The organism is Streptomyces sp. NPDC006551, from assembly GCF_040611675.1.
Lineage (GTDB): Bacteria > Actinomycetota > Actinomycetes > Streptomycetales > Streptomycetaceae > Streptomyces.
Genome location: NZ_JBEXOT010000002.1, coordinates 111,705 through 167,098 on the forward strand (window position 1 = coordinate 111,705; position 55,394 = coordinate 167,098).

The following is a 55,394-nucleotide window of genomic DNA, read 5'->3' on the forward strand; positions in this document are numbered from 1 at the left end:
TTCGCGATCGCCAGCGGCGAGGAGATGGCCCAGTTCTTGGGGACCAGCTCGCCGACGACCATCAGGACGACGGTCGACAGGGCGGTGCCGATGACCAGGGCGACCGACGAGGCGATCGAGGGGGCGAGGCCGATGCCCTCCATCGGCCCGCGGATCAGCTTGGCGATCGAGGGCTCGGCGAGCATGCCGACGACCAGGTTGGTGACGGTGATGCCGAGCTGCGCGCCGGAGAGCTGGAAGGTGAGCGTCTTGACGGCCTTGAGCGCGCTCGCGGCCCCCCGCTCTCCCCGCTCGACGGCCGCTTCCAGCTCGCCGCGCTCGACCGTGGTCAGCGAGAACTCGGCCGCGACGAAGGCGCCGCACGCGAGCGAGAGCAGCAGCGCCACCACGAGAAGAAGCACTTCGATCATCGGTTCACCTCCGTCCCATGGTCGGTCAGGGACGTACGGGGCGCTCGATGTGGGTCGTGGCGCAGGCTGCTACTGGGAGGCTCGCCCATGGGCGGACGCTCACACCTTTCGGTCGTCGGGAAAGAAACACCTATGGTAAAGGACGAGCAAAGCGATCGGGTGATCACCCTCGTGGACCGGCCCGGCCGGCCACGGCGGCTCGTTCGCCCGGGTCAGGACGCGTCGTCCGCGTCGTCCGCGTCGTCCACGGCGGGTACGGGCGGCAGTGGCTTGACCCAGCGCCTCCACCGCTCCTCCGGCTCGTACCCAGCCGCCCGCCAGGCACGCTGCCCCAGCTCGTTGTGGTTCAGCACCATCGCGTCCGCCCGCCGCCCCCCGAGCCGTACGAAACGCTCCTCGGCCGCCGCGAGCAGCGCGCCCCCGACACCCTGGCGGCGGTGCCCGGGGTGGACGGCGAGCCGGTAGAGATGACAGCGCCAGCCGTCGAAACCGGCGATGACCGTGCCGGCCAGTTCGCCGCCGCGCTCGGCGAGGATCAGCGCCTCGGGGTCGCGGGCGACGAGCCGCTCGATCCCGTCACGGTCGTCGCTGATGCTGGTGCCCTCGGCGGCGACCTTCCAGAAGGCCAGCACGGCATCGAGATCGGCGGGGGAGGCGGCCCGGATACGTAGGTCGTTCATGGTGCGCATCCCACCATCGCCGGCCGGAGGCCGTCGATCCCGTTTCGCCATGCGGGCGGGCGCCCCCCCGTGGCGGCTCCTCTTGTCGGTGCTAGCGAAGCGGCGCTAGCGTGGACGTGTGGCCAAGACCCAGCTGAACGTACGCGTGGACGAGACGACCGCCGAGGCGGCCCGGCGACGGGCGCGACAGCGCGGAGTGAGCGTCAACCGCTACATCGAGGAACTCGTCCAGCAGGACGCGGGCGAGGCCGGACGTGCCTTCGTGGAGGCGGCGGCCGACTTCATGAAGCAGTACGAGGCCGTGTTCGCCGAGGAGTTCGGCGCGGAGCACGGCCGGGGTGCGCGGTGAACGCGTCCGTCGGCCCCGGGGGCGTGCGGCTGCCGTCCGCCGACGTCCTGGTCGCCGTGGGCGGCCCCAGGCCCGCCCCGTGCCTTCGCGCGCCGGAGCGTGGCGTCCGCGCATGAGTCTGACCGTCGACCTCTCCTGGCTCCTCATGGTCGCCGAGCACCAGACCCCCGGCGATCCCCAGGTCACCGACTGGGGCGCCCTCGTCGCCGCCGTCGGCCGGCACGACGCCGAGATCTTCGGCGTGCCCATCTACGGCGAACCGCACGACCGCGCCGCCGCCCTGCTCCAGCTCCTCCTTCACATCCCCGCCCTGGAGCACTCCAACGCCCTGTTCGCCTCGGCCGTCGCCTACGGGTATCTCGTCGCCAGCGGTCTGAAGGTGGTCACCTCGCCCGAACAGGTCCGGGATCTGGCCCGGCTGGTCAAGGACGGCGAGGCGGACGTCCGGGCCATCGCCGACGAACTGCGCCGGTGGAGCGGCTGAGTCCGCCGGCCGCCGGCGGTCCTCAGCCGCGTCGCGCCGAGCCCAGCACGCAGAAGGAGGAGGGGAGGCGGGCGCCTTGCGCCGGGACGGTGAGACGGCGGTACACCGTCGGTTCGAACCCCGCCGCCTCGATCGCCGCCAGCGGATCGCGTGCCGTGTGGCAGCCGCCGAAGAGCCGTGGCCAGACCGTGCGGTCGAGGGCGCGCTGAGCCCGCGCCATCCCGTGCCCCGGTGCCAACCCGTGCTCGAAGAAGCGCAGTTCACCGCCCGGACGCAGCACCCGGTGCAGCTCGGCGAGCGCGCGCGGCACATCCCGTACCGTGCACAGCACCAGCGAGACCACCGCCGCGTCGAACGCCTCGCTCTTCACCGGCAGCGCCTCCGCCGCGCCGGGCACCACATCGACCGGGACCTCCGCGCGCAGGGCGGCCTCGGCCGCCAACCGCCGCAGATGGCGTTCCGGTTCGATCGCCACGACCTCCGAGACGGCCCCGGGGTAGTGCGCGAAGTTCAGGCCGTTCCCGGCGCCGATCTCGATGACCCGGCCCGAGAGGCCGGTGAGCAACTCCGCACGCAGGCCGCCGATACCGCCCTTGGTGTCGGCGGCGACGCTGAACCGTGCGTAGAAGCGGGCGAAGAGGGGGTGGTGGACGGCGTCCCGGGGGACCCGGGTGGAACGCGAGGACATCGCGGACCTCCTCCGACGCTCGACGGCGCAGACGCGGACGGGGTGATTCTTCCCCGTCCCGCGCCACTCAGCCCGTCACGAAGCAGAACTCGTTGCCCTCCGGGTCCCGCATCACCTGGAAGTCGCCGTAGTCGTCGGTGACGATGCCGGCGACCCGCTCCGCCCCCAGACCGGTCGCCTCGTCGGCCGCCGCGTCCAGCCCGGCCACCTGGAGGTCCAGATGGAGCCGGTTCTTCACGGCCTTGCCCTCCGGCACCCGCTGGAAGGCGAGCCGGACGAAACCCGGCGGGTCGACGTACGACCAGTCGGGGCTCCGGTCGACCGGAGCCCCGCCGACGAGCTCGGCCCAGAAGCGGACCAGAGCGGCCGGATCGGCGCAGTCGAAGACGATTTCCTGAACAGTCGCACGCATGCGTTCAGCGTACGGAGATCACGGCCGGTGCGCCGAGGTGAAACGCTGCGCGTCCCAGCTCCCGCCCAGCACGGGAGCCAGCCACTCGACCGCCGCCGCCCGGAAGCGCGCCGGTTCCAGCGCGCCCGCGCCCTCCGGTACGGCCCCGAGCAGGGGCGCCCCGGCCGCCTCCGGCAGATCCGCCAGATTGCAGCGCGCGGCCAGATCGGGGACGGCCGGCCAGCTGCCCACCACCACACCCAGCTGCGCGATGCCGCGCGCCCGCAGGGCCTCGGCCGTCAGCGCGGTGGCGTTGAGCGTGCCGAGACCGGCCGGTGTCACCACCAGGACCGGGGCGCCGAGCAGCCGGGCGGAGTCGGCGAGCGTGCCGCCCTCCGCGTCGAAGCGGACCAGCAGACCGCCCGCTCCCTCGACAAGCACCAGGTCGTGCGAGGCGGCCAGCTTCTCCGCCGCCTCGGCGACCTCCTGCGGCCCGACCGGTGTCATACCCGCCCGCCGGGCGGCGGTGGCGGGTGCCAACGGCTCGGGGAAGCGGCCGAGTTCGGCCGAGGTCACGGCCCCGGAGAGCCGCACGACCTCGTCCGCGTCGCCCCGCTCGTGGGGACCCAGCCCCGTCTGCGCGGGCTTGAGCACGGCCACCGAACGCCCCTGGCCGGCGGCCACGGCGGCCAGAGCCGCGGTCACGATCGTCTTGCCGATCTCCGTGCCCGTGCCGCTGACGACGATCACGCTCATGTGGTGTGGTTCCTCTCTGTCGTGCCGCCCCGCCGGCGCCGGCGGCCGAGGCCGCGGCGCCGGAGGACGATTCAGCCCGCTGCCGCCGCCGCGCGGACCCCGGCGCAGACGCGGGACACGTCCTCGTCGCCGGTGACGAACGGCGGCATGGTGTAGATCAGGTCGCGGAACGGGCGCAGCCACACGCCCTCCCGTACCGCCGCCTCCGTGGCCGCCGCCATGTCGACCTCGTGATCGAGCTGGACGACCCCGATGGCCCCGAGCACCCGCACGTCCCGGACGCCGGGCAGCGCGGCGGCCTCCGCGAGACCCTCCCGGAGCCCCGCCTCGATCCGCTTGACCTCCACCGCCCAGTCCTGGGCGAGCAGCAGGTCGATCGAGGCGCAGGCGACCGCCGAGGCCAGCGGGTTGCCCATGAACGTCGGCCCGTGCGCGAGGACCGGAACCTCGCCGCGCGAGATCCCCTCGGCGACCCGGGTCGTACAGAGCGTCGCCGCCATCGACAGATAGCCGCCGGTCAGCGCCTTGCCCACGCACATCACGTCGGGAGAGACCCCGGCGTGGTCGGCGGCGAACAGCGCGCCGGTGCGGCCGAACCCGGTCGCGATCTCGTCGAAGACCAACAGCACGCCGTGCTCGTCGCACGCCTCCCGCAGCACCCGCAGGTACTCCGGCGCGTGGAAGCGCATCCCGCCCGCGCCCTGCACCACCGGCTCCACGATCACCGCGGCCAGCTCCTTGGCGTGCCGGCCGATCTCCTCGCGCAGCAGCTCCGCGTACGACTCCTCGTACACGGCGGGCGGCGCGTCCACGAAGACCTGGCGCTGCAGCACGCCCGACCACAGCTCGTGCATCCCGCCCTCGGGGTCGCACACCGACATCGGCTGCCAGGTGTCCCCGTGGTAGCCGCCACGCCAGGTCAGCAGCCGCCGCTTGCCGGGCCTGCCCACCGAGCGCCAGTACTGCAGGCACATCTTGGCCGCGACCTCGACGGAGACCGAACCCGAGTCGCTGAGGAACACGTGCCGCAGCGGCTCGGGGGTGATCTCCACCAGCCGGGTGGCGAGCCGCACGGCCGGCTCGTGGGTCAGACCGCCGAACATGACATGGCTCATCCGGTCCAGCTGGCCGCGCACCGCCTCGTTGAGCACCGGGTGGTTGTAGCCGTGGATCGCGGACCACCACGAGGACATGCCGTCGATCAACTCCGCCCGGCCGTGCACCGGTTCGGCCAGCCGGAGCCGTACCCCGGCGGCGGACGCGACGACCAGCGGTTCCGTACGGCCCGGCATGGGGCCGTACGGATGCCAGACGTGCGCCCGGTCCAGGGCCAGCAGTTCGCCGTTACGCATTGGGCGCGAGGTCCGTGCCGGCGCCCCGGCGGCGGACCGCCACCAGGTCCGTGCGGGCGTTCGGCGCCTCGGCGGGCTCGGCCGCCGCCGCTTCCCGGACCTCCGGCGCGGGGCCGCCGCAGGGACCGCAGCCACCGCCCTCCGCGTGCGAACCGCAGCCCGCCCCGGCTCCCGCCTCGGCCTTCGCGTGCGAGCCGCAACCGCCCGCCGCCGCGGCGAGCGCGTCGGCCCGGTGCTCGGGAAGCGTCGTCGTGCCCGCGCCCTCCACCTCGAAGCCCGCGTCCGCGATCATGTCGAGGTCCGCCTTGCCGGCCTGGCCCTCGCTCGTCAGATAGTCACCGAGGAAGATCGAGTTCGCCAGGTGCAGCGCCAGCGGCTGCATCGAGCGCAGGTGCACCTCGCGCCCGCCCGCGATCCGCACCTCCACGTCCGGGCAGACGAACCGGACCATCGCCAGGATCCGCAGACAGCGCTGCGGGGTGAGGTTCCACTCCTTGGCCAGCGGCGTGCCCTCGAACGGGATCAGGAAGTTCACCGGCACCGAGTCCGGGTCGAGCTCGCGCAGCGCGTACACGACGTCGACGAGGTCCTCGTCGCTCTCGCCCATGCCCGCGATCAGACCCGAGCAGGCCGACAGGCCGGCGGCGTGTGCCTTCTGCACGGTGTCCACCCGGTCCGCGTAGGTGTGGGTGGTGGTGATCTCCTCGTAGGTCCCCTCGGACGTGTTGAGGTTGTGGTTGTACGCGTCGGCGCCCGCGGCCCGCAGCCGCTCCGCCTGGCCGTCGGAGAGCAGACCGAGGCACGCGCAGACCTCGACGCCCTCGTTCTGCTCCTTGATCGCCTCGATGGTCTTGCCGACCCGGTCCACGTCCCGGTCCGTCGGGCCCCGGCCGCTCGCCACCAGGCAGACCCGCTTCGCGCCACCCGCCACACCGGCCGCGGCGGCCTGGGACGCCTCGTCCGGCTTCAGCCAGGTGTACTTCAGGATCCCGGCCGTGGAGCCGAGCCGCTGCGAACAGTACGAGCAGTCTTCCGGGCAGAGACCGGACTTCAGATTGACCAGATAGTTCAGCTTCACCCGGCGCCCGAACCACTGACGGCGCACCTTGCCGGCCGCGGCCACCACATCGAGCAGTTCGTCGTCGGAGGTCGCCAGCACGGCGAGCGCTTCTTCACGGGTCGGCAGCTCGCGCCGCAACCCCTTGTCCACCAGGGTGTTCAGCAGGTCCATAAGGGCTGATCCTGGCCTACGGCACACCCCCCGGCCAAGGAGGAACCGAACAAGAGCGCCGGTTTGAGGTGTGTGGATCGCCACACTCTGACCTCGGCAGCGGGCGGTTAGGGTCTGTGCGCTGCCTACAAAAGGATCTGCCTCATGCTCAGGGACGAGGACACGCGGGCCGAGGGCTCGGACGGGGGTTCGGGCACCGACGGGCGCCGGACCGCGTTCGACTGGACGGACGCCGAGGCACGCCGCCGCGCGGCCGCCGGTCTCGTCCGTACGCTGAGGCCACGCGCCGCGGAGTCGGAGCTGCTCGACCTGGCGAGCAACGACTACCTCGGCCTGACCCGGCGCCCCGAGATCACCGAGGCCGCCGCGGAGGCCGCCCGGCGCTGGGGCGCGGGCTCCACCGGTTCGCGGCTGGTCACCGGCACCACCCGGCTGCACGCCCGCCTCGAACGCGAACTCGCCGAATTCTGCGGCTTCGAGGCGGCCCTCGTCTTCTCCTCCGGGTACACGGCCAATCTGGCCGCCCTCACCGCGCTGAGCGGCCGCGACTCCCTGATCGTCTCGGACGCCGGCAACCACGCCTCGATCGTGGACGGCTGCCGGCTCTCGCGCGCGGAGACGGCCGTGGTCCCGCACCGCGACCCCGAGGCCGTACGCAAGACGCTGCACGCCCACGACGGCCGGCGGGCCCTCGCCGTCACCGACTCGGTCTTCTCGGTGGACGGCGACAAGGCCCCGCTGGCCGAACTGGCCGACGCCTGCCGGGCCCACGGTGCCGCGCTCGTCGTCGACGACGCCCACGGCCTGGGCGTCCTCGGCGAGGGGGGCCGGGGCGCCCTGCACGAGGCCGGTCTCGCCGGCGACGCGGACGTCGTCGCCACCCTCACCCTCTCCAAGTCCCTCGGCAGCCAGGGCGGCGCCGTCCTCGGCCCCGCGCGGGTCATCGAGCACCTGGTCAACGCGGCCCGGACGTTCATCTTCGACACCGGGCTCGCCCCGGCCGCCGCGGGCGCCGCGCTCGCGAGCCTGCGCCTGATCCACGGCGAGCCCGGTCTCGCGGACCGCGCGAGGACGGTGGCCACGACCCTGCACCGGCTCCTCACCGACGCCGGGCTGACCGCCGTACGCCCGGACGCGGCCGTGGTCTCGGTGCGCGCCCCCTCGCCCGAGGCGGCGCTGAAGTGGGCGGCGGACTGCCGCGAAGAGGGCCTGGCGGTCGGCTGCTTCCGGCCCCCGTCGGTGCCGGACGGCATCTCCCGGCTCCGCCTCACGGCCCGCGCGGACCTCAGCGACGCCCAGATCGCCGAGGCGGTGGCGACGATCGTCCGCACCGCCCCGGACACCCCCTAGGGGGCGTCTCGCCCCTTAGGGGAGAGCCGCCTCAAAAAGGTTGCGCCTCGCCGGAGTTCACCGCTTCGGGGGACAGATATCGGCATATCGTGGGGGATCGACACCCGTGGCGGCACGACCGGTGGCACTCTGACGCCGAGCACAATCCGGGGCGGGGCCCCGGTGGGAAAGGGACGGCGTCGCCATGGCAGACCACCAGGAAGCAACCGTCACTCTGCCGAGCGATCCCGCCTCGGTGTCCGCCGCCCGAAGATTCGTCGACGACGTCCTCGGCGCGTGGGGTCTTCCGGACGACAGCGACACCGCCGACACGGTCCGGCTGATCGTCTCGGAGCTGGCCACCAACGCCGTCCAGCACACCTTCGGGCAGTCGCCCACCTTCACCGTCGACGTCCGCCTCGAGCGCGAGGAGCGGCTGTGCGTCGGCGTCACCGACAGCCATCCGCGCCGGCCCCGGCGGTTGCCGGCGGCCGTGCAGCAGGACAACGGCCGGGGGATGGTGATCATCCGCTTCCTGACGGCCGAGGCGGGCGGCCGGCTCTCGGTCACCCCGACCGAGGACGGCGGCAAGACCGTCTGGATCGCCCTGCCCTGGAGGGCGTCCCCGACCTGAGGTCTGTCCGGCGGATCAGGCCCGTCCGAACCCTCCGCGCAGCAGCGCGCGCAGGGGCCGCGCGGCCGGGCCCGACTCCTCGCCGCGGTGCGCCACCGAGACCGTCCGTCGGAACGAGACCGGCTCCGACACCCGTACCGGATCATGGCGCGAAATCAGCGTCGGATCAGTTCCGCAACACCCTTTGAGGGTTGTCCCGCGTAGTCGGCGCTCCGCAGCGCTCGTAGCTCGTGGGTCAGCCCCTGGGGAGAGCGCCTCGACCGAGGTGAGCACGGTGTGAGCCGTTCCGGTGGTCATGCTGATCTGCACGGAGAAGTGGTCGAGGAGCGGCTCCGGGTCGGTGCTGCCCTGGGCCGCCAGTGCAATGAACGTCTCTACGTACTCGTAGAACCAGGCCTTCGCCTCGTTCTCGACGACGGCCAGATCGATCTGCGCCATGAGTCCTCAATGCCTCTTCTAGGGCTGTTCAGGTCCATACGCTCTCATTCCGACTTTGGCGGAGACATCGCGCAGCTGTGCCGGGGCAGCCCTTGGCTTGGCGATCCATGGGAGCTTCGCAGTTCCCCACCCCGCCCCGGCGGGGAACTGAGTCGGTGCGGAGGGACGGCGGCGCCACCGCGCCCCTTCCCGCACCTCGTCCGTCGGATGACGCGCCGTCAGCGGACCCGGCCGTAGTAGACCTTCGAGGACCAGATCTTGTCGAGCTTCACCCAGGAGCCGGTCTTGGGGGAGTGCCAGATCTTGTTGTGGCCGGCGTAGATGCCCACGTGGTAGACCCTTCCCCCGGAGTGGAAGAAGACCAGGTCGCCCCGCTGCCTGCTGGAGGCCGAGATGTGCCGGGTCTTGTTGTACTGCTGCTGCGCGGTACGGGGCAGCGACTTGCCCGCCTTCTTGTACGAGTAGAGCGTGAGCCCCGAGCAGTCGAACCTGCTCGGCCCGGTCGCCCCGTACTTGTAAGGCGCCCCCTTCTTGGAGGCGGCGATGCTCAGGGCCTTGTCGGCGTGTGCGGTCGCGGCCTGGGCCTCCGGCGCGGCGCCTGGTGCCAGCAGCGTGCCGCCGACGGCGGCGAGGGTGAGAGCCGAGACGGCTCCGGCCCGGGAGAACAGGGACGGGACATGAATCTGCGCAGTCATGCGCAACCCTTCGTCAGCCGCCTGTGAAGGATGACCTGTCGGGTTCGGGCAGGCGAAGATGCCCGGCCGCGGCTGCGGCTTCACCCCGAGGAACGGCCCACCTGCTCGGTCGTCCCGTGCTGCTCGGGTCCTCCACTCCTGCCGATCCACTCCTGTCGACCAGACGTCCGGGGACAGCGGCAGGACTCGGCGTCCGCCCGGACCGCCCCGCCGCGGTGGCGGGGGCTTGTCGTCGACAGGGATCTTGACCCACACACTGGTCGAAAACCGAGCTGAAACGGCGATATGTGAGGCTCCTCACGACTGATCCATTCGAGTGGACAAAAAGGTTTCGTGATCTTCAGAGGTTTGGCCGACGAGCCCCGTACCAGGGGTGGAAGGTCTGATTCCGCCAGATGTGTGCGCCTGTTCCGCAACTCACCCCTCCCATAAGTCGATTCATCGACTACGCCGAACGAGGGAGGGTTTCCGTGGCGCCGGTGCTCCGAGTGGACCTCGACACGACACGCGGGAATGTCAACTGGCGGGTGCCTCGGGGAGTGTGACGCGACCCGCCCTGCGCTCCCCGTCCAACAGTCGCAGCGCGCGTGTCAATGTCTCGGCGTGCACCTCGCTCTCGCCGCGCATGTGCATCGCCGTCAGGGCGTCGCACAGCGCCGTCGCCCGCCCCACCAGGGCCTGCGCCGCCCGTAGCGCCCCATAGGTATGCGGTCCCCTGGATGGATTGATCCTTCCCAGGAGGTCCACCACTTCGAGGTAGGCGTCGACGAACTCGGCCTCGGCGCGCGTCAGGGCGGGCAGCGGCGGCAGCTCGGGGATCATCGCGGGCTCACCGGGCCCCGGCGCCGCCGGCCGCACCCCGGTTCCGGATGACGTGGTCCACCAGGCCGTACGCGGTGGCGGCCGACGCGTCGAGAACGGTGGTCCGGTCGATGTCGGCGTCGATCCGCTCACGGCTCTGTCCGGTGTGGGTGGCCAGCATCCCGGCCACCATCGCGCGCAGGCGCAGCAATTCCCGTGCCTGGATGTCGAGATCGCTGGGCTGCCCCCGCAACGGCTCGTCCATCGCGGGCTGCTGGAGCACGACCCGGGCCCCCGGCAGGGCGAGCCGCTTGCCCGGGGCTCCCGCCGCGAGCAGGACGGCGGCGGTGGAGGCGGCCTGTCCGAGGCAGGTGGTCTCCACGTCGCACGTCACCACCTGCATCGTGTCGTAGATGGCGGACATGGAGCTGAGCGAGCCGCCGGGGGAGTTGATGTAGAGCGAGATGTCCCGGTCCGGGTCGGTGTACTCCAGGTGCAGGAGCTGCGCGATCACGTCGTTGGCCGAGGTCTCCTCGATCGGTGTGCCGAGGAAGACGATCCGCTCCTGGAGCAGCTTGGAGTACGGATCGAGGGTCCGGGTCCCGGAGCTCGTGCGCTCGGTGAACTCGGGCAGGACGTAGCGAAGGTCCATGGGGCACGCTCCTTGTAAAAAATGTACAGGACGTACAGCTCGTAAGATGAGGAGCATGGCCTACGAGATTCCGGTGACGCAAGCACGTGCTGAGCTCGCCGACCTGATCAACCGGGTGGTGTACGGCGGCGAGCGCGTCGTCGTTACCCGGCACGGCAAGCCCTTGGTGGCGCTCGTCTCCGCCGCTGACCTGGAACGACTCGAGGCGGACGAGGCCCGGGAGGCGGAGCCGACGGAGGAGCGGGTGATCAGCTCGGTCTCCCGTGTCGACACCGTCGCGTCAGCTCCCGGCGAACAGAGCCGCTTCGGTATCGCCGCCCGCCACCGCGAGCCGGGCGCGTAGCACCAGGCGGGCCGATGTCCACGCGGACGCAAAGCCCGAGTTAACGCGCCGGAAAAACTTCCGCCCTAACGTGCAATGTCTGACCCAGCAGCGCGTCAACGCAGCTCAACAGCGTGTTGAAGATCGGTAACGTCCGCTGCTGTCCGGGAGAGAGCCGCCCGGTGGACGACTGTGAGGTGGAAGCGTGCAACTGACCCCGCATGAGCAGGAACGCCTGCTCATCCATGTGGCGGCGGACGTGGCCGAGAAGCGCAGGGCTCGCGGGGTGAAGCTCAACCACCCCGAGTCCGTCGCGTTGATCACCGCCCACATCCTGGAGGGCGCACGGGACGGCCGTACGGTCGCCGAGCTCATGGCCTCCGGCCGCAAGGTCCTCTCCCGCGAGGACGTCATGGCGGGCATCCCCGAGATGATCCACGACGTGCAGGTCGAGGCCACCTTCCCGGACGGCACCAAGCTCGTCACCGTCCACGATCCGATCGTGTGACGGGGGGAGCGCCGCCGATGATTCCCGGAGAGATCCTGTACGGGGACGGCCCCGTCGCCCTCAACGAGGGCCGGCCCGTCACCCGCCTCACGGTCCTGAACGCCGCCGACCGCCCCGTCCAGGTCGGTTCTCACTACCACTTCGCCGAGGCCAACCCCGGTCTCGACTTCGACCGCGCCGCCGCGCGCGGCCTGCGGCTCCACATCGCCGCGGGCACCGCCGTGCGCTTCGAACCCGGCATCCCCGTGGAGGTCGAACTCGTACCGCTGGCCGGCCGCCGGGTGGTCCCCGGCCTGCGCGGCGAGACCGCGGGCGCGCTCGACACCAAGGGGGCCGACCGTGCCTGACCTGCACCGCTCCGTCTACGCCGACCTCTTCGGCCCCACCACCGGCGACCGCATCCGGCTCGCCGACACCGACCTGCTCGTCGAGATCGAGGAGGACCGCTCCGGCGGACCCGGCCGCGCCGGCGACGAAGCCGTCTTCGGCGGCGGCAAGGTCATCCGCGAGTCCATGGGCCAGGCCCGGACGACCCGCGCCGAGGGCGCGCCCGACACCGTCATCACCGGCGCCGTGGTCATCGACCACTGGGGGATCGTCAAGGCCGACATAGGCATCCGCGACGGCCGGATCACCGCGCTCGGCAAGGCCGGCAACCCCGACACCATGGACGGCGTCCACCCCGACCTCGTCATCGGACCGGAGACCGAGGTCATCGTCGGCAACGGCAAGATCGTCACCGCCGGGGCCGTCGACGCCCACGTCCACTTCATCTCGCCGACCGTCGTCGAGCAGGCGCTCGCCACCGGCATCACCACCCTCGTCGGCGGCGGTACGGGCCCGGCCGAAGGCACCAAGGCGACCACCGTCACCCCCGGCCCCTGGCATCTCGCCCGGATGTTCGAGGCGCTGGACACGTTCCCCGTCAACATCGGGCTGCTCGGCAAGGGCAACACCATGTCGCGGGAGGCGATGTACTCGCAGCTCCGGGGCGGCGCACTCGGCTTCAAGATCCACGAGGACTGGGGGGCCACCCCGGCCGTGATCGACGCCTGCCTCGGTGTCTGCGACGAGACCGGTGCCCAGCTCGCCATCCACACCGACACCCTGAACGAGGCGGGCTTCGTCGGCGACACCCTCGCCGCCATCGCGGGCCGCACCATCCACGCGTACCACACCGAAGGCGCGGGCGGCGGGCACGCGCCCGACATCATCACCGTCGTCTCCGAGCCGTACGTGCTTCCCAGCTCCACCAACCCGACCCGGCCGCACACCCTCAACACCGTCGAGGAACACCTCGACATGCTGATGGTCTGCCACCACCTCAACCCGGCCGTCCCCGAAGACCTCGCCTTCGCCGAGTCCCGTATCCGGCCCTCCACCATCGCCGCCGAGGACATCCTCCACGACCTCGGCGCCATCTCGATCATCTCCTCCGACTCCCAGGCCATGGGACGCGTCGGCGAGGTGATCATGCGCACGTGGCAGACCGCGCACGTGATGAAGAAGCGCCGGGGCGCCCTGCCCGGCGACGGCCGCGCCGACAACCACCGCGCCCGCCGCTACGTCGCCAAGTACACGATCAACCCGGCCGTCGCCCAGGGGATGGACCACCTCATCGGCTCGGTCGAGCCCGGCAAGCTCGCCGACCTGGTGCTCTGGGAGCCGGCGTTCTTCGGGGTGAAGCCGCTGACCGTGCTCAAGGGCGGCCAGATCGCGTACGCGCAGATGGGCGACGCCAACGCCTCCATCCCCACCCCGCAGCCCGTCATGCCCCGTCCGATGTTCGGGGCGCTCGGCAAGGCGGCCGCCACCGGATCGGTCAACTTCACCGCCCAGGCGGCGATCGAGGACGACCTGCCCCAACGGCTCGGCGTGGGGAAGGAGTTCGTCGCGATCGGCAGCACCCGCCGGGTCACCAAGGCGGACATGCGGGAGAACGACGCCCTGCCCCGGGTCGAGGTCGACGCCGACACCTTCACGGTGACCATCGACGGGGAGCCGGTCGAGCCCGCGCCCGCCGCCGAACTGCCACTCGCCCAGCGCTACTTCCTCTTCTGATGACGACGAGCGACCGCGCGGCCCTCCTCGTGCTCGCCGACGGGCGGTTCCCCGCCGGCGGGCACGCCCACTCCGGTGGCGCCGAGGCCGCCGTCAAGGCCGGCCGGATCACCGACGCGACGAGCCTCGCCGCGTTCTGCCGGGGCCGCCTCCACACCACCGGCCTCACCTCGGCGGCCCTGGCCGCCGCGGGCGCGCTCGGACTCGACCCGTACGCACTCGACGCCGCGGCCGACGCCCGCACGCCCTCGCCCGCCCTGCGCGCCGCCGCTCGCAGGCTCGGGCGGCAGATGATGCGGGCGGCCCGAGCCACCTGGCCCTGCCCCGAACTCGACGCGCTCGCCGCCGCCTTCCCACGCGGCGCCCACCAGCCCGTCGTCCTCGGCGCCACCGCCCGCGCCGCCGGGCTCGGCCCCGAGGACGCCGCGCACTGCGTCGCGTACGAGACGGTCAGCGGCCCCGCCACGGCGGTCGTACGCCTCCTCGGCCTCGACCCCTTCCAGGCCACCGCCGTCCTCGCCCGCCTCACCCCCGACCTGAACCGGGTCGCCGAGCGCGCCGCGGCCGCCGCCCGGCAGGGAATCGACGCCCTGCCCGCCGCGTCCGCGCCCCTGCTCGACATCACCGCCGAGCAGCACGCGACCTGGCCCGTCCGCCTCTTCGCCTCGTAACCCGCAAGGAGCCGCCCCATGCACCTCGACCACTCCCACGACGGGCCGTCCGCCCTCTCCGCCGACGCGCACCGCCCCGACGGTACCCGGCGCGCCCTGCGCGTCGGCCTCGGCGGGCCCGTCGGCTCCGGCAAGACCGCGACCGTCGCCGCGCTCTGCCGCGCCCTGCGCGACCAGCTCTCCCTCGCCGTCGTCACCAACGACATCTACACCCGCGAGGACGCCGAATTCCTGCTTCGCAACGCCGTCCTGCCGCCCGAGCGCATCCAGGCGGTCGAGACCGGCGCCTGTCCGCACACCGCCATCCGCGACGACATCTCCGCCAACCTCGAAGCCGTCGAGGAGCTGGAGACCGCGCTCTCTTCCAAGGGCGTCGGCCCTCTCGACCTGATCCTCATCGAGTCCGGCGGCGACAACCTCACCGCCACCTTCTCCAAGGGCCTCGTCGACGCCCAGATCTTCGTCATCGACGTCGCGGGCGGCGACGACATCCCGCGCAAGGGCGGCCCCGGCGTCACCACCGCCGACCTCCTCGTCATCAACAAGACCGACCTCGCCCCCCACGTCGGCTCCGATCTGGAGCGGATGGCCCGCGACGCCAAGGAGCAGCGCGGCGATCTGCCCGTCGTCTTCACCTCCCTCACCGCCGAGAACGGCGTCGGCCCCGTCGTCGACTGGCTGCGCGCCCAGCTCGCGGCCTGGGCCGCATGAGCCTGCGCGCCACCGCCCGGATCGCCGCCGACGCCGGAGGCCGCCTGCCGCTCCTGGAGAGCGACGGCCCCCTCGCCGTTCGCCGCACCCGGGCCACCGACGCGTACACCCGGGTCACCGTCGTCGGCGCGATGAGCGCGCCGCTCGGCGGCGACCGGCTGGCGATCGAGGCGGACGTACGGGACGGGGCACGGCTCCTGGTCGACTCGGCCGCCGCGACCGTGGCCCTGCCCGGCCGTGCCGCCGAACCCGCCACGTACGACGTACGGCTCACCGTCGGCGAAGGCGCCGCCCTGCGCTGGCTCCCCGAGCAGCTGATCTCCGCCGACGGCTCCGACCTGCGGATGCGCACGACCGTCGAACTCGCCGCCACCGCACGGCTCGTGCTCCGCGAGGAACAGGTCCTCGGCCGTCACGGCGAGGAGACCGGCACGCTCACCACCCGCCTCACCGTCCGCCGTGCCGGACGGCCCCTGCTCGACCAGGAACTGGCCTACGGTCCGGGCGCCCCCGACGGGTGGGACGGTGGCGCGGTCCTCGCCGGCCACCGCGCCACCGGCCAACTCCTCGTCGTCGACCCGGCGTTCGAGGAGAAGCCGGTCGAGCCCCGGCTGCTCGCCGAGAACGCCGTCCTCGCCCCGCTGGCCGGCCCCGCGGCCCTCGTCACCGCCGTCGCCTCCGACGCGCTCGGGCTGCGCCGTGCCCTGGACGAGGCTTTGCGGGAACTCGCCCCCTTCTGAGGCCGCCGCCCGGTGGGACTCGGAGGGGGCGGCCGCCGTCCGGCGGCCGCCCCCTCTCACCCGTGTGCGGCGAGCCAGGCGTCCTCGGCCGCGTAGTCGAAGAAGTCGACCTGGTACTTCACCAGGCCCGGGAACGCCTCCCGCCACTCGCTGACCGCCACCCGCTCGGCCAGCCAGTCGACCGTCGCCGGAAGGGATTCCCTGTACGACACGACCGGCCGGTACCCCAACTCCCTCTCCGCCGCCGTCATGTCGTAGACGATCGGATGGTTCCCGCTCCACGGGGTCAGCCCGACCGTGCCCATCGGCGGTTCCCCGTCGATCAGCACGGTCTCGCTCTCCACCCCCATGACCGCGTCGATCGCCGCGCCGATCTCCGCCACCGTCGGCGCCTCGGGGTCGGCCCCGTTGAGCACCCGGCTGCCCGGGTTCGCCGCCGCCAGCCGGGTCAGCTCCGCGAGATTGTCGACGTGCACCGGATGGAACCGCGAGGCGCCACCGTACGCGAGGGGGCGCACCCGCCTTCCGTCGAGCGCCCGCTTGACGAACCACAGCTCGCGCGGGCCGGGGCAGTACCGGCCATGGATGGCACCGGCCCGCAGCACCGTCGTCGGCAGAGCCCCGCCCGCCGCGAGCAACTCCTGCTCCAGCGCGACCTTCCGCGTCCCGTACGACCCGTCGCCCGGCGCGACCGTCCGCCAGGTCTCCGGGGTCGGCACCGGAAAGGCGGGGAAGCCGTCCGGTTCGTCCTGAGTGTCGAAGCTGCGGCCCTTGTCGTCCTCGTAGACCGCGCCGCTGGAGATCACCACCGCCGAGCCGATCCGGTCGGCGAGCCCGGTCAACTGCCGTCCGTGGCCGCGGTGGTAGGCGACGATGTCCACCAAGACGTCGACGCCGTCACCGAGCGCGCCCGCGAGCGCGCCTTCCTCGTTGCGGTCGACGGACACCGACCGCACCTCCGCCGGCCACTCCCCGTCCCGGCCGCCGCCGCGCGAGGCCGCCGTCACCTCCCAGCCGTCCGCGGCGAGCGCCCGCACGGCCGCCCGTCCCACCTGTCCTGTCGCTCCGAGTACAAGTGCGTTTCCCTTTGTCATGGGCGGGACGCTACGGCGGCTCCGAGCACCGGCCCAGCCGGTTTCGCCGTGCGCGGATCCGCCGTCAGCGTTCCCGCCGCGGGAACTTTCGCACCGCCTTGGAGGTCTCCGCCTCCGCCGCCTTCACCTTGGCCGCGTAGTCGTCGACGTACTCCTGACCGGACAGCGCCAGGATCTCGTACATGATCTCGTCCGTGACCGCGCGGACCGCCGCCTTCTCGCCCTCCATCCCGGCGTACCGCGAGAAGTCCAGCGGTGCCCCGAACCGGATGGTGACCCGCTTGACCTTCGGTACGACCCGCCCCGGCGGCTGGATCTCGAAGGTGCCCACCATGGCGCACGGGATCACCGGCACCCCGGCCGTGATCGCCATGACCGCGACGCCGACCTTGCCCTTGTAGAGCCGTCCGTCGTGCGAACGGGTCCCCTCGGGATAGATGCCGAGCAGCTCACCCTTGGCCAGGACGCCGAGTCCCTCGCGGATCGCCGCCTGCCCGGCCTCCTTGCCGGAGCGGTCGACCGGGATCTGTCCGGCGCTGCGGAAGAACGCGGCGGTCAGCCGGCCCTTGAGACCCGGGCCGGTGAAGTACTCCTGCTTGGCGAGGAAGGTGATCCGCCGCTTGAGGACGACCGGCATCAGGAAATGGTCGGAGAAGGACAGATGGTTGCCGGCGACGATCGCCGCCCCCTCCTCCGGAATGTGCTCCAAACCCTCGATGCGAGGCCGGAACAGCAGCCTCAGCAGCGGCCCGAGCAGGACGTACTTCAGTACGTGGTAGAACACCGGCGTCCCCGTCCGTTCATCGAGTCTGTGGGCTTCTTTGTAACCACTCGCGCGATCGTGGTCCACACTGGAGACGGAGAGAAGGACCGATGGCTGCCGCGCGCCGACGAATACGGCCCGGCGCAGCCGTCACCGCCGTGTTGTGTGCGGTGATGACCGCCGGGTTGTACGGCTGCGCCGACTCGGGCTCGCCGGAGCCCGCCCCGACGCCCGCTCCCGTCACGTCGCCGCAGCAACAGCGCTCGCCCTTCACCGGGCTCCCGGCCCGCCCCGGCCCGGTCCTCGCCGTGAAGATCGACAACGTGGCGCCGGCCCGGCCGCACACCGGCCTCGGCGCGGCCGATCTGGTCTACGTCGAGCAGGTCGAGGGCGGTCAGACCCGTCTCCTGGCCGTCTACTCCGGCGAGCTGCCCGACCGGATCGGGCCCGTGCGCAGCGCCCGCGAGTCCGACATCGAGCTGCTGCGACAGTTCGGCCGCCCCGCGCTCGCCTACTCCGGCTCGCACTCCGGCCTGAAACCGATGCTCTCGGCCGCTCCGCTGTACCCGCTGCCGCCTGAGGCAGCCTCCGGTGCCTATGTACGCGACCGGGGCCGGTCCGCCCCGCACAACCTGTATCTGCTGCCCGGCCGGGCGCTGGACGCCGCCCCGAAGGCGGAGCCGGCCAAGGACGTCGGCTTCCGCTTCGGCCCCGCCCCCGCGGGCGGCGAGCCGGTCAACGATCACACGGTGCGCTTCCCGGCCGCCCGGTACACCTTCACCTGGTCCGCCCCCGAACGGGGCTGGCGAGTGGCGATGGACGGCGCCTCCGCCCGTACCACCGACGGCGGCCCGCTCACGGCGACGACCGTCGTGGTCCAGCACGTCACGATCCGTCCCTCGAAGTTCAGCGACTTCCTGGGCAGCGTCTCGCCGTACACCGAGACGGTCGGCAAAGGGACCGCACTCGTCCTGCGCGACGGGCAGGCCCACGACGCCCGCTGGAGCCGTCCGACCGCCGAGTCCGGGACCGCCTTCACCACGCCCGGCGGCGCCCCGCTGAACTTCGCGCCCGGCCGGACCTGGTTCGTCCTCGCCCCGAGCGGATAGCGGCGGAGGGGCCGGGTATCCGCGAGGGGACGAGCAGGGAGGAGGCCGGTCATGGGCGCCGACATGTGGGGATACCCCGAAACCTCCGGCCATGTGCCCGGAACGCGGCTGATCGGCTACGGCGTGGAGGCGACCGACGGCTCCATCGGGAAGATCGACGACCACACCGAGGACGTCGGACGGTCGTATGTCGTCGTCGACACCGGACCGTGGATCCTCGGCCGGCGCGTGCTGCTGCCGGCAGGTCTGATCAGAAGGGTCGACACCGAGCGCGAGACGGTCCACGTCTCCTGCACCAAGGCCGAGGTCAAGGAGTCGCCGCCCTTCGAGGCCGGGCAGCACGAGGACGACAGCGCCTCCCTCAGGCTGATCGAGCACTACTACGCGAACCGTCACATGTGAGCCGACCCCCGACCCCTTAGGGGCCGCCGCGCCTCGGGGGTCGTCGTGCCGCGGGCCCGACGTGCCTCAGGGCTGCGGACCGGGCCTGCTCCGCCCGCGCCGCGGGCCCGTGGGGGCGGCGCTGTCCGCCGCCGCCATGCCGATCGTGACCACGCCGAGCACCAGCCAGCCGAACCACAGCCAGCCGCTGCTGCCGAGCGCCACGGTATAGGCCGTCGTCAGCACCAGGGCCGCGACGGTGATCACGCTCATCGCCTTCGTGGGACCGGACATGGGTCCGCCCTCCTCATGACGGGGCCGTCCCGCTCATCGTGACCCCTGGGGCGGGCGGAGCGCTAGAGGGTGTCTCCCCGATCTTGCCGCGCTCGCGCCCCCGGCTCCCCCTACTGCTCGCGGGTCCGCAGGGAGGCGAGGTAGGCGTTGTACGCCTCCAGCTCCTTGTCGCCGTCGCGGTCGGCCGCCCGGTCCTTACGGACGGCCTGGCGCTGCTCTGAGTGGTACCACTGGTAGACCAGCGCGATCAGCACCAGGACGGACGGGATCTCGCTGAACGCCCAGGCGATGCCGCCCGCCGCGTTCTGGTCGGCGAGCGCGTCGATGCCGAGAGAGGCGGGCGGGTTCGCGTACGCCTTGATCATCGGCTCGCTCGCCATCATCAGGGCGATGCCGAAGAAGGCGTGGAACGGCATGCCGGCGAACAGCTCCAGCATCCGCATGACGTAGCCGGGGCGGTGCGGCCCGGGATCGACGCCCATGATCGGCCAGAAGAAGACCAGGCCGACGGCGAGGAAGTGCACCATCATCGCGATGTGCCCCACCTTCGACCCCATCAGCGTGTCGAAGAGAGGCGTGAAGTAGAAGCCGTACAGGCTCGCGATGAACAGCGGGATCGTGAAGGCCGGGTGCGTGATGATCCGCATGTAGCGGCTGTGCAGCAGCATCAGCAGCACTTCGCGCGGCCCCTTGCTGCCCCGCGCCGCGACGGGCAGGGCGCGCAGCGCCAGCGTGACCGGAGCGCCGAGCAGCAGCAGGATGGGGGAGAGCATGGAGACGACCATGTGCTGCACCATGTGCACGCTGAACATGACCATGCCGTAGTCGTTGAGCTTGGTGCACATCATCAGCGCCACGCTCAGCACGCCGAGTGTGAAGGCCACCGTCCTGCTGACCGGCCAGGCGTCGCCGCGCCGCCGCAGCCGCGCCACGCCCCATCCGTACAGTGCGAGACCCACGACGCAGCTGATGAGGAAAAAGGGGTTCGCCGAGAACTCCAGCCCCCGTCCCAGCGTGAACGGCGGCAGATCCATGGTCATGCCGTGCCCGCTGTGATCCATCTGTGTACTCCTGGAGCCCGATTCGCGCTTGTTGTCCGCACCAGACTAGAACCGCCCCCGTTCGCGGATGCGACCGGGGGCGGTTCGTCACTGGCGGACGGGCGTCAGAGCACGCACTCGGCCTCGGCGTACCGCTCGGCCGGGACCGTCTTGAGGGTCTCCACGGCCTGGGCCAGCGGGACCATGGTGATCTCCGTGCCGCGCAGCGCGGTGAGCATGCCGAACTCGCCGCGGTGCGCCGCCTCCACCGCGTGCCAGCCGAACCGGGTGGCGAGGACCCGGTCGTACGCGGTCGGCGTGCCGCCGCGCTGGACGTGACCGAGGATCACCGGACGGGCCTCCTTGCCGAGGCGGCGCTCCAGCTCGACGGAGAGCTGGTTGGCGACCCCGGTGAAGCGCTCGTGGCCGTACTGGTCCTTGGCGCCGACCTCGAAGCTCATCGAGCCCTCACGCGGCTTGGCGCCCTCGGCGACCACCACGATCGCGAAGCGCTTGCCCGCCTCGAAGCGCTCGCCGACCCGGGCGGTCAGCTCGTCGATGTCGAAGGGGCGCTCGGGCACGACGATGGCGTGCGCGCCCGCCGCCATGCCGGAGTGCAGGGCGATCCAGCCGGTGTGCCGGCCCATGACCTCGACGATCAGCACGCGCTGGTGGGACTCGGCGGTGGTCTTGAGCCGGTCGAGGGCTTCGGTGGCCACGCCGACGGCGGTGTCGAAGCCGAAGGTGACATCGGTCGAGGAGATGTCGTTGTCGATGGTCTTCGGGACGCCGACGATCGGCAGGCCGGCCTCGGAGAGGAGGTTGGCCGCCTTCAGCGTGCCCTCGCCGCCGATCGGGATGATCGCGTCGAGACCGAGCTCGGCGACATGGCCCCTGGCGCGCTCGACGCCGTCGACCAGATGAGCGGGCTGGACCCGGGAGGAACCGAGGATGGTGCCGCCACGGGCGAGGATGCCGCCCACCGCGTCGAGGTCGAGCTTGCGGTAGTCGGCCTCCAGGAGACCCTTCCAGCCGTCGTGGAAGCCGATGACCTCGTCGCCGTGGTCGACGACGGCGCGGTGCACGACGGAACGGATGACAGCGTTCAGACCGGGGCAGTCGCCGCCGGAGGTGAGCACACCAATGCGCATAGCCCGAAATACCTTTGCAACGTGGGCCGACTCCCGGACCACGTCGTCCGGTTGGATCCCCGCCACCCTATCGGTGTGGGATGGCGGGGCCGAACCGGATGTCCGCGGATTGGACACCGTCTTTACTTACGCATCCCATGGGCGTAGGGGCGCTCAGACGTGCAGTCCGCCGGACGGTCAGGCGGGCTGCGTCGCGGCGGCGATGCGCTCGGCGCGCAGCGCCTCGTACCACCGGTCGTCGGTCGGCGGCAGCGCGTTCACATCGAGGGCCAGCTTCAGGAGCAGGTCCGCGATCTGCGGGTTACGGGCCATGACCGGGCCGTGCATGTACGTACCGAAGACGGTGTCGTTGTACGCGCCCTCGGTGCCGTCGCCCGTGCCGTTGCCCTTGCCGAAAACGGTGCGGGCGAACGGGCGGGCGGTGGGGCCGAGGTGGGTGATGCCCTGGTGGTTCTCGAACCCGGTGAGCTGGGGGAGGCCTAGGCGCGGGTCGATGTCCGCGAGGACGTCGCCGACGCACCGCTCGCCCTCGCCGCGGGTGGAGATCACGTCGATCAGACCCAGGCCCGGCTCGCGCTCGCCGAGGTCGTTGATGAACTCGTGGCCCAGGATCTGGTACCCGGCGCAGACCGAGAAGATGATCGCGCCGTTGGACGCGGCACGCTCCAGGCCGCCGTCGCGGCGCAGCCGCTCCGCCGCGAGCCGCTGGGGCCGGTCCTCACCGCCGCCGATCAGATAGATGTCGCCGGAGGTCGGCACCGGCTGGTCGCTGCGGACGTCGACGCGCTGGACGTCCAGGCCGCGCTGGCGGGCGCGGCGCTCGACGACGAGGGCGTTGCCCTGGTCACCGTAGGTGCTGAGCAGGTCGGGGTAGACCCAGACCAGCCGCAGGCTGCTCTCACTCATGCTGCAAGTCCTCTTCGGGTCAGTTGCCGACGCGGCGGCGGACGTCCTGGAAGGCGGTGTAGTTGGCGATCAGCTCGATCTGTCCGGGCGGGGACATCTGCACGGCCTCGTCGATCGTCTCGCACACCCGGAAGTCCACGCCGGCGACCTCGAGGCGAACCGCCAGGTCCAGCTTGCGGTCGCCGATGACCATGATCGGGTGACCGGCCAGCCGGCCGTAGTCGACGTCCCACAGCCAGGAGGTGTCCGTGCCGTCGGCGCCGCGGGCGTTGACGGAGAGGATCACCGGGGTCGGCGGCTGGTCGATGAGGGAAAACGTTTCGAGCCACCCCGCCGGGTTCTTCGCGAGCAGCAGCCGCAGCTCGCGCCCCTGGAAGGTGACGACGTCGTAGCGGCCGGCCACGGCCTGCACCTGGTACATGCGCTCCAGGGCCACCTGCGGCGGCACTCCGAACACGGCGGCGACCGCGGCCGAGGTGGCGGCGTTGGCCTTGTTGGCGCGGCCGGGCAGCTGGAGGTGGATCGGCCACGCGGAGCCGTGCGGGTCGAGGACGTGGTCGCCGTTGAGCGCCCAACTCGGGGCCGGGCGGCGGAAACCGCACTCGCCGCAGAACCAGTCGTCGCCCGGACGCTGCATCACACCGCCGCAGGAGGGGCACGACCAGGCGTCGTCCTTCCACTCCTGGCCGGCGGCGACCCACACGACGTTGGGGGAGGAGGAGGCGGCCCACACGATCAGCGGGTCGTCGGCGTTGGCGATGACCACGGCCTTGGTGCCGGAGAGCCCCTCGCGCCACTTCTCGGCGAGCATCCGGGTCTCGGCGGCACGGTCGAGCTGGTCCCGGGAGAGGTTCAGCAGCGCGATCGCCTTGGGAGTGGTGTCCCGGGCGACTCCGGCGAGGTACTTCTCGTCGACCTCGATCACGCCGTACTTGGCGTCGGAGCCGCCGGCCAGCGCCGAGGTGATGCCGGCGGGCATGTTGGCGCCGAGCGCGTTGGAGACGACCGGGCCGCTGGCTCGCAGCGCCTCGGCGATCAGCCGGGTGGTGGTGGTCTTGCCGTTGGTCGCCGACACGAGGACGACGTCCAGATGCTGCGCGAGCCGCCCCAGCAGATCGGGGTCGAGCTTGAGCGCCACCCGGCCGCCGATCACCGATCCGCTGCCACGTCCCGCCGCCCGCGACACCGCGGCGGCGGCCTTGCCCGCCGTCACGGCCAGCTTGGCGCGCGGCGACAGCGGCTCTGGATTACCGGGGTGTCCTGACATCGTTCTTGTTCCTCCTTGCGTCGGTCCGGGCTCAGCCTATCGAGATCCGGCCAGCGCCCCGAACCGCGGCACCACCGGGACCCTTGCCGAAACAGCGAGGTCACAGCGGACCGTACCCTTACGCCCATGCGAAACCGGCCGATCCCCGGCAGTTCCGGCCACGTCCGAGCCATGACCCTGCTCGGCGACCCGGTGCTGCACACCCCCTGCGAACCCGTCACCGACTTCGGCCCGGAGCTGGCCCGGCTGGTCGAGGACATGTTCGCCACGATGTACGCGGCCAACGGTGTCGGCCTCGCGGCCAACCAGGTGGGTGTGGGCCTGCGGGTCTTCGTCTACGACTGCCCGGACGACGAGGACGTCCGCCACCTCGGACACCTGGTCAACCCGCGCCTGGTGGAGGCGGACGGTGACGTGATCCGGGGCCCGGAGGGCTGTCTCTCCCTGCCGGGACTGGAGGCGCCGACGCCCCGCTTCGACCGCGCGGTCGTCGAGGGGGTCCGCCTGGACGGCACCCCGGCCCGCGTCGAGGGCACGGGGTTCTTCGCCCGCTGCCTCCAGCACGAGTACGACCACCTGGACGGCGGCGTCTACGCGGACCACGTCACGGGGTGGCGCAGGTCACGCCTGCTCCGAGCGATCCGCAAGGAGCCGTGGGGCACGGGCGCGGACGCCCTGTCCCGCTAAGTCGTGTCCGCAAGTCTCGCCCGGCCCGCGACGCCCGGCACGCACGCTCCCAGGCCCTGCCCGGCGGATCTCGGCCGGTGCCGCGACGTCAGAACCCCGGCCCGCCGACGCGGTCGCCCGCCTCTGCCAGCCGGCCCCACAGCAGGTCGGCGAGGCTCTTGACCAACTCCGCCCGCGAGCACGGCCGTTCCCCCAGCCACCAGTCACCGGCCGCGTGCATCATGCCCACGATCCCGTGCCCCCAGATCCGCGCCTGCGCCTCGCTGCCCGGGCCGAGGTCGATCCGCTCGGCGATGACCTGGCCCAGCTCCTCACCCATGCGGCGCAGCAGCGGCGCCGAGTGGCGGCCCACGTCGAAGCCCTGCTCGGCCTGCTGGGTCTCCTCCGCCGGGTGCATCAGGAAGCGGTAGACCTGGGGCATCGCCTCGATCGAGGCGAGGTAGGTGTCGAGCGTCGACTCGACCCGCTCACGCCGGTCGGCCGGCGCGTCGAGCGCCGCCCGCAGCGCGGCGAGCAGCGCGTCGGTGTGCCGGGTCGCCAGGGCCCGGTAGAGCCCGCCCTTGTCGCCGAAGTGCCGGTAGAGGATCGGCTTGGTGATGCCGGCCTCCGCCGCGATCGCGTTCATCGAGGCCTTGGGGCCGTCCCGGAGCACCACCCGGTCCGCCGCCTCCAGCAGTTCACGGCGCCGCTGATCGGCCGGCTTCTGCTGGTCGGTGGTCCGGTGTGTGGTCTCCATAGCGTGTCTCCCCGCCCGTGCGAATTCCGTGAGGCTGTCGCAACGTAACACCCGACGCGCCCTCGATGCGGCGCGGGCCGAAGCGCTCCGCCGCAGGTTGACACGGCCTACTTGCGAGTAACAGACTATTGTTACCGCAGGTAACGCAATGCTGGGAGGGAACATGGCCGAGTTCACGCTCGAACTCAACGACGACCAGAAGCAGGTCCGTGACTGGCTGCACGGATTCGCCGAGGGCGTCATGCGCCCCGCGGCCGCCGAATGGGACGAGCGTGAGGAGACTCCCTGGCCGATCATCCAGGAAGCCGCCAAGATCGGCATCTATTCTCTCGACTTCTACGCCCAGCAGTTCTTCGACCCGACCGGTCTCGGCATCCCGATGGCGATGGAGGAGCTCTTCTGGGGCGACGCGGGCATCGCCCTGTCGATCGTCGGCACCGGCCTCGCCGCCGTCGGCGTCCTCGCCAACGGCACCGAGGAGCAGATCGGCACCTGGATTCCGCAGATGTACGGCGACGCCGACGACGTCAAGGTCGCCGCCTTCTGCTCCTCCGAGCCCGACGCCGGCTCCGACGTCGCCTCGATGCGCACCCGGGCCGTGTACGACGAGGCCAAGGACGAGTGGGTCCTCGACGGCACCAAGACCTGGGCGACCAACGGTGGCATCGCCAACGTCCACGTCGTGGTCGCCGCCGTCGACCCCGAGCTCGGCTCCAAGGGCCACGCCTCCTTCATCGTGCCGCCGAACACCCCCGGCCTCTCCCAGGGGCAGAAGTTCCAGAAGCACGGCATCCGCGCCTCGCACACCGCCGAGGTCGTCCTGGAGAACGTCCGCGTCCCCGGGCACTGCCTGCTCGGCGGCAAGGAGAAGCTCGACGAGCGCCTCGCCCGCGCCCGCGAGAAGGCGAAGAGCGGCGATCGTGTGAAGAACGCGGCCATGGCCACCTTCGAGGCCTCCCGCCCCGCCGTCGGTGCCATGGCGGTCGGCACCGCCCGCGCCGCCTACGAGGTCGCCCTCGACTACGCCAGGACCCGCGAGCAGTTCGGCCGCCCGATCATCGACAATCAGGGCGTCGCCTTCCAACTCGCCGACATGCGCACCCAGATCGACGCCGCCCGGCTGCTCGTCTGGCGCGCCTCCTGGATGGCGACCACCGGCAAGCCGTTCACCTCGGCCGAGGGGTCGATGTCCAAGCTGTACGCGAGCGAGGTCGCCAAGAAGGTGACCGCCCAGGCCATCCAGATCCTCGGCGGCAACGGCTACACCCGCGAGTACCCGGTGGAGCGCATGCACCGCGACGCCGCGATCTACACCATCTTCGAGGGCACCAGCGAGATCCAGCGTCTGGTGATCGCCCGGACCCTCTCGGGCATGCCGATCCGCTGAGCCCGAACGGGCGGCCCGGGTACCCCGGTTCCCCCGGTGGGCGGTGGCCGCCAACGGATCGGCATGCGTCATGATGGGCCCCGACGGAGTCGAGTCGGGGGGCGCATCTGTTGAGAAGCCGTGTGCCGGCACTGGTCGTGATGATCCTGCTGTCGGCCTTGGGAGTTCTGGCGGCACCGACACCCGCTCGCGCGGCGGCGGGGCCCGAGCCCGCCGCCTGCCGGTCCGCCGGCCTCGCCGAGGCGAAGGTCGCCGCATCGGCCCGGCTCGAGCACGACGACCGTACGCACACCAAGATCACCACCGAGCTGAGCGTCGACGTCCCCGGTGACTGGCCGCTGGCGCAGGATCTGCTGCTCGGCGAGACGAGCGGGCGGTACATCACGGCCATGTCCTGTCTCACCATGAACGAGGCGGGCCAGCAGCGCCGTTGGCGGTCCTGGCGTACCGGCAGCCCGACCGTGGTCTCGAAGGACGGCCGGGTGAAGGTCGTCGACAGGGTGCACTCCTGGGTCAACCGGTACCGGGAGTACATCGATGTCGGCCCCTGGCGGGTCAGGGCCGGAGCGGAGCGGTGGACCGTGACCCTCCGGCCGCCGCCCGCGCTGGCGGGCGCCCGGTGGGAGAAGGTCACCGTGGACCCCGGCGCGCCCGGCGCGGAGACGGCCACGCCTCGCCCGACGACGGGAGAGGGTGTCTCGGCGCTGGTGTGGCGGCCCGAGGCACCGAAGAAGCCGCAGCCGGCGAAGGGGCGGAATGCGCCCGAGGAGAAGCCCGCGCAGAAGGCCGCGGCGGGCACGGCGCCGTCCGTGACGGTCTCGCTCAGGCCCCCGTGGCAGCGGTCATGGGCCGCTCAGAACGACCGTCTGGTCGCCGTGGGCCTCGACCGCCTCGGCCGCCTGCTCTGGACGGGCGCCGTCTCCGCCCTGCTGCTGGTGGCCGCCCGGCGATATCGCCACCGCGGCGGCGTTCCCACCGCCCAGCAGCACCGCACGCTCGGCAACCTCGTCGCATGGGCTCCGGCGGTCGTCCTGCTCGACGTGTTCATCTTCGCGGACGACCTCGTCGTCCGCTATGCGGAGCGGACGGGCGACGGGTACTGGGGTGACGAGCGGATCCTGCTCGGGCACTGTCTCGCCCTGGCGGCCGCCTCCGTACTGCTCGGCTTCGCCAAGCCGTCGGGACGGCTCTGGGCAGCGGCCGCCGTACTGGCTCTGCCGCCGCTCGTGGTGATGATGTGGCCGGCGGAGTTCGGCCTGTTCCGCCCCGAGGCCGACCCCATGGCTCTCGCCACTCTCGCGATCGTCTCCTGCTGCATGCTGGCTCTGCTGCTGCTCGGTTGCGCGGCGGCGGCCTGGCGGCTCGCCGTCGACGGGGGACTGCTGCCGGAGAGCCGACGCCATCCGGGGAGCCAACGGGTCATGAGGCTCCGCTGGGCCGGCCCGGCGGTCGGCGCGGCAGTGGCGGCCATCGGCGTGTCCTTCGCGGTCGCGGAGGAGCGGAGCTGGCGACGTGTCTCCTGGCTGAGCGACCGCACGGAGAACGCCTACGGCCTCGGCCACCGGAACGACTGGTACTGGGAACTGACGTGGTCCGTCAACCACGCCCCGGAGTGGATCCTCGACTACAGCTGGCTGCTCACCTGTGTCGCCGCGCTCGCCGTTCTGCGCACCTGGCGTGCGCCCTCCTCCCTGTCCCCCTTCGAGGACGCGGCGGACCGGCTGCTGTTCCTGAACTTCTACGCGTTCGGGGTCGCCTTGATCGTCGGCTACTACGTCAGCAGCTCGCTGCTCACCGTCCTCTCCATCCCTCTCTCCATGCTGGCCCTGTTCGGCGTGGCGTCCATGGCCGCCCCCCGTGCGGTCCTGGCCCAGCCCTTCGAGAGATCCGCGCAGCCCCTGGCCGCGGTGAGGGGGCCCGCGACCCGCAGAGCGCTGCTGCGCAAGTCCCGCGCGTACCGCGAGACCCACGCCGAGCTGCGACGCCTCGACCAAGGCCTCTTCGGCGACGTTCCCCCCAAACGCAAGAATCTGGAACGGGAGTTGAGCGACCTTCACGACTGGCCCACCGGTGTGGGCGGATCCTCGGCCGGCCCCGATCGGCTCCCGGCGAAGGTGTCGGTCGTGGACGCCACCCTGGCGCTGGGCCCGCGTGACGACTGGTGGGCCAACGGCACCCGTGGCGCCCGCTTCGCCGTGGTGTGCGGCCTGCCCGCGGCCGTCCTCGCCACGTGGGCGTGGGGGGTGCGCGGAGAGGCGTGGCAGGACACGCTCTCGTACCTCTACGGCCTTCCCGACCTGCTGCTCAACTTCCTCACCTGGACGGCGACGTGGGCCGCGGCGGGTTTCGTCCTCGGTGCGCTGTGGCGCATGCTTCCGGGACGCAGGGGTGCCGCCAAGGCCCTTCCGGTGGCGGTGGCCTTCGCCCTGCCCCTCGGTCTCGACTTCGTGGGCATCCGGTTCGCCCGGGAGGGTTCCGCCAACCTGCCGCTCTACATGTCGCTGATGCTGTTCGTCCTCACCGTCACCGGCATCGCCCTCGACCTCGACACCTTCCAGGGCGAGCGGCGCTACTGGCAGAGCCGGCTCGGCCTGCTCCTGTCCGTGTACCAGATGCGCTACTACTCCCTCCAGTTGGCCTACCTCATCGCGCAGATCGTCGCCATGATCACGGTCTGGGAGTTCCTCACGGAACCGGACGCGTCCCCGACCAAGGAACTGACCGGCGTGGGCCGCTGACACCCGGCGGCCCCCGGTCCGGCCTCCGTGGGGGAGGCCGGGGCGTCACGCCACGCAGAACTCATTGCCCTCCGGGTCCTGGAGCACCACCGCGTAGTGGTCCATCCCGTGCGGCTCGTCCATCGTGTGCAGCACCGTGGCCCCGAGCGCGGTCAGCCGCGCCACCTCGCGGTCCACCCGCTCGCGCCGCACGGCAGACGGTACGGTCCGCCCGCCGCCGACCTTCAGGTCCAGATGCACCCGGTTCTTGACCGTTTTCGGCTCCGGGACGTGCTGGAACCAGACGCGAGGTCCGATTCCCCTGGGGTCCACGATCGATTCGGGCAGATCCCCTGCCCCCTCCGTCAGTTCCTCCTCGGGCACCCCGGTCGCCGCCCAGTACTCCCGCCAGGTCGCATGACCGTCCGGCGGCGGCTGCGGCACATAACGCAGAGCCTCCGCCCAGAACGGCACCAGTTTCTGCGGCTCGGCGCAGTCGATGGTGAGTTGCAGGGTCATCTCGACCGGTTCCACCGGCTCCATCGGTTCCATGGCCCGAGCGTCCCAGGCGCCACTGACAATCGAGCCGACGGCCCGGATCCGGCCGGGTGCTCGCCCGCGTCTTCCGGCGGGCCGGATCGGGCGGAAGAATGGCGGGACCGGCGATCACCCAGGGGGCGACGTACGCATGGCGACCACCACCGAGGTACCCGGGCCCGGGGGGCTTCCCCTGCTCGGCTCGATGTTCGACCTCAAGAACGACTCGCTCGGCACCTTCCTGCGCGCCCAGCGCGAACACGGCGACGTCGTCCGCATCACGGCGGGCCCGCCCGGCGTGCGCGCCACCGTCTACGGCGTCTTCTCCGCCGAGGGCGTCCAGCAGGTCCTGGCCACCGATTCCGCCAACTTCCGCAAGGACAACGCCTTCTACCAAGAGGTCCGCGAGTCCTTCGGCAACGGACTGCTGACCAGTCAGGACGAGGACTATCTCCGTCAGCGGCGCCTCGTTCAGCCGTTGTTCACCCGCCGCCGCGTCGACAGCTACGCCGAGGCCGTCGCCGCCGAGGTCACGGCCGTCGTCGGCGGATGGGCGACCGCGCCGGACGCCACCGTCGACGTCCTCGACGAGATGACCCGGCTCGCCCTGCGGGCCGTCTCCAGGATCCTCTTCGGCACGGACGTCGACGCGGCCGTCGAGATCGTGGAGCGGGCCTTCCCGGTGATGAACGACTACGTCTTCCGCCGTGGCTTCTCGCCTCTCAACATCCCCCGCGACTGGCCCACTCCGGGCAACCGTCGTGCCGCCGCCGCCCACGAGGAGCTGTACGCGGTCTGCGACCGGATCATCGCCGAGCGCCGGGCGGCCGGTACGGCCGAGGGCGGGCAGGACCTGTTGACCCTGCTCTCGGAGGCCGAGAGCGCCGAGGACGGCAGCTTCGACGCCTCCGAACTGCGCGAGCAGGTTCTCGTCTTCCTGCTCGCCGGACACGAGACGACCGCCACCTCCCTCGGATTCGCGCTGCACCTCCTGGCCCTCCACCCCGAGGAGCAGAAGCGGGCCCATGAGGAGATCGACCGCGTCCTGTCCGGCCGTACCCCCGGAGCGGCCGACCTCGACGTCCTGCCCTACCTCACTCAGGTGCTCAAGGAGGCCATGCGGCTCTTCCCGGCCGCGCCCGCCGTCGGCCGCCGCGCCGTCGCGGCCACCGAGATCGGGGGCCACACCGTCCCGGCGGGCGCCGACGTGATCGTCTCCTCCTGGGTCACCCACCGGCACCCGGCGTACTGGGAGGACCCGGACCGCTTCGACCCCGAGCGCTTCACGCCCGAGGCCGAGGCGACCCGCCCCCGCTACGCCTGGTTCCCCTTCGGCGGCGGCCCGCGCGCCTGCATCGGCCAGCACTTCTCGATGCTGGAGTCGGTCATCGCCCTCGCGATGATCCTCCAGGAGTACGCCCTCGAGGCGGTCGACACCGAGGTGCCGGTCACCTCCGCGATCACCCTCCGGGCGACCGGCCCGGCCCGCGTCCGGCTGCGCGCGCGCACCGCCTAGAGGGCGGCTGGTCAGGGCCGGACATTCCCTGGGAGAGGGCGGGTCGGGTCCGGACGGGCGCCAGGAGACGGCGGGCAGAACCGAACACCCCTAGGGACGGCGGGCCGGGTCCGGACGCTCCCTAGGGGACGGCGGGCCGGGTCGCGATCAGCACGGTCGCGTACCACTCCTCCGAGGTGACCACCCGCGGCGTCAGGCCGTGCCCGGAGACCGCCTCGACGGCCCGGGCGGTCTGGCGCTCGCTCGTCTCGACGAGCAGATGCCCGCCCGGCGCCAGCCAGTCGGCGGCCTCGGCCGCCACCCGGCGCAGGACGTCGAGACCGTCCGCGCCGCCGTCGAGGGCCACCAGCGGCTCGTGCTCGCGCGCCTCGGCCGGCAGCAGCCCGACCTCCTCGGTCGGTACGTACGGCACATTGGCGACCAGTACCTCGACGCGGCCCCGCAGTCCGCCCGGCAAGGCGGCGAACAGGTCGCCCTCGTGGACATGACCGCCGCGCGGTTCGATGTTGCGCCGCGCGCAGCGCACGGCCGCCGGCTCGATGTCGGAGGCGTACACCTCGGCACCCTCCACGGCCGAGAGCAGCACGGCCCCGGCCGCGCCGGATCCGCAGCACAGGTCGACGCACACGGCGCCCGGCCGGGCCAGGGCCACCGCCCGGCCGACGAGGAACTCCGTACGCCGCCGGGGGACGAACACCCCCGGGTCGACGGCTATCCGCAGACCGGAGAACTCGGCCCAGCCCACCACGTGCTCCAGCGGCAGGCCCGCCGCACGCCGGGCCACCATCGAGTCCAGCTCGTCGGGGCCGGCCGCGGCGGCGAGCAACAGGTCCGCCTCCTCCTCGGCGAACACACAGCCCGCCGCGCGCAGTCGGGCGACGACGCTCGCGTCAGGCAAGCTGCGCCTCGATCGCCGAGAGGACCTCAGGGGCGTCCGGCTCGGTGCGCGGGCGGAACCGGGTCACCCGGCCGTCGCGGCCGATCAGGAACTTCTCGAAGTTCCACTGCACGTCCCCGGACTCGCCTTCGGCGTCCGCGACCTTCGTCAGCTCCACGTACAGCGGGTGCCGGCCCTCGCCGTTCACGTCCGTCTTCTCCAGGAGCGGGAACGTCACGCCGTACGTCGCCGAGCAGAAGGTCTGGATCTCGTCCGCGCTGCCCGGCTCCTGGCCCGCGAACTGGTTGCACGGCACGCCGAGCACGGTGAAGCCACGCTCCCCGTACTCCTTCTGCAGCCGCTCGAGGCCGGCGTACTGCGGCGTCAGACCGCACTTGGAGGCCACGTTGACGACCAGGACGGCCTGGTCGCGGTAGTCGGCCAGCGAAATCGGGTCACCGCTCAGGGTGCGCAGGGGAATGTCGTACAGACTCATCGAGAGCTCCTCGTGGGAACGTGGGCCGGACATGGGGTTTGATCTCAACATGCGTGACGAACCGCTGGCAATCGAGATCGATCCCGCACCGCGGGACGGACCGCGGCGCGTGAGGTGCCGGCTGTGCGGCCGCCCGCTGACCGGCGCGGAGTCCCGCCGCACCGGCCTCGGCCCGTCCTGCGACGCCAAGCTCCACCCACCGGGCCCGGACATCCGGACCCGCCGCCACGAGGTCGCCCAGGACCCGCTCCCGGGAACCTAGCTCCCAGGCTCAGAGCTTGCGGAACAGACCCTCCTGCACCACGGAGACCAGCAACCGCCCCTCGCGGTCGTAGATCCGGCCGCGCGCCAGGCCGCGGCCGCCGGTCGCGATCGGGGACTCCTGGTCGTACAGGAACCACTCGTCCGCACGGAACGGCCGGTGGAACCACATCGCGTGGTCCAGCGACGCCATGTCGAAGCCGCGCGGCCCCCACAGCGGCTCCACGGGGATACGGACCGCGTCCAGGAGCGTCATGTCCGAGGCGTACGTCAGCGCGCAGGTGTGCACCAGCGGGTCGTCGCCCAGCGGGCCCACCGCGCGCATCCACACCGCGCTGCGCGGGTCCGCGTCCCTGACCTCGTCCTTCGTCCAGCGCAGCCGGTCCACGTACCGGATGTCGAACGGCTGGCGCCGCGCCATCCGCTCCAGCGCCTCCGGCAGCGTCCCCAGGTGATCGCGGATCTCGTCCGCGAGCTTCGGCAGGGTCTCCGGGTCCGTCATGTGCCGCGGCGGCAGCTGGTGCTCGAAGCCGGCCTCCTCCGGCAGGTGGAAGGAGGCCGTCAGGTTGAAGATCGTGCGGCCCTGCTGGATCGCCGTGACCCGGCGCGTGGTGAACGAACGCCCGTCCCGCACCCGCTCGACCTGGTACACGATCGGGACGCCCGGGCGCCCCGGCCGCAGGAAGTAGGAGTGCAGCGAGTGCACCGGCCGGTCGCCCTCGGTCGTGCGGCCCGCGGCCACCAGGGCCTGGCCGGCGACCTGGCCGCCGAAGACCCGTTGCAGCGACTCCTGCGGGCTCTGGCCGCGGAAGATGTCGACTTCGATCCGCTCCAGATCGAGCAGGTCGACGAGACTCTCGGCGGGACTTGTCACGACTGCGCTCCTTAACCCTGGCTACAGCTGTCCGACGGACGTCACGCGGACGACCGCGCGGCCCTCCTCGTCGGAGGCCGCGAGATCCACCTCCGCGCTGATGCCCCAGTCATGGTCGCCGTTGGGATCGGCGAACGTCTGCCGGACGCGCCACAGACCGTGCGCCGCGTCCTCCTCGATGGCGAGCAGCTTCGGACCGCGCGCGTCGGGGCCCGTACCGAGATCGTCGTACTCGTCCCAGTACGCGTCCATCGCCTCGCCCCACGCGTCCGCGTCCCAGCCGGACTCCGCGTCCAGCTCGCCCAGCGCGTCGACATTGTCGAGAGCCGCCAGCTCGACCCGGCGGAACATCGCGTTCCGTACGAGGACCCGGAAGGCGCGGGTGTTCGCCGTGACCGGCTTGACCTGGTCGGCCTTCTCCTGAGCCTCCTCTGCGGTCTCCACCTCGGGGTTGGCGAGCTGCTCCCACTCGTCGAGCAGCGAGGAGTCCACCTGGCGCACCATCTCGCCCAGCCACTCGATCAGGTCGGTCAGATCCTCGGTCTTCAGGTCGTCCGGGATGGTGTGGTCCAGCGCCTTGTACGCGCTCGCGAGGTAGCGCAGCACGATGCCCTCGGTCCGCGCCAGCTCGTACCAGGACGTGAACTCCGTGAAGGACAGCGCCCGTTCGTACATGTCACGGATGACGGACTTCGGCGAGACCGGATGATCGCCCACCCACGGGTGCGATTTCCGGTAGACGTTGTACGCGTGCCAGAGCAGCTCCTCCAGCGGCTTCGGGTACGAGATGTCCTGGAGCCGCTCCATGCGCTCCTCGTACTCGACGCCGTCCGCCTTCATCTGCCCGACCGCCTCGCCGCGCGCCTTGTTCTGCATGGCGGCCAGGATCTGGCGAGGGTCGTCCAGGGTCGACTCGACGACCGAGACCATGTCCAGGGCGTAGGACGGGGACTCCGGGTCGAGCAGGTCGAACGCGGCGAGCGCGAACGTGGACAGCGGCTGGTTGAGCGCGAAGTCCTGCTGGAGGTCGACGGTGAGCCGGATCGTGCGCCCCTCGGCGTCCGGCTTGTCGAGCTGCTCCACCACACCGCCGTCGAGCAGCGAACGGTAGATCGCGATGGCCCGCCGGATGTGCCGCAGCTGCGCCTTGCGCGGCTCGTGGTTGTCCTCCAGAAGCTTGCGCATCGCATCGAACGCGTTCCCCGGGCGCGCGATCACCGACAGCAGCATGATGTTGGTGACCTTGAAGCGGGAGGTCAGCGGCTCCGGCTCGGCGGCGATCAGCTTCTCGAAGGTGGTGTCGCTCCAGGCGACGAACCCCTCCGGGGCCTTCTTGCGCACCACCTTGCGGCGCTTCTTCGGGTCGTCGCCCGCCTTGGCCAGCGCCTTCTCGTTCTCGATGACGTGCTCGGGCGCCTGCGCGACCACCAGACCGGCCGTGTCGAAGCCCGCCCGTCCGGCCCGCCCCGCGATCTGGTGGAACTCCCGCGCGCGCAGCGTCCGCACACGGTTGCCGTCGTACTTCGTCAGCGCCGTGAACAGCACCGTACGGATGGGCACGTTGACGCCCACGCCGAGCGTGTCCGTACCGCAGATCACCTTCAGCAGGCCCGCCTGGGCCAGCTTCTCGACGAGACGGCGGTACTTGGGCAGCATGCCGGCGTGGTGGACGCCGATGCCGTGGCGCACGTACCGCGAGAGGTTCTGGCCGAACTTGGTGGTGAAGCGGAAGTTGCCGATCAGTTCGGCGATCTTGTCCTTCTCCTCGCGCGAGCACATGTTGATGCTCATCAGCGACTGCGCGCGCTCGACCGCCTGCGCCTGCGTGAAGTGCACGATGTAGACCGGAGCCTGCTTGGTCTCCAGGAGCTCGGTCAGGGTGTCCGTGATGGGCGTGAGCCGGTACTCGTACGAGAGGGGCACCGGCCGGGTCGCCGAGCGGACCACCGAGGTGGGGCGGCCCGTGCGCCGGGTCAGATCCTTCTCGAACATCGAGACGTCACCGAGCGTGGCCGACATGAGCACGAACTGTGCCTGGGGGAGTTCCAGGATCGGGATCTGCCAGGCCCAGCCGCGGTCCGGCTCCGCGTAGAAGTGGAACTCGTCCATCACGACCTGGCCGATGTCGGCGTACTTGCCGTCCCGCAGCGCGATGGAGGCCAGCACCTCGGCGGTGCAGCAGATCACGGGCGCGTCCGCGTTCACGGAGGCGTCGCCGGTCAGCATGCCGACGTTCTCGGTGCCGAAGAGCTTGCACAGGTCGAAGAACTTCTCCGACACCAGGGCCTTGATCGGCGCCGTGTAGAACGTCACCTTGTCCTGAGCCAGCGCCGTGAAGTGCGCACCCGCCGCGACCAGCGACTTTCCCGAGCCGGTGGGGGTGGACAAGATCACGTTGGCCCCGGAGACCACCTCGATCAGCGCCTCCTCCTGGGCCGGGTAGAGCGTGATGCCCCGGTCCTCCGCCCATGAGGAGAAAGCCTCGAAGAGGGCGTCGGGGTCGGCGTTCGGCGGCAGCTGATCGATAAGGGTCACGCCCCCATCTTGCCTGGGATCCGCCCGGATGAGGGAACCGGCCACCGTACACAAGATCACGGACGATACGCTGGCTCGTCGACCGGTCGTCAACTGAGCGCCGGCGCGGGAGGAACGGGGCGGGAACGAGCATGATGGGACCGGCGCACTCGCTGTCCGGAGCGGCGGCCTGGCTGGGCGTCGGAGCCGCGGCGGCCGCCGCGGGCCATCCGATGCCATGGCCGGTTCTCGTCGTCGGAGCGCTCCTCTGCGCGGGCGCGGCCCTCGCCCCGGACCTCGACCACAAGTCCGCGACCATCTCGCGCGCCTTCGGCCCGGTCTCCCGGGGCCTGTGCGAGATCGTCGACAAGCTCTCGTACGCCGTCTACAAGGCGACCCGCTCCTCCGCCGACCCCCGCAGGTCCGGTGGGCACCGCACGCTCACCCACACCTGGCTCTGGGCGGTCCTCATCGGTGCGGGAGCGTCCGTCGCGGCGATCACCGGCGGCCGCTGGGCCGTCCTCGCGATCCTCTTCGTCCACCTCGTCCTGGCCGTCGAGGGCCTGCTCTGGCGGGCCGCGCGGATGTCCAGCGACGTCCTGGTCTGGCTGCTCGGCGCCACCAGCGCCTGGATCCTGGCGGGCGTCCTGGACCAGCCGGGCAACGGCTCGGACTGGCTGTTCACCGGCCCCGGCCAGGAGTACCTGTGGCTGGGCCTGCCGATCGTCCTCGGCGCGCTCGTCCACGACATCGGCGACGCCCTGACGGTCTCCGGCTGCCCGATCCTGTGGCCGATCCCGGTGGGCCGCAAGCGGTGGTACCCGGTGGGGCCGCCGAAGCCGATGCGCTTCCGCGCGGGCAGCTGGGTCGAGCTGAAGGTCCTCATGCCGGCGTTCATGCTCCTCGGGGGAGTCGGCGGAGCGGCGGCGCTGGGGTTCATCTAGGGCCCCGGCGATCCGGGCCCGCGCCTCGCAGCAGACGCACCGGCCATAGGTGCCCGACCCGTGCCCGTGCGCGGGGAGGACGCCCCGGCCCCGGTGGGGCGGGGCGTCTCCGCACGGGCGACCCGCCCCGCGCCGACAAGGGTCGTTCGTCAGCCGTGCCAGGACCTCCAGAGCGCCGCGTACGCTCCGTCGGCCGCCACCAGTTCGTCGTGGTTTCCGAGTTCGCTGACGCGGCCCTCCTCCACGACCGCGATCACGTCCGCGTCGTGGGCGGTGTGCAGGCGGTGGGCGATCGCCACGACCGTGCGGCCGTCCAGGACCCGGGCGAGCGAGCGCTCCAGGTGGCGGGCGGCGCGCGGGTCCAGGAGCGAGGTCGCCTCGTCGAGGACCAGCGTGTGCGGGTCGGCGAGCACCAGCCGCGCCAGGGCGATCTGCTGGGCCTGCGCCGGGGTGAGTGCCACCCCGCCCGAGCCCACCTCCGTGTCGAGGCCCTCCTCGAGCCCCCGTGCCCAGCCGTCCGCGTCGACCGCGCCGAGCGCCGCCCACAGCTCGGCGTCCGCCGCGCCCGTCCTGGCCAGCAGCAGGTTGTCCCGCAGCGAGCCGACGAAGACGTGGTGCTCCTGATTGACCAGGGCCACGTGCTCGCGGACCCGTTCGGCCGGCATCCTGGCCAGCTCGGCGGCGCCGAGGGTGACCGTGCCCGTGCGCGGGCCGTAGATGCCCGCGAGCAGCCGCCCGAGCGTCGACTTGCCCGCGCCGGACGGGCCGACGAGCGCCAGCCGGGTGCCCGGAGGGACGTCCATCGACACCTGGTGCAGGACGTCGACGCCCTCGCGGTAGCCGAAGCGCACCTCGTCCGCCCTGACCGTACGCCCCTCCGGCCGTACGTCCTCGTCGCCCGCGTCCGGTTCGATGTCCCGGACGCCGACGAGCCGCGCCAGCGACACCTGGGCCACCTGCAGCTCGTCGTACCAGCGCAGCACGATCCCGATCGGGTCCACCAGCATCTGGGCGAGGAGCGCGCCCGTCGTCAGCTGTCCGACGTTGATCCAGCCCCGCAGCACGAACACGCCGCCGAGCAGCAGCACGGCGGCCAGCACCGTCGTGTGCGTGAGGTTGATGACCGGGAAGAGGACCGAGCGCAGGAAGAGGGTGTACCGCTCCCACGCCGTCCACTCGGCGATCCGCCGGTCGGACAGGGCGATCCGGCGGGCGCCGAGGCGGTGCGCCTCGACCGTGCGGCCCGCGTCGACGGTCTCGGCGAGCGCCCCGGCGACCGCGGCGTAACCGGCGGCCTCCGAGCGATAGGCCGACGGCGCCCGCTTGAAGTACCAGCGGCAGCCCACGATCAGCAGCGGAGCGGCGATCAGGATCGCGACCGCCAACGGCGGCGCGGTCACGGTGAGTCCGCCGATCAGCAGTCCCGCCCAGACCACCCCGATGGCGAGCTGCGGCACCGCCTCGCGCATCGCGTTGGCCAGCCGGTCGATGTCGGTGGTGATACGGGAGAGCAGGTCGCCCGTCCCGGCCCGCTCCAGGACGCCCGGCGGCAGTCCCACCGAGCGCACGAGGAAGTCCTCGCGCAGATCGGCGAGCATCTCCTCGCCGAGCATCGCGCCCCGCAGCCGCACCAGCCGTACGAAGAGCGTCTGGACGACGAGGGCGACCGCGAACAGGGCGACGGTGTGCTCCAGCCGCAGATCGCGCGCTCCATCGGCGAGCCGCTCGACGAGCGAGCCGAGGAGGTAGGGACCGGCCATCGAGGCGATCACGGCGACCGCGTTGACGCCGACGAGCAGGGCGAACGCCCCGCGGTGGCGGTTCAGCAGCTCGCGTACGTACGCGCGTACGGTCGCGGCCGTGCCGACGGGCAGCGTCGTCGCCGTCCGCGGGGCCGCCGGGTCGTACGCCGGTGGCGCCAGGCCGATCATGCCGACTCTCCTTCCAGCTCTTCGATCTCTTCCATGTCGTCGAGCTCCTCGCCGACTTCGCGTCCTTCGGGCTCCTCACGCTTCACGCCGGGTTCGGCGCCGGACGCGAGTTCGGCCTCGGTCTCGCGGGTGACGACCGCCCGGTAGCGCGGCTCGTCGCGCAGCAGCTCCCGGTGCGTCCCCACCGCCACCACCTCGTCCTCGTGGATCAGGACGACCCGGTCCGCGAGGTCGAGCAGGAGTGGCGACGACGCCAGGACCACGGTCGTGGCGCCTTCGCGCAGGCGCTTGACGCCCGCCGCGACCCGGGCCTCGGTGTGCGAGTCGACGGCCGAGGTCGGCTCGTCGAGGACCAGCACCTCCGGGTCGGTGACCAGGGAGCGGGCCAGGGCCAGGCGCTGGCGCTGGCCGCCGGAGAGCGACCGGCCGCGCTCGGTGATCCGGGTCCTCATCGGGTCGCCGTCGGTGTCCACGGACGCCTGCGCGAGGGCGTCGAGCACGTCCCCGCACTGCGCGGCGGCCAGGGCGTCCTCCGCCCGGACCGCGCCCGAGGAGGGAACGTCGAGCAGCTCGTGGAGGGTGCCGGAGAGCAGCACCGGATCCTTGTCCTGGACGAGGACGGCGGTCCTGGCGGCGTCGAGAGTGAGCTCGTCGAGCGGTACACCGCCCAGGAGGACGGAGGTGTGGCCCTCGCCCGGCTCGGTGGGATGGCCGCCCAGGCGGTCCGCGAGCCGTCCGGCCGCGTCCGGATCGCCGCAGACGACCGCGGTGAATCGGCCCGCGGGGGCGAGCAGCCCGGTGGCCGGGTCGTACAGATCACCGGAAGCCTCCGTCCCACCGCGCGCCTCCGACGTCGTCGACGTGCGCGTCAGCGACAGCACCCGGGCGGCCCGTTTCGCGGACGGCCGGGAGAAGGAGAACGCCATCGCGATCTCCTCGAAGTTCCGCAGCGGATGGTGGGTCAGCGCCACCGCGCCGTAGACGGTGACCAGTTCACCGACGGTGATCCGGCCGTCCAGGGCGAGCCGCGCCCCGTACGCCACCACGACGATGAGCAGGACGCCCGGCAGCAGCACCTGGATCGCCGCGATCAGCGCCCACATACGGGCGCTGCGTACGGCGGCGCGGCGCACCTCCTGGGAGGCGGCGCGGTAGCGGCCGAGGAAGAGCTCCTCGCCCCCGATGCCGCGCAGCACGCGCAGCCCCGCCACGGTGTCGGAGGCCAGTTCGGTGGCCTTGCCCGCCTTCTCGCGCTGGACGTCCGCCCGGCGCGTGGCGCGTGGCAGCAGTGGCAGCACGGCCAGGGCGAGGACCGGCACACCGACCGCGACGAGGACCCCCAGCGCGGGCTGGTACACCACCAGGGCCACGCAGACGACCACCAGGGTGGTGGCCGCGGCGGTGAACCGCGACAGCGCCTCGACGAACCAGCCGATCTTCTCGACGTCGCCGGTGGAGACGGCCACGACCTCGCCCGCGGCGACCCGCCGGGTCAGTACGGAGCCGAGTTCGGCGGTCTTGCGGGAGAGCAACTGCTGCACCCGGGCGGCGGCGGTGATCCAGTTGGTGACGGCGGTGCGGTGGACCATCATGTCGCCGACGGCGATGCCCGCGCCGAGCAGGGCGAGCAGGCCGCCCGCGAGCGCGAGGCGGCCGCCGTCGCGGTCGACGACCGCCTGCACGGCGAGGCCGACGGCCAGCGGCAGCGCGGCGATGGAGAGCTGGAGCAGCAGTCCCCACAGCAGGGTCCTGACCTGTCCGCCGAGTTGGTTGCGGCCGAGCCAGAGGAGGAACCGGGTGCCCGAGCGGACATCGGGGACCCCTGGATCGGCGTAGGGTAGTTCGCGAATCTGCATGTCGTCCCAGGGTCTTCCGATGGGTCGTCGGCTTGTGGCCGGTCGGTTCAAACCGTGCAAGGTTCGCGCTCGGGGACGGCGAACGGCAATTGATTTATTCGCAATCAGGCACAGATCGCGCCAAGATCCGACAGCGCCCTCTGGACGCCCCGCGCCACCCGCGTTTCACTCGCGACCCATGAGACATCAGAGGATCATGGGCATGATCAGCGGCCTGGTGCTGGCCGCCGGTGCCCTGCTCACCGCGTACCCCGCGGCCGCGTACCCCGCGGCCGTTCCGGCCGACACGCCCCCGGCCGAGTTCAGCAGCGACTGGCACGACCCGGTGACCGCGACGCCGCCGGTCGCCAAGCCGGCCACGCCCTCCTGCGAGGTCACTCTCGCCGCCGCCCGGTTCCGCGACTTCACGCCGTACAAAGGGAGTTACGCGCCTCCTGAGGAGTGCGGCACACGCTGGAGCAAGGTCGTGCTCCGCCTCGACGGGGAGGTGAAGGGCCGTCAGTACGACCGGCTCGGCCACGTCGCCGTCGGCGGCGTGGAGATCTTCCGCACCTCGACTCCCCAGCCCTCGCCCGACGGCATCCGCTGGTCGGTCGAGAAGGACGTCACCCGCTACCGCGACACCCTCAGCCGTCCACAGCCCGTCGAGATGCTCATCGGCAATGTCGTGAACGAGACGTACACCGGTGTTCTCGACGTCCGCGTCACGCTCACCTTCTACACGGCGCGGGGGCCGGTGAAGCCCGCGGCGGACACCCCCGACCGGGTGATCCCGCTGCACTCCACCAGCCTGACCACCCCCCGGAACACCGAACGGATCCTCGCCGAGGTGTACGCCACCGGCTCCGGCGGCGGCTGCGAGGAGTACTGGTACCTCACCGTCCCCGACACCGCCCCGTACTCCTGCAAGGCGACCGACGGCCCCTACCGTGAGGTGCGGGTCTCCGTCGACGGCAGGCTCGCGGGCATCGCCGCCCCGTTCCCCACGGTATGGACCGGCGGCTGGTCCAATCCCTTCCTCTGGTACGTCACTCCCGGCCCGCGCGCCTTCGACGTCCAGCCGATCGTCTACGACCTGACCCCCTTCGCCGGCCTCCTCAACGACGGCCGCGCGCACCGGATCGAGGTGTCGGTGCTCGGCGTCCCGGCCGGGCAGACCGGCTGGAGCACGCCGACCAACGTGCTGCTCTGGCAGGACGAGGGCAGCGCGGTGGTCACCGGCTCGGTCGACCGTCACGAGGAGAGCGCCCCGCGCAACTCCTCCGCGTACACGCCCGGTTCGGAGCACCGTCTGGAGACCGACGGCGGACACCGGCTCACCGTCGCTGGTCATCTCGACACCTCGCACGGCCGTGTCGACACCACGGTCACCCGGACCGTCGCGCACACCTCCGTCCACCGCTGGGGCGAGAACGAGAACCCCGACGCGCTCACGGCGCGGTGGACCGACGACGAGACCGTGACCGCCGGACGCACCACCACCCGCACCCACCGCACGTACACCATGGACGGCGAGACCACGATCGGCGCCGGCGACCGGCTGCGGACCGTGCTCGCGCTCGGTGACCGGGCCGACACCGTCGTCCTGCGCGGCGGCAAGCGGGTGTTCTTCTCGCGCCTCGACGACAGCTACGCGGGCGACGCGACCTACACCACGGGCGTGCCCCGCGATCAGCGGCACGCGGTCGGCACGACGACCGAGCGGTACCGGCTGTACGGCTCCGACGGCTGCTACGACCGGACCCTGAGGACGGTCCAGGGCACGCTCACGGAGGACCGTCACCGCTGCTGAGGGCGCCGCTCCACCAGTACGACCGCGCCGTCCCCGGCGCGCGGGGCCCGGCGGGTGTGAGCCGGGCCCCGCGTCGCCGGGCGCTACGCCGGCTTGGCCGAGTCCACGCCGGACCTGGCCTTGCGCCACTCGCCCCGGGTGAAGTCCGGGATCGCCTGAGGCGCGCCCTTGGCCTTGATCGAGGCGTCACTGAGCGGCACCGGAGCGGTCCAGGTGGCCGCGTCGTACACGTCGAAGTCCGGAACGAGCCCCAGCCGCATGCACTGCATCAGCCGGAAGATCATGATGTAGTCCATGCCGCCGTGCCCGCCGGGCGGGTTGGCGTGCTCCTTCCAGAGCCAGTGGTCGAAATCGCCGGCGTACGCCGAGAAGTCGCCCCACTGATGACCCTTGTGGTCGGGCTCCAGATAGATCCGCGCCGGATAGTCCTCGAAGACACCGCGCGTACCGCCGAGACTGTTGATACGGCTGTACGGGTGCGGGGTCGAGACGTCGTGCTCCAGGCGGATCACCCGGCCCTTCGCCGTCTGGACCAGGCTGATCGTCCGGTCGCTCCCGACGTACGTCTCCTTCCAGCTCGGGTCGCCCGGCGGCATCTTCTCGGCACGGTACTGGGCGAGACCGAGCGCCGGCGTCCCGAAGCTGCTGATGCTGACCACCCGGTCGCCCCGGTTGACGTCCATGTAGTTGGCGACAGGCCCGAAACCGTGGTTGGGATAGAGATCACCGCGAAGCCGGGTGTGCCACAACCGGCGCCAGGGGCCTTCGTAGTACGTCGGCGAGAACATCAGCTCCCGCAGATCGTGGTTGTACGCGCCCGCACCGTGCAGCAGATCACCGAACTTCCCCGCGTGGGCCATCCGCAGGACCCGCATCTCGTTGCGGCCGTAGCAGCAGTTCTCCAACTGCATGCAGTGGCGGCGGGTCTGCTCGGAGAGGTCGACCAGTTGCCACAGCTCGTCGAGCCGCATCGCGACCGGACATTCGACGCCGACGTGCTTGCCGTTCAGCATCGCCGCCCGCGCCATCGCGAAGTGGAGGTGCCAGGGAGTGGCCACGTAGACGAAGTCCAGGTCGGAGCGTTCGCAGAGCTGCTCGTAGTCGTCCTCGCCGTGGGTGTACACGGCGGGGGAGGGCTGGCCGGCGGCGACGACCTTCGCCGCGGCCCGCTCCGTCTTGGCCTTCACCGGGTCGCAGAGGGCGACCACCCGCACCCCGGGCAGGGCGAGGAACAGGTCGATCATGCTGCCGCCGCGGTTGCCGAGGCCGATGATGCCGACCCGGACGGTGGAGCGGCCTTCGAAGGGCACGCCGGCCATGGTGGCGCCTCTGCGCGGCGGGGTCCGCGCCGCCTCTTCGGCGTGGCCGGCGGCAGCGGCGTGGCCGGCGGTGGCGTCGGGAGCGGCGTGGGCGGGAGTGCCGCTCAGGGCGCCGAGGCCGAGGCCGGCCCCCGCCGCGCCGGCCGTGGTCCGGAGTACGGAACGGCGGCTCGGGGGCTGTGGTGCGTTGTCGTTCATCGAACCTCCGGTTGCGGTGTGCATGGCTGGTTCATGAATCCCGCACAGGACCCTGGCCGTTGAGGCTCGCGGTGCGCAAGGGCGCGGATTGGACTCTTGCGACGGGTGGTTGGACTCTTCGCCTCCGGTAGACGGCGCACCGGGACGACGAGGGTCCCTCACCCTGTCGGTGAGGGACCCTCGTCGTCGAAAGCGGCTCCGGCCGTCAGGGGCGCGTGGCACGCTCCAGGGCGAGGAGCGCCGACTCGTAACTCCGCCCGGTCGCCCGGTCCATGCCGATCTCGCACATCCGGTTCGCCGACAGGTGCGCGTCGAAGGGGCGGGCCGCCACCTCGGCCGCCTCGCGCGCGGTGGCGGCGGCCGTCAGCTCCGGGTGGAGCATGCCGCGGTCACCCGCGAAGGCGCAGCACCCCACGTCGTCCGGTACGACGACCTCGTCCGCGCACGCCGCGGCGATGGCCGTCAGCCGGTCCTCGTCGCCCAGGTGGAGCATGGAGCATGTCGGATGGACCACCGCCGAACCGAGCCTGCGGCGCACCTCGAGCCGCGGGAGCAGCTCGTCGGCCGCCCACACCAGCGAGTCGACCACGGTCAGCTCCGCGTGCAACTCCCGGTTGTCGTCCGTGAGGTACGGCACCACCTCATGGGCGATGCCGAGCGTGCAGGAGGAGGCGTCGACGATCAGCGGGAGGCGCCCGCCCGCCGTCCATCCCCAGGCCGCCTCCACGATCCTGTTGGCCATCACCGCGTTGCCACGCTCGTACCCCTTGGAGTGCCAGATCGTCGCGCAGCACGTACCGGCCACGTCGTCCGGGATCCACACCGGCTTTCCGGCACGGGCGGAGACCCTCACCACCGCCTCGGGGAGCGAGGGTCCGTGCCGCTCCTCGGGCCCGCCGAAGATGCGGTTCACACAGGCCGGGTAGTAGACGGCGGCGGCCGCCGGACGGTGGGTGCGGGGCAGACGACGGGCCGCCGCGCCGGGGATCTCGGGCAGCCACTCCGGTACGAGATCGGGCCGCACCGCCTTGCGTACGAGCCCGGTCACCGATTCCAGGAGCCGGTCGCCGATCCGGTGGCCGGCGGCGACCGCTAGCCGGGCCGCGACCTCCACGGCCCGGAAGTTCCGGGCGGTGAACGCGGCGATCCGTTCCTCCTGGGCGGAGTGCCGCGCGTGCCGGAACTCCTTCATCAGCGCACCGGTGTCGATCCCGACCGGACAGGCCAGAGCGCAGGTGGAGTCGCCCGCGCAGGTGTCGACGGCGTCGTAGCCGTAAGTGGCGAGGAGACCGGCCTCGACCGGGGAGCCGTCGCTCTGCCGCATCATCTCCCGGCGCAGCACGATGCGTTGGCGGGGTGTGGTGGTCAGGTCCTGGCTGGGGCAGGTCGGTTCGCAGAATCCGCACTCGATGCAGGGGTCGGCGATCGCCTCGACCTTCGGGATGGTCTTCAGGTTGCGCAGATGCGCCTGCGGGTCCCGGTCGAGGACGATCCGGGGGGCCAGGACCCCGTCCGGGTCGATGAGCTCCTTGGTCCGCCACATCAGCTCGGTCGCCTTCGGCCCCCACTCCAGCTCCAGGAACGGCGCGATGTTGCGGCCGGTGGCGTGCTCGGCCTTCAGCGAGCCGTCGAACCGCTCCACGGTCAGCTTGCAGAACGCGTCCATGAACGACGCGTACCGCTCCACGTCGGCGGGGTCGGCGGCGTCGAAGGCGAGGAGGAAGTGCAGGTTCCCGTGGGCGGCGTGACCCGCGACGGCCGCGTCGAAGCCGTGCCGTGTCTGCAGGTCGAGCAGTTCGGCGCAGGCCTCCGCGAGCCGGCCGGGCGGCACCGCGAAGTCTTCGGTGATCAGCGTCGTGCCGGGTGGACGCGATCCGCCCACGGCGGTCACGAACGCCTTCCGCGCCTTCCAGAGGCGGGCGATCGTCTTCGCGTCGCGGGTGAAGGCGTTGTCGACGGAGGCGACGGGGGAGACGAGTTCGAGCCCCTCCAGGACCCGGCCCATCTCCTCCTCGTACGCCTCCAGCGCGGCCGCGTCCGCAGCCCGGCACTCCACCAGGAGCGCCGCGGACTCCTTGGGCAGCTCCGCCCAGTCGGCCGGCACCCCGGGGACGCCGGCCGAGGCGCGCAGGGTGTTGCCGTCCATCAGCTCGACCGCGATCGCGCCGGCCTCGGTGAAGCGGGGCACGGCGCCGGCCGCGGCCGGCAGCGAGGGGAAGAGGAGCAGCGCGGTGGAGACCGCGCGGTCCAGGGGCAGGGTGTCGAAGACGACCTCGGAGATGAAGCCGAAGGTGCCCTCCGAGCCGACCATCAGACCGCGCAGGATCTCCACGGGTGTGTCGCCGTCGAGAAAGGCGTCCAGGCGGTAGCCGTTGGTGTTCTTGAGGGCGTACTTGGCGCGGATGCGGGCCGTGAGCTCGGTGTCGGCCTCGATCTCGGCCTTGAGCGCGCGCAGGCCCTCGCACAGGCGTGGTTCGGCGCGGGCGAGCGCGTCGTCGGCCGCCGGGTCGGCGGTGTCGACGACCGTGCCGCTCGGCAGGACGAAGGTGAGCGAGGAGACGGTCCGGTACGAGTTCCGGGTCGTCCCGGCCGTCATGCCCGAGGCGTTGTTGGCGACGACTCCGCCGATGGTGCAGGCGACGGCGCTCGCCGGGTCGGGGCCGAGCACCCTGCCGTACCGGGCGAGGGCGGCATTGGCCCGTGCCACGGTGGTGCCGGGCAGGATCCGGGCACGGGCGCCCCCGTCCAGGACCTCGACACCCACCCAGTGCCTGCGCACGTCGACCAGGATGTCCTCGCCCTGCGCCTGGCCGTTCAGGCTGGTCCCGGCCGCCCGGAAGACCACCTCGCGGCCCTTGCCGTGGGCGTACGACAGGATCGCGGAGACGTCGTCGACGGCCTCGGGGACCACGACGACCTGAGGGACGAACCGGTAGGGGCTGGCGTCGGAGGCGTACCGCACCAGGTCGGAGATGGTGGAGAGCACCTTCTCGGGGCCGACGAGCGCGGCGAGCTCCTCCCGCAGGTGCCGGGGGGTGCCCCGGGCCTGGAGATCGGGGACCCGGTCGGGGGCCGGCTTCCGCTTCGTACCGGGTCGGAGGGCCTGCGGCTTCGGCTCCAGCAGTGGCATGGCTCGGCTCCCCTTCGGCGGGGCATCCGGTCGGGTCAGCAGCGGCGCTCCGGCAACGGGTCGACCAGGGCGGACAGCAGACCTCCGAGCACCTCGCGCTGGTCGACGGTCAGTGGAGCCAGGATGTCCTCTGCGGCCGCCCGACGCGCGCTGCGCAACGCCCGCAGCGTCGCGCGTCCCGTGTCCGTGAGTTCGATCCGGACGACCCGGCGGTTGGTCGGATCGGCGACGCGGCGGACCCGGCCGGCCGCCTCCAGACCGTCCACGAGGCTGGTCACGGCGCGGGGGACAACCTCCAGGCGTTCGGCGAGATCGGCCATCCGGGGCGGGCGGTCGTAGTGCGCGACGGTACGCAGCAGCCGGGACTGCGCGGGGGTGATGCCGACCGGCTCCAGGTGCAGCTTCTGGATGCGGTGCAGGCGCCGGGTGAGCCGGAGCAACTGCTCGGCGAGGAGGCCGTCGGCGTCCGCGTTCCCCGCGTCCTGAGCCCCCGCGTCCTGAGCCCCCGCGTCCTGAGCCCCCGCGTCCTGAGCCCCCGCGTCCTGAGCCCCCGCGTCCGGAGCGCCGGTGCCCGTGACGACGGCGCCCGCTGTGCGCGTGTCCGGAGTGCTCGTACCGTCGGAAGTGTTCATGCCGGGAACAATATCAGGACCTGGTTCATTGTGAGTGTAGGTAACAATGCACTATGCTCTGATCATTCTCACTACCGCACCCCTCGTAGGAGCCCATGCACCCCCATGAAGAGTCCGCCTGGACGCCTCCCGCGCGTGATCCCGCGCAGCCGAAGGAACCCGCACAGCTGCGGCGCATCCTGCGGCTCTTCCGCCCGTACCGCGCCCGCCTCGCCCTCGTCGGTGTGCTCGTCGGCGCCTCGTCGCTGGTCTCGGTCGCCTCGCCGTTCCTCCTGAAGGAGATCCTCGACACCGCCATCCCGCAGGGCCGTACGGGGCTGCTCACCCTGCTCGCCCTCGGCATGATCGCCACCGCCGTGATCACGAGCGTCTTCGGCGTGCTCCAGACCCTGATCTCCACCACCGTCGGCCAGCGCGTCATGCACGATCTGCGCACCGCCGTCTACGCCCAGCTGCAGCGGATGCCGCTCGCCTTCTTCACCCGCACACGCACCGGTGAGGTCCAGTCCCGGATCGCCAACGACATCGGCGGCATGCAGGCGACGGTCACCTCGACCGCCACCTCCCTCGTCTCCAACCTCACCGCCGTCGTCGCCACCATCGTCGCCATGCTCGCGCTGGACTGGCGGCTCACCGTCGTCTCGCTGCTCCTGCTGCCCGTCTTCGTCTGGATCAGCCGCCGCGTCGGCCGCGAACGCAAGAAGATCACCACGCAGCGCCAGAAGCAGATGGCCGCCATGGCCGCGACCGTCACGGAGTCGCTGTCCGTCAGCGGCATCCTGCTCGGCCGGACCATGGGCCGCGCCGACTCGCTCACCACCTCCTTCGCCGCGGAGTCCGAGCGCCTCGTCGACCTCGAAGTGCGCTCCTCCATGGCCGGACGGTGGCGGATGTCCACCATCGGCATCGTCATGGCCGCCATGCCGGCGCTGATCTACTGGGCCGCCGGCCTCGCCCTCCAGTCGGGCGGCCCGGCCATCTCGCTGGGCACGCTGGTCGCCTTCGTCTCGCTCCAGCAGGGCCTCTTCCGGCCCGCCGTGAGCCTGCTCTCCACCGGCGTGCAGATGCAGACCTCCCTCGCCCTCTTCCAGCGGATCTTCGAGTACCTCGATCTGCCCGTCGACATCACCGAGTCCGAGGACCCCGTCCGGCTGGAGAAGATCGCCGGCGAGGTGACCTTCGAGAACGTCCAGTTCCGTTACGACCGGGAGGCGCCGGGCGGGCCCACCCTCGACGCCGTCGACGTGACGGTCCCGGCCGGCGGCAGCCTCGCCGTGGTCGGGCCCACCGGCTCCGGCAAGTCCACGCTCAGCTATCTGGTGCCCCGGCTCTACGACGTGACCGGCGGCCGGGTGCTGATCGACGGAGTCGACGTACGCGACCTGGACTTCGACACCCTCGCCCGGGCCGTCGGCGTCGTCTCCCAGGAGACGTACCTCTTCCACGCCTCCGTCGCCGACAACCTGCGCTTCGCCAAGCCGGACGCCACCGACGAGGAGATCGAGGCCGCCGCGCGAGCCGCGCAGATCCACGACCACATCGCCTCCCTGCCGGACGGCTACGACACCCTGGTCGGCGAGCGCGGCTACCGCTTCTCGGGCGGTGAGAAGCAGCGCCTGGCGATCGCCCGCACCATCCTGCGCGACCCGCCCGTCCTGATCCTCGACGAGGCGACCAGCGCGCTCGACACCCGTACCGAACACGCCGTCCAGCAGGCCATCGACGCGCTCTCCGCCGGACGCACCACCCTCACCATCGCCCACCGGCTCTCCACCGTCCGCGACGCGGACCAGATCGTGGTCCTCGAAGCCGGCCGCATCGCCGAACGCGGCACACACGAGGAGCTCCTCGCCCAAGGAGGCCGGTACGCGGCACTGGTGCGCCGGGACGCCGAGACGGCGCCCGACGGCGAACACGCGAACGTGGGATCGGTTGTTCCCCAGAACGTGTGATCGTTCCGACTTTCGTTGCCCAACTCCCCTGCGACGCATGATGCTTACGGTGCGCAAGCGACGGGCTGCAGACCGCGACATGCGCAGTCCCACACATGCACACGCACAAGGAGAAGCACCACCATGAACGTGATCACCAACCTGCTCGCCGGCGTCGCCCACTTCCTGGGCTGGCTCGTCTGACGATCGCAGTGCACGGCGCCGCCGGTCCCCCGTCCCAGGGGGCCGGCGGCGCCGCCGCGTGCGCGCTCCCGGAAATCGCGGGTGCCCCGGGTTAGCGTGCGCCCATGACGTACCGGTCCTGGCAGTCCGCGAACCGCCGCCGACGCACCCGGCTGACCCGTCGCGGCAAACTCGTCCTGATCCTGTGCGCCGCCCTGGCCGTGGCCACGGCCGTCACGGTCCCGCTGCTCCTGCCCCGGGACGAACCCCGGGTGGAGAAGGCGCGGACCCTGCTCATCCCGGAGGGCTGGCGCGCGAACCAGGTCTACACGGCCGTCGACCGATCCCTCGGCCTCGCCGCGGGCACCACCCGCAAGGCCGCGGGCGCCAGGGCCACCGGGCTGAACCTGCCCGAAGCGGCCGGCGGCAACCCCGAGGGCTACCTGTTCCCCGCGACGTATCCGGTGACGTCCTCGACGACCCCGGGCGCACTGCTGCGCTACATGGTGGACACGGCGCGCAAGAGGTTCGGCGCAGACCACATCAGCGCGGGCGCACAGCGCAACGGCGTCAGCCTGCACCAGACGGTGATCATCGCCAGCATCGTCCAGGCGGAGGCCGACACCCCCGAGGACATGGGGAAGGTCGCCCGGGTCGTCTACAACCGCCTCGCCCGCGGCATGGCGCTCCAGATGGACTCGACCCTCAACTACGCCCTCGGGCGCTCCACCGTGGACACCACGCACGAGGACACCCGGATCGACAACACGTACAACACGTACAAACGGACGGGGCTGCCGCCCACGCCCATCGGGAACCCCGGGGAACAGGCGATGGCCGCGGCGATCGAGCCCGAGCCGGGGGAGTGGCTGTACTTCGTGACCGTGAAACCGGGCGACACGCGGTTCACGAACGACTACGCACGGCACGAGGAGAACGTGGCGGAGTTCAACGCGAACCGGCGGGCGGCGACGGCCGGTTGATCAGTTCGCCGGTCGAGTGGGTCGGTGCGTCTCGGTCACGGCCGGTTGATCACTTCCCCGGTCGTGGAGCCGGCGCGTCTCGGTGACGGCCGGTTGATCAGTTCGCCGGTCGAGGGGGCGGCGCGTCTCGGTGACGGTCGGTTGATCATCCGGGGAGAGTGGCGGGTTCCCGGTCGAGGAGCCGACGGATCTCCGTGACGGCCGCGCGTCCGGCCCGGTTGGCACCGATCGTCGAGGCCGACGGCCCGTAGCCGACCAGATGAATCCGCTCGTCACGGGCCGCGCGCGTCCCCTCCACCCGGATGCCGCCGCCCGGCTCGCGCAGCTTCAGCGGCGAGAGGTGGTCGATCGCGGCCCGGAAACCGGTCGCCCAGAGGATCACGTCCGCGTCGACGGTCCGGCCGTCGTCCCACGCCACGCCGGTCGGCGTGATGCGGTCGAACATCGGGTTGCGGTCCAGGATCCCCCGCTCCCGCGCGCTCCTGATCGCGTCGGTGAGCGGAAGCCCGGTGACGGAGACGACACTCTGCGGCGGAAGACCCCTGCGTACCCGCTCCTCGACCATGGCGACGGCCGCGCGGCCCTCCATCTCGCCGAAGGGACCGTCGCGGTAGACGGGCTCGCGCCGGGTCACCCAGGTGGTCTCGGCCGCGACCTCGGCGATCTCCATCAGATGCTGGGTCCCCGAGGCGCCGCCGCCGACCACGATCACCCGCTGCCCGGCGAACTCCTCGGGCCCGGGGTAGTTCGCGGTGTGCAGCTGACGACCGCGGAAGGTCTCCTGCCCCTGGTAGCGGGGCCAGAAGGGGCGGTCCCAGGTGCCGGTCGCGTTGATCAGTGCCCGGGTGGCGTACGTACCCTCCGAGGTCTCGACGAGCAGCCGGCCGCCCTCGCCGTCCCGGACCGCGCGGACCTCGACGGGCCGGTGGACGCGGAGGCCGAAGCGCTCCTCGTACGCGGCGAAGTACGCGCCGATCACCTCGGACGAAGGCCGGCTCCCGTCGGCGCCGGTCAGCTCCATCCCGGGCAGCGCGTGCATGCCGTGGACCTTGCCGTACGTGAGCGAGGGCCAGCGGAACTGCCAGGCGCCGCCGGGCCGCGGGGCGTGATCGAGGACGACGAAGTCCCGGTCCGGCTGCAGTCCGGTACGCCGCAGATGGTAGGCGGCCGACAGGCCCGCCTGCCCGGCGCCGATGATCACCACGTCCACGTCTCGTACCCCGAAATCGTTCACGATTCCACTAACGGCGGTGCGCGCCGAGATCTTCCCCCGTCTCGGAGCGTGGATGCGTGATCTTGGGGAACGAACGGCAGGATGAACTCATGTCCACTTTCACGACCCGCGTCCTCACCCTCACCACGGGCAACACCGAGACCGTCACCGACCTGACCTCCGAGTGCGCCGACTTCCTCTCGGAGACCGCCGGAGGCCGCGACGGCCTGCTCAACCTCTTCGTCCCCCACGCCACGGCCGGCCTGGCCATCCTCGAAACCGGCGCGGGCAGCGACACGGACCTCCTGGCGGCCCTCCACCACCTCCTCCCGGCCGACGACCGCTGGCAACACCGCCACGGCTCCCCCGGCCACGGCCGCGACCACGTCCTGCCGGCCCTGGTCCCTCCCCACGCGACGGTCCCGGTCCTGGGCGGCCGCCTGGAACTGGGGACGTGGCAGTCGATCTGCCTGGTGGACACCAACAAGGACAACCCGGAACGCCGGGTGCGGCTGAGCTTCCTGGGCTGACCGGGCCGGTCAAGGTCGCCCTCGGTGTGGCCGCGGAATCTTCTCCCGCTCCAACGAACGGGAGAAGGATGCGCGGTACGACCATGGGGCGATGTCGAACGGACGTACGGTGGTCGTGGAAAGCGCCTGCTCGGAGTCCGCCGACTGTCACGGGTCAAGGCCGCCACGACCTCGCCGGAGCGGCAGCGGAAGGACGTGCTGACGGCTGCTGCGGCCGTCGGCGGGCACATCAACGACTGGGCGGACGACTGGGAAGTGCCGGGTGTCACCGACCCGATGACCGGCCGAAGCCTGGTCCGTGGCTCCGTGGCTCCGTGGCTCCGTGGCTCCGTGGCTCCGAGACGAGCGGGGCAAGTACGACGGGCTCGTCGCCGTGGCCGTCGACCGGCTCGGCCGCAACGTGGTCGACTGCCTGAACACCGGCTACAAGATGCGTGGCGAGGGAAAGCTCCTCGCCGGCTGCGCCACGAAGGCTTCTGGAACCTGGACGACCCGGACGACGAGGACCGCTTCACGACGGGGGCGTGGGGCGCGCAGAGGGAACTGTGAGCCATTCAGCGGCGCCGGGCGTATCCCGGCCGATCCTGAGAACGTGTCGCCCAGCAGCGAGGCCGCTCGCCTCGTCCGGCTCGGGGAGCTGGCGCTGGTCGATCACCTCGCGGTCGTGTACGGCAAGCTGGCGGCCGGCCGACCCTGGTATTCCACGAGTCTGCGCAGCATGCTGCTGCTCCGGCGACGGCGTCGCCGACCGCATCGCCGAGGCCGGCCGACAGCGGCTGCGCAGCGACCGCGAATCCGGCCTCTATGACGCGCCCGACGACGCTCAGTGGTACCCGCGGGCGGTACTGCTCGACTGCTTCCCACAGACAGCCGGCGCCCGATCGGTGACCGCTCCGAAGGTCCGTGCCGGACGTCCAGGAACGGCCGGCGCAGGCCCAGGGCCCGCGCCGGTTCCGGGCTGGAACGGTCTGCGCGGGTGTCAGACGGACAGCGCGTGCAGTTTCTTGCCGTGCAGGGCGAACACGTGCTTCCCGTCCGTGGCCACCAGCCACGCGTGATAGTCACCGGTCTTGTCGTTGAACGTCCATCGCACGGCACCGGTCTTCGCGTCGATGGCTATCACGCCGCCCCGCTCGTCCAGGTCTGTGGCCGCGTACAGGACATCGCCCACCTTCACGTACTGCCGCGGCACCGTGAGATTCGCGTCGGCGAGGGCCGTCGACTGCCAGATCTCCTTGCCCGTACGGGGGTCGAGGGCACGCATCGTGCGGTCGCTGTCGACGATGTAGAGCACGTCGTCCAGGACGGCCGGCTCCTTGAAAGCGACGTAGCTCTCGGCGGTCTCCACCGACCACTTCGCCGAGCCGTCGGACAGGCCGAAAGCCAGAAGCTTCGGACCCTGCGGAACGATCACCAGATCCTTGTACACGGCGAAGAAGCCGTAGTTGGTCTTGGCGGTCTTGTGCGTCCACACCTGCTTGCCGGTGGCGGTGTCGCGCACCGTCAGGTTCTTCTTGAAGTCGGTGTACACGAGGTGGCGACCCTCGGCATGGGCGTGGATACCGTTCTGCTCGGTGCCGAAGTCGCGCTGTTCCTTCCACGCCACTCTGCCCGTACTGCTGTTCAGCGCGGCGATCACGTTGGTCTTGGACGAGCCGTCGGCCTCCTGGATCTCGGCGATGACGTACACCTGATCGTCGTCCACCGCGATCGGTCTCGGCTGCCGGTACTCCTTGCCCAGGTGGCTGCGCCAGGTCTGCTTGCCCGAGGCCGGGTCGTAGCCGGCGACGGTGCCGTCGTATGTAGCGCTGGCCAGGTACAGCGTGCCGCTGTCGAGCAGCATCGGTGCCCCGGGGGTCGCGCCGTCCTCCAGCGACCACTGCTCCTTGCCCGACGCCGCGTCCAGTGCGACCAGTGGAGCACCGCTGGCGATCACCACACCGCCCGCGGCCACGAGCTCGTCGTTGTCGCCGTAGGTCTGGGCGGATGTCGTCTTCGTCCACAGCGGCTCAGGAGCCTGGCCGTCCTTACCGGCGCCGCCCCCGGCCGGCTTGTCTCCGCCGACCGGCTCGGACCCCCCGGCTCCGCCGGCATCGGAGCCGTCCTCGCGACAACCGGCCACACCCGCGGTCAGCACGGCCAGTGTGAGACCGCCGCCGGCCATCCGTAGTGCACGCCGCCGGGAGAACCTCTCACCCGGCCTGCCGTCTCGTCGCATGGTCATGTCGCCGTACCCCCGTGG

At 71.8% G+C, this 55,394-nt stretch carries 54 protein-coding genes and 1 riboswitch (1 of these 55 only partly in view); of the genes, 23 read left to right on the forward strand and 31 right to left on the reverse strand.

All coding sequences use genetic code 11. From position 1 onward, the window contains the following. Both ABZY12_RS03100 and ABZY12_RS03105 read right to left on the reverse strand, forming a co-directional pair. Positions 1-410 carry the 5' portion of a hemolysin family protein gene (locus ABZY12_RS03100; protein WP_356886500.1) on the reverse strand. 931 nt of this gene lie to the left of the window's left edge, so only the first 410 of its 1,341 coding nucleotides appear in the window; the start codon lies at positions 408-410; the stop codon falls past the left edge of the window. 212 nt (positions 411-622) lie between these two features. Next, complete coding sequence (locus ABZY12_RS03105) at positions 623-1,090, reverse strand: GNAT family N-acetyltransferase (RefSeq protein ID WP_356886502.1); 468 nt, start codon at positions 1,088-1,090, stop codon at positions 623-625. A 118-nt stretch (positions 1,091-1,208) separates the two neighbouring features. Here ABZY12_RS03105 and ABZY12_RS03110 point away from each other — a divergent pair, with 118 nt between their 5' ends. Both ABZY12_RS03110 and ABZY12_RS03115 read left to right on the forward strand, forming a co-directional pair. Then, a complete protein-coding gene (locus tag ABZY12_RS03110; RefSeq protein ID WP_356886504.1) occupies positions 1,209-1,439 on the forward strand; it encodes an antitoxin in 231 nt (76 codons plus the stop codon). A gap of 112 nt (positions 1,440-1,551) precedes the next feature. After that, the gene (locus tag ABZY12_RS03115; RefSeq protein WP_356886506.1) at positions 1,552-1,923 is read left to right on the forward strand and encodes a fic family toxin-antitoxin system, toxin component; all 372 of its coding nucleotides are present in this window, start codon (positions 1,552-1,554) and stop codon (positions 1,921-1,923) included. 22 nt (positions 1,924-1,945) lie between these two features. On the opposite strand, the gene ABZY12_RS03120 is transcribed toward ABZY12_RS03115, so the two are convergent. The 5 genes from ABZY12_RS03120 to bioB form a co-directional block, all read right to left on the reverse strand. Next, on the reverse strand, positions 1,946-2,611 hold the full coding sequence (locus ABZY12_RS03120; RefSeq protein ID WP_356886508.1) for a methyltransferase domain-containing protein: 666 nt from the start codon (positions 2,609-2,611) through the stop codon (positions 1,946-1,948). 67 nt (positions 2,612-2,678) lie between these two features. Then, on the reverse strand, positions 2,679-3,023 hold the full coding sequence (locus ABZY12_RS03125) for a VOC family protein (RefSeq protein WP_356886510.1): 345 nt from the start codon (positions 3,021-3,023) through the stop codon (positions 2,679-2,681). Between the two features lie 18 nt (positions 3,024-3,041). Then, positions 3,042-3,758, reverse strand: a complete 717-nt coding sequence (gene bioD / locus ABZY12_RS03130) for a dethiobiotin synthase (RefSeq protein ID WP_356886512.1) — start codon at positions 3,756-3,758, stop codon at positions 3,042-3,044. Positions 3,759-3,829: 71 nt separating this feature from the next. Beyond that, positions 3,830-5,110 (reverse strand): adenosylmethionine--8-amino-7-oxononanoate transaminase, encoded by a 1,281-nt coding sequence (locus ABZY12_RS03135; protein ID WP_356886514.1) that lies wholly within the window; start codon positions 5,108-5,110, stop codon positions 3,830-3,832. After that, complete coding sequence (bioB, locus tag ABZY12_RS03140) at positions 5,103-6,341, reverse strand: biotin synthase BioB (RefSeq protein WP_356886516.1); 1,239 nt, start codon at positions 6,339-6,341, stop codon at positions 5,103-5,105. The genes ABZY12_RS03135 and bioB overlap by 8 nt, the downstream gene beginning before the upstream one ends. Before the next feature lie 144 nt (positions 6,342-6,485). Here bioB and ABZY12_RS03145 point away from each other — a divergent pair, with 144 nt between their 5' ends. Together ABZY12_RS03145 and ABZY12_RS03150 are read left to right on the forward strand one after the other, a co-directional pair. Next, the gene (locus ABZY12_RS03145) at positions 6,486-7,691 is read left to right on the forward strand and encodes an 8-amino-7-oxononanoate synthase (RefSeq protein ID WP_356886518.1); all 1,206 of its coding nucleotides are present in this window, start codon (positions 6,486-6,488) and stop codon (positions 7,689-7,691) included. 184 nt (positions 7,692-7,875) lie between these two features. Further along, a complete protein-coding gene (locus ABZY12_RS03150) occupies positions 7,876-8,304 on the forward strand; it encodes an ATP-binding protein (RefSeq protein ID WP_356886520.1) in 429 nt (142 codons plus the stop codon). Positions 8,305-8,319: 15 nt separating this feature from the next. On the opposite strand, the gene ABZY12_RS03155 is transcribed toward ABZY12_RS03150, so the two are convergent. The 4 genes from ABZY12_RS03155 to ABZY12_RS03170 all read right to left on the reverse strand — a co-directional run bounded on the left by ABZY12_RS03155 (position 8,320) and on the right by ABZY12_RS03170 (position 10,890). Next, a complete protein-coding gene (locus ABZY12_RS03155; RefSeq protein WP_356886522.1) occupies positions 8,320-8,742 on the reverse strand; it encodes a hypothetical protein in 423 nt (140 codons plus the stop codon). Positions 8,743-8,960: 218 nt separating this feature from the next. Then, positions 8,961-9,437, reverse strand: coding sequence for a C40 family peptidase (locus ABZY12_RS03160; RefSeq protein WP_356886524.1), 477 nt, complete (start codon positions 9,435-9,437; stop codon positions 8,961-8,963). Between the two features lie 3 nt (positions 9,438-9,440). After that, positions 9,441-9,639: riboswitch (cyclic di-AMP (ydaO/yuaA leader) on the reverse strand. Between the two features lie 314 nt (positions 9,640-9,953). Beyond that, positions 9,954-10,259 (reverse strand): hypothetical protein, encoded by a 306-nt coding sequence (locus tag ABZY12_RS03165; protein WP_356886526.1) that lies wholly within the window; start codon positions 10,257-10,259, stop codon positions 9,954-9,956. A gap of 7 nt (positions 10,260-10,266) precedes the next feature. Beyond that, positions 10,267-10,890 (reverse strand): ATP-dependent Clp protease proteolytic subunit, encoded by a 624-nt coding sequence (locus ABZY12_RS03170; RefSeq protein WP_356886528.1) that lies wholly within the window; start codon positions 10,888-10,890, stop codon positions 10,267-10,269. A gap of 55 nt (positions 10,891-10,945) precedes the next feature. Here ABZY12_RS03170 and ABZY12_RS03175 point away from each other — a divergent pair, with 55 nt between their 5' ends. From ABZY12_RS03175 to ABZY12_RS03205, 7 genes are all read left to right on the forward strand, one after another. After that, positions 10,946-11,233, forward strand: a complete 288-nt coding sequence (locus ABZY12_RS03175) for a type II toxin-antitoxin system Phd/YefM family antitoxin (RefSeq protein WP_356886530.1) — start codon at positions 10,946-10,948, stop codon at positions 11,231-11,233. A 184-nt stretch (positions 11,234-11,417) separates the two neighbouring features. Then, positions 11,418-11,720: an urease subunit gamma gene (locus tag ABZY12_RS03180; RefSeq protein ID WP_356886532.1), complete on the forward strand. Its 303-nt coding sequence runs from the start codon at positions 11,418-11,420 to the stop codon at positions 11,718-11,720. 17 nt (positions 11,721-11,737) lie between these two features. Then, the gene (locus ABZY12_RS03185) at positions 11,738-12,067 is read left to right on the forward strand and encodes an urease subunit beta (RefSeq protein ID WP_356886534.1); all 330 of its coding nucleotides are present in this window, start codon (positions 11,738-11,740) and stop codon (positions 12,065-12,067) included. Beyond that, positions 12,060-13,781 carry an urease subunit alpha gene (locus ABZY12_RS03190; RefSeq protein ID WP_356886536.1) on the forward strand — a complete coding sequence of 574 codons (1,722 nt, stop codon included), beginning with the start codon at positions 12,060-12,062 and terminating at the stop codon, positions 13,779-13,781. Before ABZY12_RS03185 ends, ABZY12_RS03190 begins: the two co-directional genes overlap by 8 nt. Further along, complete coding sequence (locus ABZY12_RS03195) at positions 13,781-14,452, forward strand: urease accessory UreF family protein (RefSeq protein ID WP_356886538.1); 672 nt, start codon at positions 13,781-13,783, stop codon at positions 14,450-14,452. The genes ABZY12_RS03190 and ABZY12_RS03195 overlap by 1 nt, the downstream gene beginning before the upstream one ends. A gap of 18 nt (positions 14,453-14,470) precedes the next feature. Beyond that, the gene (gene ureG, locus ABZY12_RS03200; RefSeq protein WP_356886540.1) at positions 14,471-15,163 is read left to right on the forward strand and encodes an urease accessory protein UreG; all 693 of its coding nucleotides are present in this window, start codon (positions 14,471-14,473) and stop codon (positions 15,161-15,163) included. Further along, positions 15,160-15,903, forward strand: a complete 744-nt coding sequence (locus tag ABZY12_RS03205) for an urease accessory protein UreD (protein ID WP_356886542.1) — start codon at positions 15,160-15,162, stop codon at positions 15,901-15,903. Before ureG ends, ABZY12_RS03205 begins: the two co-directional genes overlap by 4 nt. A gap of 56 nt (positions 15,904-15,959) precedes the next feature. On the opposite strand, the gene ABZY12_RS03210 is transcribed toward ABZY12_RS03205, so the two are convergent. Both ABZY12_RS03210 and ABZY12_RS03215 read right to left on the reverse strand, forming a co-directional pair. Continuing rightward, positions 15,960-16,997, reverse strand: a complete 1,038-nt coding sequence (locus ABZY12_RS03210) for an NAD-dependent epimerase/dehydratase family protein (protein WP_356886544.1) — start codon at positions 16,995-16,997, stop codon at positions 15,960-15,962. Between the two features lie 64 nt (positions 16,998-17,061). Further along, a complete protein-coding gene (locus ABZY12_RS03215) occupies positions 17,062-17,781 on the reverse strand; it encodes a lysophospholipid acyltransferase family protein (protein WP_356886546.1) in 720 nt (239 codons plus the stop codon). A 152-nt stretch (positions 17,782-17,933) separates the two neighbouring features. Between ABZY12_RS03215 and ABZY12_RS03220 the strand changes: the two genes are divergently transcribed. Together ABZY12_RS03220 and ABZY12_RS03225 are read left to right on the forward strand one after the other, a co-directional pair. Continuing rightward, positions 17,934-18,869, forward strand: a complete 936-nt coding sequence (locus tag ABZY12_RS03220; RefSeq protein WP_356886548.1) for a DUF3048 domain-containing protein — start codon at positions 17,934-17,936, stop codon at positions 18,867-18,869. A gap of 51 nt (positions 18,870-18,920) precedes the next feature. Next, a complete protein-coding gene (locus ABZY12_RS03225; RefSeq protein WP_356886550.1) occupies positions 18,921-19,271 on the forward strand; it encodes a PRC-barrel domain-containing protein in 351 nt (116 codons plus the stop codon). Between the two features lie 66 nt (positions 19,272-19,337). On the opposite strand, the gene ABZY12_RS03230 is transcribed toward ABZY12_RS03225, so the two are convergent. From ABZY12_RS03230 to ABZY12_RS03250, 5 genes are all read right to left on the reverse strand, one after another. Beyond that, positions 19,338-19,544, reverse strand: a complete 207-nt coding sequence (locus ABZY12_RS03230) for a hypothetical protein (protein WP_356887016.1) — start codon at positions 19,542-19,544, stop codon at positions 19,338-19,340. Between the two features lie 110 nt (positions 19,545-19,654). Then, positions 19,655-20,605 carry a cytochrome c oxidase assembly protein gene (locus ABZY12_RS03235; RefSeq protein WP_356886552.1) on the reverse strand — a complete coding sequence of 317 codons (951 nt, stop codon included), beginning with the start codon at positions 20,603-20,605 and terminating at the stop codon, positions 19,655-19,657. Positions 20,606-20,709: 104 nt separating this feature from the next. Next, complete coding sequence (locus ABZY12_RS03240; protein ID WP_356886554.1) at positions 20,710-21,735, reverse strand: 6-phosphofructokinase; 1,026 nt, start codon at positions 21,733-21,735, stop codon at positions 20,710-20,712. Between the two features lie 177 nt (positions 21,736-21,912). Then, positions 21,913-22,641: a glutamine amidotransferase gene (locus tag ABZY12_RS03245; RefSeq protein WP_356886556.1), complete on the reverse strand. Its 729-nt coding sequence runs from the start codon at positions 22,639-22,641 to the stop codon at positions 21,913-21,915. A 19-nt stretch (positions 22,642-22,660) separates the two neighbouring features. Then, entirely contained in the window at positions 22,661-23,908 is a 1,248-nt protein-coding gene (locus ABZY12_RS03250) for a MurT ligase domain-containing protein (RefSeq protein WP_356886558.1), read from the reverse strand. Between the two features lie 126 nt (positions 23,909-24,034). Between ABZY12_RS03250 and def the strand changes: the two genes are divergently transcribed. After that, on the forward strand, positions 24,035-24,595 hold the full coding sequence (gene def / locus ABZY12_RS03255) for a peptide deformylase (RefSeq protein ID WP_356886560.1): 561 nt from the start codon (positions 24,035-24,037) through the stop codon (positions 24,593-24,595). Positions 24,596-24,683: 88 nt separating this feature from the next. Here the strand turns inward: def and ABZY12_RS03260 are convergent, their stop codons facing one another. Continuing rightward, complete coding sequence (locus ABZY12_RS03260; RefSeq protein ID WP_356886562.1) at positions 24,684-25,331, reverse strand: TetR family transcriptional regulator; 648 nt, start codon at positions 25,329-25,331, stop codon at positions 24,684-24,686. A 163-nt stretch (positions 25,332-25,494) separates the two neighbouring features. Between ABZY12_RS03260 and ABZY12_RS03265 the strand changes: the two genes are divergently transcribed. Both ABZY12_RS03265 and ABZY12_RS03270 read left to right on the forward strand, forming a co-directional pair. Beyond that, positions 25,495-26,718: an acyl-CoA dehydrogenase family protein gene (locus ABZY12_RS03265; RefSeq protein WP_356886564.1), complete on the forward strand. Its 1,224-nt coding sequence runs from the start codon at positions 25,495-25,497 to the stop codon at positions 26,716-26,718. Positions 26,719-26,840: 122 nt separating this feature from the next. After that, entirely contained in the window at positions 26,841-29,456 is a 2,616-nt protein-coding gene (locus tag ABZY12_RS03270) for a DUF6185 family protein (protein ID WP_356886566.1), read from the forward strand. 45 nt (positions 29,457-29,501) lie between these two features. Here the strand turns inward: ABZY12_RS03270 and ABZY12_RS03275 are convergent, their stop codons facing one another. Then, positions 29,502-29,987: a VOC family protein gene (locus ABZY12_RS03275; protein ID WP_356886568.1), complete on the reverse strand. Its 486-nt coding sequence runs from the start codon at positions 29,985-29,987 to the stop codon at positions 29,502-29,504. A gap of 136 nt (positions 29,988-30,123) precedes the next feature. Between ABZY12_RS03275 and ABZY12_RS03280 the strand changes: the two genes are divergently transcribed. After that, positions 30,124-31,488, forward strand: coding sequence for a cytochrome P450 (locus tag ABZY12_RS03280; RefSeq protein ID WP_356886570.1), 1,365 nt, complete (start codon positions 30,124-30,126; stop codon positions 31,486-31,488). Positions 31,489-31,609: 121 nt separating this feature from the next. On the opposite strand, the gene ABZY12_RS03285 is transcribed toward ABZY12_RS03280, so the two are convergent. Together ABZY12_RS03285 and ABZY12_RS03290 are read right to left on the reverse strand one after the other, a co-directional pair. Then, on the reverse strand, positions 31,610-32,386 hold the full coding sequence (locus ABZY12_RS03285; RefSeq protein ID WP_356886572.1) for a putative protein N(5)-glutamine methyltransferase: 777 nt from the start codon (positions 32,384-32,386) through the stop codon (positions 31,610-31,612). Next, a complete protein-coding gene (locus ABZY12_RS03290) occupies positions 32,379-32,861 on the reverse strand; it encodes a glutathione peroxidase (RefSeq protein ID WP_356886574.1) in 483 nt (160 codons plus the stop codon). The genes ABZY12_RS03285 and ABZY12_RS03290 overlap by 8 nt, the downstream gene beginning before the upstream one ends. A 49-nt stretch (positions 32,862-32,910) precedes the next feature. On the opposite strand from ABZY12_RS03290, the gene ABZY12_RS03295 reads away from it, so the two are divergent. After that, positions 32,911-33,123 (forward strand): DUF6011 domain-containing protein, encoded by a 213-nt coding sequence (locus ABZY12_RS03295; protein ID WP_356886576.1) that lies wholly within the window; start codon positions 32,911-32,913, stop codon positions 33,121-33,123. A 9-nt stretch (positions 33,124-33,132) separates the two neighbouring features. Here ABZY12_RS03295 and ABZY12_RS03300 read toward each other — a convergent pair whose 3' ends face one another. Both ABZY12_RS03300 and ABZY12_RS03305 read right to left on the reverse strand, forming a co-directional pair. Next, positions 33,133-33,996, reverse strand: coding sequence for an acyl-CoA thioesterase II (locus ABZY12_RS03300; RefSeq protein ID WP_356886578.1), 864 nt, complete (start codon positions 33,994-33,996; stop codon positions 33,133-33,135). A 21-nt stretch (positions 33,997-34,017) separates the two neighbouring features. Beyond that, positions 34,018-36,531, reverse strand: a complete 2,514-nt coding sequence (locus ABZY12_RS03305) for a DUF3516 domain-containing protein (RefSeq protein WP_356886580.1) — start codon at positions 36,529-36,531, stop codon at positions 34,018-34,020. Positions 36,532-36,662: 131 nt separating this feature from the next. Between ABZY12_RS03305 and ABZY12_RS03310 the strand changes: the two genes are divergently transcribed. Next, the gene (locus ABZY12_RS03310; RefSeq protein WP_356886582.1) at positions 36,663-37,454 is read left to right on the forward strand and encodes a metal-dependent hydrolase; all 792 of its coding nucleotides are present in this window, start codon (positions 36,663-36,665) and stop codon (positions 37,452-37,454) included. A 149-nt stretch (positions 37,455-37,603) separates the two neighbouring features. On the opposite strand, the gene ABZY12_RS03315 is transcribed toward ABZY12_RS03310, so the two are convergent. After that, a complete protein-coding gene (locus ABZY12_RS03315) occupies positions 37,604-39,385 on the reverse strand; it encodes an ABC transporter ATP-binding protein (protein ID WP_356886584.1) in 1,782 nt (593 codons plus the stop codon). After that, entirely contained in the window at positions 39,382-41,241 is a 1,860-nt protein-coding gene (locus tag ABZY12_RS03320; RefSeq protein ID WP_356886586.1) for an ABC transporter ATP-binding protein, read from the reverse strand. The genes ABZY12_RS03315 and ABZY12_RS03320 overlap by 4 nt, the downstream gene beginning before the upstream one ends. Before the next feature lie 178 nt (positions 41,242-41,419). Here ABZY12_RS03320 and ABZY12_RS03325 point away from each other — a divergent pair, with 178 nt between their 5' ends. Continuing rightward, positions 41,420-43,033, forward strand: coding sequence for a peptide-N4-asparagine amidase (locus ABZY12_RS03325; RefSeq protein WP_356886588.1), 1,614 nt, complete (start codon positions 41,420-41,422; stop codon positions 43,031-43,033). 83 nt (positions 43,034-43,116) lie between these two features. Here the strand turns inward: ABZY12_RS03325 and ABZY12_RS03330 are convergent, their stop codons facing one another. From ABZY12_RS03330 to ABZY12_RS03340, 3 genes are all read right to left on the reverse strand, one after another. Beyond that, positions 43,117-44,550 carry a Gfo/Idh/MocA family oxidoreductase gene (locus ABZY12_RS03330; RefSeq protein WP_356886590.1) on the reverse strand — a complete coding sequence of 478 codons (1,434 nt, stop codon included), beginning with the start codon at positions 44,548-44,550 and terminating at the stop codon, positions 43,117-43,119. Positions 44,551-44,755: 205 nt separating this feature from the next. Continuing rightward, a complete protein-coding gene (locus tag ABZY12_RS03335; protein ID WP_356886592.1) occupies positions 44,756-47,680 on the reverse strand; it encodes an FAD-binding and (Fe-S)-binding domain-containing protein in 2,925 nt (974 codons plus the stop codon). A 35-nt stretch (positions 47,681-47,715) separates the two neighbouring features. Then, positions 47,716-48,120, reverse strand: coding sequence for a MarR family transcriptional regulator (locus ABZY12_RS03340; protein ID WP_356886976.1), 405 nt, complete (start codon positions 48,118-48,120; stop codon positions 47,716-47,718). A gap of 287 nt (positions 48,121-48,407) precedes the next feature. On the opposite strand from ABZY12_RS03340, the gene ABZY12_RS03345 reads away from it, so the two are divergent. Both ABZY12_RS03345 and mltG read left to right on the forward strand, forming a co-directional pair. Beyond that, entirely contained in the window at positions 48,408-50,264 is a 1,857-nt protein-coding gene (locus ABZY12_RS03345) for an ABC transporter ATP-binding protein (protein ID WP_356886594.1), read from the forward strand. A 287-nt stretch (positions 50,265-50,551) separates the two neighbouring features. After that, positions 50,552-51,409, forward strand: coding sequence for an endolytic transglycosylase MltG (gene mltG / locus ABZY12_RS03350; protein WP_356886596.1), 858 nt, complete (start codon positions 50,552-50,554; stop codon positions 51,407-51,409). Positions 51,410-51,554: 145 nt separating this feature from the next. On the opposite strand, the gene ABZY12_RS03355 is transcribed toward mltG, so the two are convergent. Next, positions 51,555-52,643 (reverse strand): NAD(P)-binding domain-containing protein, encoded by a 1,089-nt coding sequence (locus tag ABZY12_RS03355; protein ID WP_356886598.1) that lies wholly within the window; start codon positions 52,641-52,643, stop codon positions 51,555-51,557. Between the two features lie 89 nt (positions 52,644-52,732). On the opposite strand from ABZY12_RS03355, the gene ABZY12_RS03360 reads away from it, so the two are divergent. After that, positions 52,733-53,152, forward strand: a complete 420-nt coding sequence (locus ABZY12_RS03360; RefSeq protein WP_356886600.1) for a secondary thiamine-phosphate synthase enzyme YjbQ — start codon at positions 52,733-52,735, stop codon at positions 53,150-53,152. A gap of 979 nt (positions 53,153-54,131) precedes the next feature. Here ABZY12_RS03360 and ABZY12_RS03365 read toward each other — a convergent pair. Continuing rightward, a complete protein-coding gene (locus ABZY12_RS03365) occupies positions 54,132-55,376 on the reverse strand; it encodes a PQQ-binding-like beta-propeller repeat protein (RefSeq protein WP_356886602.1) in 1,245 nt (414 codons plus the stop codon). Between the last annotated feature and the right edge of the window lie 18 nt (positions 55,377-55,394).

Excerpts from the sequence above, each read along its gene's own strand:
- ABZY12_RS03105 (WP_356886502.1), bottom strand. The coding sequence starts at position 1,090 with ATGAACGACCTACGTATCCGGGCCGCCTCCCCCGCCGATCTCGATGCC.
- ABZY12_RS03115 (WP_356886506.1), top strand. The coding sequence starts at position 1,552 with ATGAGTCTGACCGTCGACCTCTCCTGGCTCCTCATGGTCGCCGAGCAC.
- ABZY12_RS03120 (WP_356886508.1), bottom strand. The coding sequence starts at position 2,611 with ATGTCCTCGCGTTCCACCCGGGTCCCCCGGGACGCCGTCCACCACCCC.
- ABZY12_RS03125 (WP_356886510.1), bottom strand. The coding sequence starts at position 3,023 with ATGCGTGCGACTGTTCAGGAAATCGTCTTCGACTGCGCCGATCCGGCC.
- bioD (WP_356886512.1), bottom strand. The coding sequence starts at position 3,758 with ATGAGCGTGATCGTCGTCAGCGGCACGGGCACGGAGATCGGCAAGACG.
- ABZY12_RS03135 (WP_356886514.1), bottom strand. The coding sequence starts at position 5,110 with ATGCGTAACGGCGAACTGCTGGCCCTGGACCGGGCGCACGTCTGGCAT.
- bioB (WP_356886516.1), bottom strand. The coding sequence starts at position 6,341 with ATGGACCTGCTGAACACCCTGGTGGACAAGGGGTTGCGGCGCGAGCTG.
- ABZY12_RS03145 (WP_356886518.1), top strand. The coding sequence starts at position 6,486 with ATGCTCAGGGACGAGGACACGCGGGCCGAGGGCTCGGACGGGGGTTCG.
- ABZY12_RS03150 (WP_356886520.1), top strand. The coding sequence starts at position 7,876 with ATGGCAGACCACCAGGAAGCAACCGTCACTCTGCCGAGCGATCCCGCC.
- ABZY12_RS03155 (WP_356886522.1), bottom strand. The coding sequence starts at position 8,742 with ATGGCGCAGATCGATCTGGCCGTCGTCGAGAACGAGGCGAAGGCCTGG.
- ABZY12_RS03160 (WP_356886524.1), bottom strand. The coding sequence starts at position 9,437 with ATGACTGCGCAGATTCATGTCCCGTCCCTGTTCTCCCGGGCCGGAGCC.
- ABZY12_RS03165 (WP_356886526.1), bottom strand. The coding sequence starts at position 10,259 with ATGATCCCCGAGCTGCCGCCGCTGCCCGCCCTGACGCGCGCCGAGGCC.
- ABZY12_RS03170 (WP_356886528.1), bottom strand. The coding sequence starts at position 10,890 with ATGGACCTTCGCTACGTCCTGCCCGAGTTCACCGAGCGCACGAGCTCC.
- ABZY12_RS03175 (WP_356886530.1), top strand. The coding sequence starts at position 10,946 with ATGGCCTACGAGATTCCGGTGACGCAAGCACGTGCTGAGCTCGCCGAC.
- ABZY12_RS03185 (WP_356886534.1), top strand. The coding sequence starts at position 11,738 with ATGATTCCCGGAGAGATCCTGTACGGGGACGGCCCCGTCGCCCTCAAC.
- ABZY12_RS03195 (WP_356886538.1), top strand. The coding sequence starts at position 13,781 with ATGACGACGAGCGACCGCGCGGCCCTCCTCGTGCTCGCCGACGGGCGG.
- ureG (WP_356886540.1), top strand. The coding sequence starts at position 14,471 with ATGCACCTCGACCACTCCCACGACGGGCCGTCCGCCCTCTCCGCCGAC.
- ABZY12_RS03205 (WP_356886542.1), top strand. The coding sequence starts at position 15,160 with ATGAGCCTGCGCGCCACCGCCCGGATCGCCGCCGACGCCGGAGGCCGC.
- ABZY12_RS03210 (WP_356886544.1), bottom strand. The coding sequence starts at position 16,997 with ATGACAAAGGGAAACGCACTTGTACTCGGAGCGACAGGACAGGTGGGA.
- ABZY12_RS03220 (WP_356886548.1), top strand. The coding sequence starts at position 17,934 with ATGACCGCCGGGTTGTACGGCTGCGCCGACTCGGGCTCGCCGGAGCCC.
- ABZY12_RS03225 (WP_356886550.1), top strand. The coding sequence starts at position 18,921 with ATGGGCGCCGACATGTGGGGATACCCCGAAACCTCCGGCCATGTGCCC.
- ABZY12_RS03230 (WP_356887016.1), bottom strand. The coding sequence starts at position 19,544 with ATGTCCGGTCCCACGAAGGCGATGAGCGTGATCACCGTCGCGGCCCTG.
- ABZY12_RS03235 (WP_356886552.1), bottom strand. The coding sequence starts at position 20,605 with ATGGATCACAGCGGGCACGGCATGACCATGGATCTGCCGCCGTTCACG.
- ABZY12_RS03240 (WP_356886554.1), bottom strand. The coding sequence starts at position 21,735 with ATGCGCATTGGTGTGCTCACCTCCGGCGGCGACTGCCCCGGTCTGAAC.
- ABZY12_RS03245 (WP_356886556.1), bottom strand. The coding sequence starts at position 22,641 with ATGAGTGAGAGCAGCCTGCGGCTGGTCTGGGTCTACCCCGACCTGCTC.
- ABZY12_RS03250 (WP_356886558.1), bottom strand. The coding sequence starts at position 23,908 with ATGTCAGGACACCCCGGTAATCCAGAGCCGCTGTCGCCGCGCGCCAAG.
- def (WP_356886560.1), top strand. The coding sequence starts at position 24,035 with ATGCGAAACCGGCCGATCCCCGGCAGTTCCGGCCACGTCCGAGCCATG.
- ABZY12_RS03260 (WP_356886562.1), bottom strand. The coding sequence starts at position 25,331 with ATGGAGACCACACACCGGACCACCGACCAGCAGAAGCCGGCCGATCAG.
- ABZY12_RS03265 (WP_356886564.1), top strand. The coding sequence starts at position 25,495 with ATGGCCGAGTTCACGCTCGAACTCAACGACGACCAGAAGCAGGTCCGT.
- ABZY12_RS03275 (WP_356886568.1), bottom strand. The coding sequence starts at position 29,987 with ATGGAACCGATGGAGCCGGTGGAACCGGTCGAGATGACCCTGCAACTC.
- ABZY12_RS03280 (WP_356886570.1), top strand. The coding sequence starts at position 30,124 with ATGGCGACCACCACCGAGGTACCCGGGCCCGGGGGGCTTCCCCTGCTC.
- ABZY12_RS03290 (WP_356886574.1), bottom strand. The coding sequence starts at position 32,861 with ATGAGTCTGTACGACATTCCCCTGCGCACCCTGAGCGGTGACCCGATT.
- ABZY12_RS03295 (WP_356886576.1), top strand. The coding sequence starts at position 32,911 with ATGCGTGACGAACCGCTGGCAATCGAGATCGATCCCGCACCGCGGGAC.
- ABZY12_RS03310 (WP_356886582.1), top strand. The coding sequence starts at position 36,663 with ATGATGGGACCGGCGCACTCGCTGTCCGGAGCGGCGGCCTGGCTGGGC.
- ABZY12_RS03315 (WP_356886584.1), bottom strand. The coding sequence starts at position 39,385 with ATGATCGGCCTGGCGCCACCGGCGTACGACCCGGCGGCCCCGCGGACG.
- ABZY12_RS03320 (WP_356886586.1), bottom strand. The coding sequence starts at position 41,241 with ATGCAGATTCGCGAACTACCCTACGCCGATCCAGGGGTCCCCGATGTC.
- ABZY12_RS03325 (WP_356886588.1), top strand. The coding sequence starts at position 41,420 with ATGAGACATCAGAGGATCATGGGCATGATCAGCGGCCTGGTGCTGGCC.
- ABZY12_RS03330 (WP_356886590.1), bottom strand. The coding sequence starts at position 44,550 with ATGAACGACAACGCACCACAGCCCCCGAGCCGCCGTTCCGTACTCCGG.
- ABZY12_RS03335 (WP_356886592.1), bottom strand. The coding sequence starts at position 47,680 with ATGCCACTGCTGGAGCCGAAGCCGCAGGCCCTCCGACCCGGTACGAAG.
- ABZY12_RS03345 (WP_356886594.1), top strand. The coding sequence starts at position 48,408 with ATGCACCCCCATGAAGAGTCCGCCTGGACGCCTCCCGCGCGTGATCCC.
- mltG (WP_356886596.1), top strand. The coding sequence starts at position 50,552 with ATGACGTACCGGTCCTGGCAGTCCGCGAACCGCCGCCGACGCACCCGG.
- ABZY12_RS03360 (WP_356886600.1), top strand. The coding sequence starts at position 52,733 with ATGTCCACTTTCACGACCCGCGTCCTCACCCTCACCACGGGCAACACC.
- ABZY12_RS03365 (WP_356886602.1), bottom strand. The coding sequence starts at position 55,376 with ATGACCATGCGACGAGACGGCAGGCCGGGTGAGAGGTTCTCCCGGCGG.